The organism is Megasphaera sueciensis (assembly GCF_050219315.1).
Lineage (GTDB): Bacteria > Bacillota > Negativicutes > Veillonellales > Megasphaeraceae > Megasphaera_A > Megasphaera_A sueciensis.
Genome location: NZ_CP116939.1, coordinates 2,076,172 through 2,133,842, shown reverse-complemented (window position 1 = coordinate 2,133,842; position 57,671 = coordinate 2,076,172). Strand labels below are relative to the sequence as shown.

At 38.7% G+C, this 57,671-nt stretch carries 47 protein-coding genes, 2 tRNA genes and 1 pseudogene (2 of these 50 only partly in view); 11 read left to right on the top strand and 39 right to left on the bottom strand.

Annotation, left to right across the window (positions count from 1 at the left end):
• The 3 genes from NXG62_RS10195 to lpdA all read left to right on the top strand — a co-directional run.
• Positions 1 to 602, top strand: the 3' portion of a protein-coding gene (locus NXG62_RS10195; RefSeq protein ID WP_427112301.1) for an alpha-ketoacid dehydrogenase subunit beta. The gene continues 367 nt to the left of window position 1, outside the view; 602 of the gene's 969 nt are visible here — the last part of the coding sequence; its start codon lies off the left edge, out of view; the stop codon is at positions 600 to 602.
• A 51-nt stretch (positions 603 to 653) separates the two neighbouring features.
• A complete protein-coding gene (locus NXG62_RS10190) occupies positions 654 to 1,988 on the top strand; it encodes a dihydrolipoamide acetyltransferase family protein (protein ID WP_427112300.1) in 1,335 nt (444 codons plus the stop codon).
• 72 nt (positions 1,989 to 2,060) lie between these two features.
• Positions 2,061 to 3,476, top strand: coding sequence for a dihydrolipoyl dehydrogenase (gene lpdA, locus NXG62_RS10185; protein ID WP_427112299.1), 1,416 nt, complete (start codon positions 2,061 to 2,063; stop codon positions 3,474 to 3,476).
• 73 nt (positions 3,477 to 3,549) lie between these two features.
• Here the strand turns inward: lpdA and NXG62_RS10180 are convergent, their stop codons facing one another.
• From NXG62_RS10180 to NXG62_RS10085, 20 genes and pseudogenes are all read right to left on the bottom strand, one after another.
• Complete coding sequence (locus NXG62_RS10180) at positions 3,550 to 4,824, bottom strand: sensor histidine kinase (RefSeq protein ID WP_427112298.1); 1,275 nt, start codon at positions 4,822 to 4,824, stop codon at positions 3,550 to 3,552.
• Positions 4,825 to 4,845: 21 nt separating this feature from the next.
• Complete coding sequence (locus tag NXG62_RS10175; RefSeq protein ID WP_427112297.1) at positions 4,846 to 5,586, bottom strand: LytR/AlgR family response regulator transcription factor; 741 nt, start codon at positions 5,584 to 5,586, stop codon at positions 4,846 to 4,848.
• Positions 5,587 to 5,766: 180 nt separating this feature from the next.
• Positions 5,767 to 6,630 carry a hypothetical protein gene (locus NXG62_RS10170; protein ID WP_427112296.1) on the bottom strand — a complete coding sequence of 288 codons (864 nt, stop codon included), beginning with the start codon at positions 6,628 to 6,630 and terminating at the stop codon, positions 5,767 to 5,769.
• A 25-nt stretch (positions 6,631 to 6,655) separates the two neighbouring features.
• Positions 6,656 to 8,008, bottom strand: a complete 1,353-nt coding sequence (locus NXG62_RS10165) for a metallophosphoesterase (protein ID WP_427112295.1) — start codon at positions 8,006 to 8,008, stop codon at positions 6,656 to 6,658.
• A 593-nt stretch (positions 8,009 to 8,601) separates the two neighbouring features.
• Positions 8,602 to 9,510: a cation diffusion facilitator family transporter gene (locus tag NXG62_RS10160; RefSeq protein ID WP_427112293.1), complete on the bottom strand. Its 909-nt coding sequence runs from the start codon at positions 9,508 to 9,510 to the stop codon at positions 8,602 to 8,604.
• Positions 9,507 to 9,995, bottom strand: coding sequence for a Fur family transcriptional regulator (locus NXG62_RS10155; protein ID WP_427112292.1), 489 nt, complete (start codon positions 9,993 to 9,995; stop codon positions 9,507 to 9,509). The genes NXG62_RS10160 and NXG62_RS10155 overlap by 4 nt, the downstream gene beginning before the upstream one ends.
• Positions 9,996 to 10,042: 47 nt before the next feature.
• Complete coding sequence (locus NXG62_RS10150) at positions 10,043 to 10,552, bottom strand: MarR family winged helix-turn-helix transcriptional regulator (RefSeq protein WP_427112291.1); 510 nt, start codon at positions 10,550 to 10,552, stop codon at positions 10,043 to 10,045.
• Between the two features lie 253 nt (positions 10,553 to 10,805).
• Positions 10,806 to 11,256, bottom strand: a pseudogene (gene tnpA, locus NXG62_RS10145) (IS200/IS605 family transposase).
• Positions 11,257 to 11,563: 307 nt separating this feature from the next.
• Positions 11,564 to 12,373 (bottom strand): Cof-type HAD-IIB family hydrolase, encoded by an 810-nt coding sequence (locus NXG62_RS10140; RefSeq protein ID WP_427112290.1) that lies wholly within the window; start codon positions 12,371 to 12,373, stop codon positions 11,564 to 11,566.
• 70 nt (positions 12,374 to 12,443) lie between these two features.
• The gene (locus NXG62_RS10135) at positions 12,444 to 13,094 is read right to left on the bottom strand and encodes a bifunctional 4-hydroxy-2-oxoglutarate aldolase/2-dehydro-3-deoxy-phosphogluconate aldolase (protein WP_427112289.1); all 651 of its coding nucleotides are present in this window, start codon (positions 13,092 to 13,094) and stop codon (positions 12,444 to 12,446) included.
• A 52-nt stretch (positions 13,095 to 13,146) separates the two neighbouring features.
• The gene (dgoD, locus tag NXG62_RS10130; protein ID WP_427112288.1) at positions 13,147 to 14,292 is read right to left on the bottom strand and encodes a galactonate dehydratase; all 1,146 of its coding nucleotides are present in this window, start codon (positions 14,290 to 14,292) and stop codon (positions 13,147 to 13,149) included.
• A 45-nt stretch (positions 14,293 to 14,337) separates the two neighbouring features.
• On the bottom strand, positions 14,338 to 15,510 hold the full coding sequence (locus NXG62_RS10125; RefSeq protein ID WP_427112287.1) for a UxaA family hydrolase: 1,173 nt from the start codon (positions 15,508 to 15,510) through the stop codon (positions 14,338 to 14,340).
• On the bottom strand, positions 15,500 to 15,793 hold the full coding sequence (locus NXG62_RS10120) for a UxaA family hydrolase (protein ID WP_427112286.1): 294 nt from the start codon (positions 15,791 to 15,793) through the stop codon (positions 15,500 to 15,502). Before NXG62_RS10120 ends, NXG62_RS10125 begins: the two co-directional genes overlap by 11 nt.
• Before the next feature lie 21 nt (positions 15,794 to 15,814).
• Positions 15,815 to 16,774: a phosphoglycerate dehydrogenase gene (locus NXG62_RS10115; RefSeq protein ID WP_427112285.1), complete on the bottom strand. Its 960-nt coding sequence runs from the start codon at positions 16,772 to 16,774 to the stop codon at positions 15,815 to 15,817.
• Between the two features lie 81 nt (positions 16,775 to 16,855).
• The gene (locus NXG62_RS10110) at positions 16,856 to 17,344 is read right to left on the bottom strand and encodes a PTS sugar transporter subunit IIA (RefSeq protein WP_427112284.1); all 489 of its coding nucleotides are present in this window, start codon (positions 17,342 to 17,344) and stop codon (positions 16,856 to 16,858) included.
• Between the two features lie 59 nt (positions 17,345 to 17,403).
• Complete coding sequence (locus NXG62_RS10105; protein ID WP_427112282.1) at positions 17,404 to 17,670, bottom strand: HPr family phosphocarrier protein; 267 nt, start codon at positions 17,668 to 17,670, stop codon at positions 17,404 to 17,406.
• A gap of 162 nt (positions 17,671 to 17,832) precedes the next feature.
• Positions 17,833 to 19,467 carry a dihydroxy-acid dehydratase gene (locus tag NXG62_RS10100; RefSeq protein WP_427112281.1) on the bottom strand — a complete coding sequence of 545 codons (1,635 nt, stop codon included), beginning with the start codon at positions 19,465 to 19,467 and terminating at the stop codon, positions 17,833 to 17,835.
• Positions 19,468 to 19,679: 212 nt separating this feature from the next.
• Complete coding sequence (locus NXG62_RS10095; RefSeq protein WP_427112280.1) at positions 19,680 to 21,071, bottom strand: PTS transporter subunit IIC; 1,392 nt, start codon at positions 21,069 to 21,071, stop codon at positions 19,680 to 19,682.
• Positions 21,072 to 21,141: 70 nt separating this feature from the next.
• A complete protein-coding gene (locus NXG62_RS10090; RefSeq protein ID WP_427112279.1) occupies positions 21,142 to 21,444 on the bottom strand; it encodes a hypothetical protein in 303 nt (100 codons plus the stop codon).
• Positions 21,445 to 21,576: 132 nt separating this feature from the next.
• On the bottom strand, positions 21,577 to 21,843 hold the full coding sequence (locus NXG62_RS10085) for an HPr family phosphocarrier protein (protein WP_427112278.1): 267 nt from the start codon (positions 21,841 to 21,843) through the stop codon (positions 21,577 to 21,579).
• A 452-nt stretch (positions 21,844 to 22,295) separates the two neighbouring features.
• On the opposite strand from NXG62_RS10085, the gene NXG62_RS10080 reads away from it, so the two are divergent.
• Positions 22,296 to 24,362: a BglG family transcription antiterminator gene (locus tag NXG62_RS10080; protein ID WP_427112277.1), complete on the top strand. Its 2,067-nt coding sequence runs from the start codon at positions 22,296 to 22,298 to the stop codon at positions 24,360 to 24,362.
• Between the two features lie 111 nt (positions 24,363 to 24,473).
• Entirely contained in the window at positions 24,474 to 26,096 is a 1,623-nt protein-coding gene (gene ptsP / locus NXG62_RS10075) for a phosphoenolpyruvate--protein phosphotransferase (protein WP_427112275.1), read from the top strand.
• Positions 26,097 to 26,537: 441 nt separating this feature from the next.
• Here ptsP and NXG62_RS10070 read toward each other — a convergent pair.
• Positions 26,538 to 26,613 (bottom strand) — tRNA-Ala (locus NXG62_RS10070).
• 575 nt (positions 26,614 to 27,188) lie between these two features.
• On the opposite strand from NXG62_RS10070, the gene NXG62_RS10065 reads away from it, so the two are divergent.
• Entirely contained in the window at positions 27,189 to 28,658 is a 1,470-nt protein-coding gene (locus NXG62_RS10065; RefSeq protein ID WP_427112274.1) for a hypothetical protein, read from the top strand.
• A 77-nt stretch (positions 28,659 to 28,735) separates the two neighbouring features.
• Here the strand turns inward: NXG62_RS10065 and NXG62_RS10060 are convergent, their stop codons facing one another.
• From NXG62_RS10060 to NXG62_RS10040, 5 genes are all read right to left on the bottom strand, one after another.
• Positions 28,736 to 29,743, bottom strand: a complete 1,008-nt coding sequence (locus NXG62_RS10060; RefSeq protein ID WP_427112273.1) for an electron transfer flavoprotein subunit alpha/FixB family protein — start codon at positions 29,741 to 29,743, stop codon at positions 28,736 to 28,738.
• Positions 29,744 to 29,764: 21 nt separating this feature from the next.
• A complete protein-coding gene (locus NXG62_RS10055; protein ID WP_427112272.1) occupies positions 29,765 to 30,568 on the bottom strand; it encodes an electron transfer flavoprotein subunit beta/FixA family protein in 804 nt (267 codons plus the stop codon).
• A 79-nt stretch (positions 30,569 to 30,647) separates the two neighbouring features.
• Positions 30,648 to 31,787, bottom strand: a complete 1,140-nt coding sequence (locus NXG62_RS10050; RefSeq protein WP_427112271.1) for an acyl-CoA dehydrogenase — start codon at positions 31,785 to 31,787, stop codon at positions 30,648 to 30,650.
• 57 nt (positions 31,788 to 31,844) lie between these two features.
• Entirely contained in the window at positions 31,845 to 33,245 is a 1,401-nt protein-coding gene (locus tag NXG62_RS10045) for a GntP family permease (RefSeq protein WP_427112270.1), read from the bottom strand.
• Positions 33,246 to 33,271: 26 nt separating this feature from the next.
• Positions 33,272 to 34,843: an acyl CoA:acetate/3-ketoacid CoA transferase gene (locus tag NXG62_RS10040; RefSeq protein WP_427112269.1), complete on the bottom strand. Its 1,572-nt coding sequence runs from the start codon at positions 34,841 to 34,843 to the stop codon at positions 33,272 to 33,274.
• A gap of 547 nt (positions 34,844 to 35,390) precedes the next feature.
• On the opposite strand from NXG62_RS10040, the gene NXG62_RS10035 reads away from it, so the two are divergent.
• The 3 genes from NXG62_RS10035 (at position 35,391) to NXG62_RS10025 (ending at position 37,977) form a co-directional block, all read left to right on the top strand.
• Entirely contained in the window at positions 35,391 to 35,777 is a 387-nt protein-coding gene (locus NXG62_RS10035) for a NusG domain II-containing protein (protein WP_427112268.1), read from the top strand.
• Between the two features lie 9 nt (positions 35,778 to 35,786).
• Positions 35,787 to 36,308: a Gx transporter family protein gene (locus tag NXG62_RS10030; RefSeq protein WP_322351519.1), complete on the top strand. Its 522-nt coding sequence runs from the start codon at positions 35,787 to 35,789 to the stop codon at positions 36,306 to 36,308.
• 199 nt (positions 36,309 to 36,507) lie between these two features.
• Positions 36,508 to 37,977, top strand: coding sequence for a hypothetical protein (locus NXG62_RS10025; protein WP_427112267.1), 1,470 nt, complete (start codon positions 36,508 to 36,510; stop codon positions 37,975 to 37,977).
• 91 nt (positions 37,978 to 38,068) lie between these two features.
• Here the strand turns inward: NXG62_RS10025 and NXG62_RS10020 are convergent, their stop codons facing one another.
• The 9 genes from NXG62_RS10020 to nifJ all read right to left on the bottom strand — a co-directional run bounded on the left by NXG62_RS10020 (position 38,069) and on the right by nifJ (position 53,224).
• Positions 38,069 to 39,181, bottom strand: a complete 1,113-nt coding sequence (locus NXG62_RS10020) for a 4-hydroxybutyrate dehydrogenase (protein ID WP_427112265.1) — start codon at positions 39,179 to 39,181, stop codon at positions 38,069 to 38,071.
• Positions 39,182 to 39,247: 66 nt separating this feature from the next.
• Positions 39,248 to 40,642, bottom strand: coding sequence for an FAD-dependent oxidoreductase (locus NXG62_RS10015; protein WP_427112264.1), 1,395 nt, complete (start codon positions 40,640 to 40,642; stop codon positions 39,248 to 39,250).
• A gap of 6 nt (positions 40,643 to 40,648) precedes the next feature.
• Positions 40,649 to 42,229, bottom strand: coding sequence for an acyl CoA:acetate/3-ketoacid CoA transferase (locus NXG62_RS10010; RefSeq protein WP_427112263.1), 1,581 nt, complete (start codon positions 42,227 to 42,229; stop codon positions 40,649 to 40,651).
• A 204-nt stretch (positions 42,230 to 42,433) separates the two neighbouring features.
• Positions 42,434 to 43,393, bottom strand: a complete 960-nt coding sequence (locus NXG62_RS10005; protein ID WP_322351520.1) for a 3-hydroxyacyl-CoA dehydrogenase NAD-binding domain-containing protein — start codon at positions 43,391 to 43,393, stop codon at positions 42,434 to 42,436.
• Positions 43,394 to 43,465: 72 nt separating this feature from the next.
• A complete protein-coding gene (locus NXG62_RS10000) occupies positions 43,466 to 44,836 on the bottom strand; it encodes a short-chain fatty acid transporter (protein WP_427112262.1) in 1,371 nt (456 codons plus the stop codon).
• 300 nt (positions 44,837 to 45,136) lie between these two features.
• The gene (locus tag NXG62_RS09995) at positions 45,137 to 46,117 is read right to left on the bottom strand and encodes a hypothetical protein (RefSeq protein ID WP_322351521.1); all 981 of its coding nucleotides are present in this window, start codon (positions 46,115 to 46,117) and stop codon (positions 45,137 to 45,139) included.
• 28 nt (positions 46,118 to 46,145) lie between these two features.
• Positions 46,146 to 47,879 carry an ABC transporter ATP-binding protein/permease gene (locus NXG62_RS09990; RefSeq protein WP_427112261.1) on the bottom strand — a complete coding sequence of 578 codons (1,734 nt, stop codon included), beginning with the start codon at positions 47,877 to 47,879 and terminating at the stop codon, positions 46,146 to 46,148.
• Between the two features lie 937 nt (positions 47,880 to 48,816).
• The gene (locus tag NXG62_RS09985) at positions 48,817 to 49,485 is read right to left on the bottom strand and encodes an exonuclease domain-containing protein (RefSeq protein ID WP_322351522.1); all 669 of its coding nucleotides are present in this window, start codon (positions 49,483 to 49,485) and stop codon (positions 48,817 to 48,819) included.
• Positions 49,486 to 49,690: 205 nt separating this feature from the next.
• The gene (gene nifJ / locus NXG62_RS09980; protein ID WP_427112260.1) at positions 49,691 to 53,224 is read right to left on the bottom strand and encodes a pyruvate:ferredoxin (flavodoxin) oxidoreductase; all 3,534 of its coding nucleotides are present in this window, start codon (positions 53,222 to 53,224) and stop codon (positions 49,691 to 49,693) included.
• 358 nt (positions 53,225 to 53,582) lie between these two features.
• On the opposite strand from nifJ, the gene NXG62_RS09975 reads away from it, so the two are divergent.
• Together NXG62_RS09975 and NXG62_RS09970 are read left to right on the top strand one after the other, a co-directional pair.
• Positions 53,583 to 54,236 (top strand): tetratricopeptide repeat protein, encoded by a 654-nt coding sequence (locus NXG62_RS09975; RefSeq protein ID WP_427112259.1) that lies wholly within the window; start codon positions 53,583 to 53,585, stop codon positions 54,234 to 54,236.
• Between the two features lie 80 nt (positions 54,237 to 54,316).
• Positions 54,317 to 54,964 (top strand): LUD domain-containing protein, encoded by a 648-nt coding sequence (locus tag NXG62_RS09970; RefSeq protein WP_322351523.1) that lies wholly within the window; start codon positions 54,317 to 54,319, stop codon positions 54,962 to 54,964.
• A gap of 107 nt (positions 54,965 to 55,071) precedes the next feature.
• Here NXG62_RS09970 and gmhA read toward each other — a convergent pair whose 3' ends face one another.
• The 4 genes from gmhA to NXG62_RS09950 all read right to left on the bottom strand — a co-directional run.
• Positions 55,072 to 55,608 carry a D-sedoheptulose 7-phosphate isomerase gene (gene gmhA / locus NXG62_RS09965; protein ID WP_427114275.1) on the bottom strand — a complete coding sequence of 179 codons (537 nt, stop codon included), beginning with the start codon at positions 55,606 to 55,608 and terminating at the stop codon, positions 55,072 to 55,074.
• 35 nt (positions 55,609 to 55,643) lie between these two features.
• The gene (locus tag NXG62_RS09960) at positions 55,644 to 56,207 is read right to left on the bottom strand and encodes a beta-class carbonic anhydrase (protein WP_427112257.1); all 564 of its coding nucleotides are present in this window, start codon (positions 56,205 to 56,207) and stop codon (positions 55,644 to 55,646) included.
• A gap of 34 nt (positions 56,208 to 56,241) precedes the next feature.
• Positions 56,242 to 57,588 (bottom strand): FAD-dependent oxidoreductase, encoded by a 1,347-nt coding sequence (locus tag NXG62_RS09955; protein WP_427114274.1) that lies wholly within the window; start codon positions 57,586 to 57,588, stop codon positions 56,242 to 56,244.
• A gap of 65 nt (positions 57,589 to 57,653) precedes the next feature.
• A tRNA-Arg gene (locus tag NXG62_RS09950) sits at positions 57,654 to 57,671 on the bottom strand; it runs 59 nt beyond the window's last position.

The window sequence follows — 57,671 nt, the reverse complement described above, 5'->3', positions numbered from 1 at the left end:
TCAGCGCAGCTGCACAACATTCCCAATCATTGGAAGCCTGGCTTGTACATGTTCCTGGTTTAAAAGTAGTATACCCATCCACCCCTCAAGATGCCGTTGGACTTATGCTTTCGGCTATTGACGATGATAATCCTGTCATAATGATAGAACACAAAGCACTCTATGCTGTAAAAGGAGATGTTTATAATTTATCTCCGATTCCTTTGGGGAAAGGTGATATAAAACGTCATGGCAATGATATTACCATTATTGCTACAGGAAAAATGGTTTATGAAGCTATTACGGCTTCTGAAAAACTGGAAAATGCCGGAATTAGTGCCGAAGTAATTGATCCGCGTTCACTGTATCCATTAGACAAAGAACTTATTGCCAATTCTATTAGTAAAACACATCATGTTATCATTACGACAGAAGAAACCAAAAGAGGAAGTTATGCAGGTGAACTTTCTGCCTATATTCATGAAGAATTATTTGATATGTTGGATAGTCCGGTAATCCGAGTATGCGCGTTGAATACGCCTATACCATTTGCACCTAATTTGGAAAAAGCATTTTTACCTAATGCTGCAGATATTTTTAGAGCAGCAAAAACATTACTTTAATCTCATAATAGATTCTTTCCCCTAACAACTTATAACAGGAGGTAATGATTAATGGCGACAGCACTTACGATGCCACAATTGGGCCTGACGATGACAGAAGGAACGGTCTCGCAATGGCTTAAAAAAGTAGGCGACCCGGTAAAAAGGGGTGATGAAGTCGTAGAAGTTGAAACAGATAAAATCAGTAATATAGTGGAAGCCCATGAAGACGGCATTCTTCTTTCCATTGTCATGCAGGAAGGCGAAGCCGGACCGGTAAAAGCCGTAATGGGGTATATCGGCCAAGCCGATGAAACCGTACCGGGGGGTTCGGCAGCAGCAGAGGCAGCTCCTCCAGAAGCAGCGGCGGCACCGGTTCCAGCAGCAGTTGCCGGCCCGGTGCAACATACGATTGTCGGCGGCTGGGTATTGGCGACTCCGTATGCTCGTACATTAGCGAAAGAAGCCGGCATCGATCTGGCCCTCGTTTCCGGAACCGGTCCGAACGGGCGGGTCGTAGGCCGGGATGTGGAAGCGTTTGAAGCAGAAGAAAAAGTACGTATCTCTCCCACTGCGGCTAAAGTAGCGGCTGATCTGGGAGTAGATACCCAAACGGTAACTGCCGACGGACGGATCATGAAGAACGATATCCTTACGGCCGCCGGAATTGTTCCGGCACCGGTTCCGGCAGCGGCAGCTACTCCGGCGGCGGGGACAGCGGAAGGTAAAGGGGCCCCGAAAAACGGGGTCCTGCTCAAAGGGATGCGCAAGGTCATCGCCCAGCGCCTGGGAGACTGCTGGAGAAATACGCCGCATGTCCATCATACGGTAGAAGTCAATATGACCAAGGCCACGGAACTGCGCAGCACCTTCATTGCCATGGACAAGAAATTCTCCTTTACCGACCTGATCATCAAAGCTATGTGCAAAGTTCTAGAAGAATATACGGCAGCCAACGACAGTCTGGTAGACGGGTATCTGGTCCATAACGAAGGGATTCATATGGGAGTTGCCGTTGCGGTGGATAAAGGCCTCATCGTGCCTGTCATCAAGAATGCCAATCATAAAGGGCTGATGGATATTCATCGGACTGTTGGCGAACTGGCACGGGCGGCTCGTGATAATACGCTGTCGCCGGATGATCTGACAGGCGGCACCTGTACCATCAGCAATCTGGGCATGTACGGCTGCGATCATTTTACACCGATCGTCAATCCGCCGGAAGCCACGATTCTCGGGGTATGCCGCACGGTAGATAAAGCCGTAGTACTAGATGGCAAGATTGTGATCGCTCCGATGATGAATATCATTCTGGGATATGATCACCGGGTAGTAGACGGAGCGTTAGCCGGATTAATCACATCGCGGCTCCGCGAATATTTGGAAAATCCGTTATTGTTACTCTAATAGAAATACTGGGGAGGTGTCCTTCTCCCGGGAGGGACACTTTTCTATTTAACCATTAGGAGGTAATTTTTCATGGCAACTAATCTTACGATGCCGCAAATAAAAAAGAGCATCCTTATTGTCGGAGCAGGCCCCGGCGGATATGTCACGGCTATCAAGGCTGCCCAAATGGGAGCTAAGGTTTCCCTTATCGAAGCCGATAAAGTCGGCGGTACCTGCCTCAATGTCGGCTGTATCCCCACGAAGGCGCTGATCCATGTAAGTTCTACGTTCAGTGCCATCAAAGAACAATCGGCTAAATTAGGCATCACTGTTTCCGGTATGGATGTCGATTGGGCTAAAGCGCAGCAATATAAAGGTTCTATTGTAAAAACATTGGTTGGTGGTGTGGAAGGCCTTTTGAAAGCCAACGGCGTTGCCGTGTACCGCGGCCGGGGAATTGTCAAAGATGCCCATACAATACAGGTCGGCAGTAAAACGCTTACGGCTGACTGTATTATTTTGGCTGTCGGTTCTGAACCGGTACGCATCCCGATTCCCGGAGCCGATCTTCCGGGAGTGATCGATAGCACGGGGACGTTGGCATTAACCGAAATACCCAAGAGCTTCGTCATTATCGGCGGTGGGGTGATCGGAATTGAATTTGCCTCTCTCTTTGCTTCGCTGGGAACGAAATGTACCATTGTGGAAGCACTGCCGAGGATCCTGCCTCCTATTGATGCAGAAATTACCCGCATGGTCCGGGCCGATCTCGAAGCCAGGGGAATCGCCATCCTGACCGACGCCCGGGTAGAATCCATCGAACAAGCCGGCGCCTCTTATACGGTCCATATGAATTACCAGGGACAGGCCCAGACGGTAGAAGGGGAAAAGGTATTGATGTGTGTAGGACGCCGAGCCATGACCCAAGGTATCGGACTGGAAGAAGCCGGAATCGTCCTCAATTGCGGAAAGGTTGTGACCGACGACCATTTCCAGACGAATGTCCCCGGCATATATGCCATTGGAGACTGCAACGGCAAGCTGATGCTGGCACATGCCGCTTCGGCCCAGGGGATCGCTGCCGTCAATCACATTATGACCGGGCGGGACAGCTACCATGCAGAAACGGTTCCTTCCTGCATCTATCTGGAACCGGAAGTTGCCAGCGTCGGGAGGAAGGAAGAAGAACTGCAGGAGCAAGGGATTGCCTACCGCTGCGGTACATTCTCCTTGTCTGGCAACGGCAAGGCGTTAATAGAAGCCGGCGGCAAAGGCATGATCAAGATTCTGGCCGATGCCAAATACGGACAGATACTCGGCGTTCATATTTACGGGCCGCGGGCGACGGATTTGATTGCAGCGGCTGCGATTGCTATCCGGCTGGAAGCGACGGTGGATGAATTTACGAGTACCGTATGGGCTCATCCGACCGTGGGGGAAGCATTAGGGGAAGCCGCAGAGGCCGTTTTTGGAAATTCGATTCACTGGCCGCCTAAAAAGAAATAAACCGCGGCAGAAAGAGCGCCTTACATCTGTAAGACGTTCTTTTTTACTTTTATAATGTTACCATAATATCTTATTATAAAGGTATGATTATTTGCGTCAAAAATATGCCGTTTTCAACTTTAAACCGTATACTGCCACTATACTTTTCAACAATATATCGTATACTTCTAGTTCCCATACCTCCCTCATTTTTCAAAGATTGAGGCATATCGTTCTCAAAAATAACAGGTACGGTAGATGTATTGGAAATCTGGATAAATAATTTTTCATCTTTCACTTCAGCTATAACTTTAATAAAACAATTTTGTATAAGAGAACGCTGACAACTCTCCATTGCATTTTCCAAAACATTAGCAAGTAATGCCCCTGTTTCGGGTGATGTTAATGGGATATTGTCCGGTATATCCGTATCAACTTTATAAGAAACACCTAATTCCTGTATCCGAGAAGCATATAAAAAAAGCACAGCATTAGCTGCCTGATTACGGCAATACCGTTTAATATTGCTGTAAATAATTATCTTTTCACAGTCCTGCAAATACTGTTTCGCTTCTTCAATATATTTTCCTGCCAAATATTGTCCCAGTACCGCATTATGATGATGCAAATCATGCTGGGTTTGCCGTGCTTGTTCCACAAAACGATTATAGTTTGCCAGTTGTAATTCAAAAGCTTTGGCTTGCTGTTCTATAAGAAACTTTTCTTCCTGCAAAAAATAAAGACCAATAATATCCTTCATTGCCCAAAAGATAGAACAATACACAATGATTGTCAAAATAACCAATAATAAAAGTGGAATACAATCAACAGCCATATCTTGAACCATATCTTTTGTGTGCAAAAAATAATAAATATAATTACAACAGATAATTACTACCACAAAAGAAAATCGTGCCCAATAATTTACCAGTTTGAGACATTGCGGTTTAAGATAATATTGGACTAGCCAAATAGTAATCCCCAACAAAAAAATACGTCCAAAAATAGTAGTAATATAAGGGTAAGGTAAAAAATGCGACCACAAAAAACTAATAATTAAAATACAACTATGCAGGTTAATCACGGTAACGTAGCAAAAAATCCATTGCAGCCAGCTATCTTTAAAAAAAGGTTTTAACACAGCAAATTGAAGTAGATAAAAAACAATTAGTGTTTTTGTTAAATTCGTAAAATCAGCGGTTTGATAAAACCAAAAATCGATAACGCCCCCAATAGTAACTAGCAGGATTACAATGAATGTATTAACCTTACGGCCATATTTGGGCTGGGCCAATATAAAAAGCAACACATATAATAAAAAAGCAGTAGAAAGTCCTCGTGCAAAATTCAAAAGGATAAAGGTATTCATGTTTGGTTTCTCCGTAATATTCTATGTATGACTGGCAAAACCAAAATCAAAATAAGCATCCCGTATAATCCGGAAATTATTTCTGGCAATAGGGATTTTTATACCAGAAATAAGCTCTATTCCATCTTGCTGTACCATCCGAATCGCTTTCATATTAACCAAATACCCTTTACAGGGCTGAATAAATTGGTCTGGTGCCAGCAATTCCAAAGCTTCCAGAAAAAAAGACAATGATTGTCTTGCTACTATTTTTTTACCTCGTTTTAGATACAAATTTTGCTCATGTGCGTAGTTTTCGATATAGTCTATCTCTTCAATATCTATCTTCGTAACAACACCACCACTTAATTTAACAGAAATTTGTTTTGTATCCTTCCGTTTTATCTCCCAAAATGCTCTGTCCACGGCTTCATTAAAAGTTTTTTTTTGAAAGGGTTTTATCAAATAATGCACCGCTTGAACAGAAAATGCCTCAATAGCATAGTCTCGGCTGCTTGTCAAAAAAACAATTTTTGTCTGCGGATACAATTTCCCAATGATACCAGCTACTTCTATTCCCGAAATTCCCGGCATCAAAATATCTAATAAAACAATATCAAAATAACGTTTATTCAAGTTTTCCAGTAAATCAAAGCCATTATTATATGTAAGAATCTCTACCATCTGCCGTCCTTTTTCTTGTAAATACTGCTGCAAATAGAGTTTCACCATATCCCTATCTTTTGGTTCATTATCACAAACGGCAATCTGAATACTATTCATCTATATTCTCCTTCATATAAAGTGGCGTATAATTTGAATATAGTTTAAGTTTACATCGTATAACAAAATCAGACAACTAGTATATATATATATTTCATACCCTCAACATTTTCATTTAATGCATAATTTGATACGTATTATTTGATCCAAATATCTGTCTCTAAGTACTATATGCATGCTTTAAAAATGATATGCTATACTGAAATACGGACCACGCAGCCGATACATAGGTCTATCATCATCATTTACACTCAAATCAGCATTCATATTAATAACCCGATATCCACCTGCTATACTGAAATTTCGGTATGCGTTATAACTTATGCCTGCTTCGTAATCATATAAATACCCATAGTGTCCCATCGTTATTCCCGCAAAATCACTGAAAAACATAAGCCTCTTCTGTGCATCAAGGTATGCATGTACACTCAAATTTAAAGTAGGTGCAACCCGGAAAAGTACATCTGAACTTTTTATATTTATTCCTGGATTTGCCGTGGCTGCTACGGATGTATACATATAATACATGCGCAGACCGGCTCCACCGTAAAGTTCAACACGATTTTTTTCCCAAATTTTCTGTTTCCAATTTACGGCAATATAATCTAATTCTAAAACACTATGAAGATTCGCATCGGTAAACTCAACCCCCTGATAAACAAAAGAATCAGCCAAATGAGTATCTCCTGTTTGGCGAACATGGATATAATCAAAATCGAATTTCCCCCATGTAAGTTTAAATTCAGGGACGTTAGAGTTTTCTATCCCTAATGTGTCTCTGAAATTAATTGTTTCTCTCTGTCCGCCAGTCGTTTTTCCCGTATTTACCGTTAAATTTAATTTTGGCATAACATATCGGGCTTCGCAGATAATTTCATTTTTGTTTTTCTTTTCCCCCCTTATATTTTCTTTTTTTGTGATACCAGTCCCGATTTCCTTCGTATCACTCTGTATTGTACTTGTTTCAGCAGCCAGGGCTGCCCCTGACAACATTGCAATCAGCAACACTAAACTGTATATCCTGCCTATATGCCGTACCATCATTATCTTCCCCGCTTAATTATTGAATTTAATTATTTTTAACTTTTACAGACAAATCATCCAGCGTACCCGCTTCTGTATATTCATATAAAGCAACATTATTCGTAATTCCAGTTTCTATTACCGCAAAGGTTCTCGTTGCCGGTGGATAATCGGAATTATGGTCAACCCAGGTGCCTGAATTAACATAGAATTTTTTCCCGTCCTGTTGAAAATCCGGAATATGCGTATGTCCAAAAACAACGACATCAAAAGAACCTTCATTCCGTTCTAGATATTGCTTTTTAGCACATTTGTAAAAATATTTTTTTGTTTCAGTTCCCGCCTCGGTTCCGGCTTCTAAAAAGGGAGTTTTAACCCATACATCATTCATTTTCTGCCGTTCATCCCAATAGCGCTGAAAATTCCGGAACAATACAGGCGCAGAAATCGTCCCATCCGGCTGTTCAACAGGATACATGTCTTTTAATGAATAACTGCCATTAAAACCACACGTTTTCAGCTTAAATATCTTATCCTCAAAATTACTTTTTTCTGTAATTCTGTTAAATAATGTTTCCAATGTTTTTGCATAAGCGTAGGCACCCATTTGATCGACGTTAGACGAATTCGGCATTTTAGTCATCACAGGATAGTTCTTTTTAATTTGGGGCTTATTTTCTATAACCCAGCTAGTTCCCACCCGGGCATAAAAATATCCAGGCGGATACATAGTATCATCACTTCTGCATAATTCTTTATTAGATACCCTGTCCGGTGCGGAATACGGATCATAGCGGTGACAGTGTTCAATAACAATTTCTTTGCGGTCACCTGTAACATATCGTCCCAATCCCTTTGCATCCCGTGTTTGAATAATTCCAGGAAGCAAATATTTCAAAATTCCTATTTCCATATTCATGTCATGATTGCCTATTACATAAACCAGCTTAATACCTTTTTTCATAACATTATTCAGTTCATCAATGACACCTTGATTATTTTTTGCTACTTGGAGAAAAAATGTTTGAAAATCTGTTATCGGCCCATACGTCAACGGTAAAAACCATTCATCAAGAAAATCCCCGGCAATAACGAGCTCTCTTATATCTGCAGTCTGCTGCAGCCGTCCTAAAAACTCAATAAAAAGAGCTCTGTTGTGAACATTTTCAGCAAAGCTATCATCAATACCAAAATGTAAATCACTAACAACAATAATCTTATTCTTACGACTTCCTGCCTTCCATAAAGGCTGTATATTTTGTCCGTTTTCTAATCCCGCTGCAATCACGCGATTAGAAAATGAAAAAGATCCATCTATTGCCGCTGCCGCTAATGTCAATCCACCTATAGCCGCCCCTTTAAGAAAGGCTCGTCTAGATAATTTCTTCGATTTTTTCATAATGTCAATTCTCCTATTCACTTGTAACTGCCTCAATATTAATATCGCCTTCTTATTTCTCCTCTATGTTCTTTCTATGTTTTTTTACATTATTTCACTATGCTTCTTCCCCCCTGCCATATAAAAACTTTATTTTATCACCTTTCTATACGTATTTCCGTTAATTATATTATGGTATTTTATTTATTTTACATGCAAATATAAATCATTTTTTTGTGCGTTGCACGAAATGTAGTTTATATTGCACAAAATGTAATTATTTTATTGCATTTTTTACGTTCTTTTATGATTATGTAAAATGCAATAAACTGCTGTCATAGTTTATATATTTACAAAAACAAAATAAACAAAAAAATATCCATAAAACTATAATATTTTAAGTTTTATGGATAACTATGAAAGTGCATCAATATGCAACAATATTTATACTGCAACTTCACTATATGCTCTGCCTCCGTTTTTACCCCCATTGGGTTTCCATAATTAAAACATCCTCTACAATGACAACAAGCGACTAAGTGGAAAAATTAAAATGAGCTGACCAAACAATAGATAAAAGGCTAAAAAACCATCTTTACTAACGGTTTTCCCAGCTATAATGATTGAATTTCTATGGGATCCACATGGATCGTTAGATATATATTTCGCTGCTGAGCATCCTGCTCAATACGTTTGGACATTTGATGTGCCTGTATCAAAGAAAAAGATGCCGGGACTTCTATATGAACAGACGCCAGCGTATTTCCTACCCCGTAATCATGTACCAGTAGACTATGACAGCCTTGTATTCTATCATCTTTTTGTATGATTGTCCGTATCGTGTTAACAACCACCGAATCAGGTTTTTGCCCTATCAATGTCAGTGCGGCTGGTTTTAACACAATATACCCTGACCACACGATTCCGAGTGAAACAATAATCCCTGCCGCTCCTTCCGTCTGCAGACCTGCTATCTGCGGAATCAGACAAGAAATGGCAATCAAACTCAATGCCACCGCATCCGTCAATGAATCAAAACAACTAGCATGGAATATGGCAAACTTACGTTGTTTTGCATACATATATGTTAAAAAACCATATAGCAGTTTCAATAATACAGAAACGCCGATATAAAGAAAAACGAATGGATTAAAATAATGATCTGTTGGATACACACTTTTTTCGATTGATTCCAACATGAAATGCAGTCCCATTCCTATCATAATAATCCCCAGAAAAAATGCTCCTAAGTATTCAATACGCCCGAATCCAAACGGGTATTCTATAGTACTTGGTTTATGTATCATGTAGAATGATAATAAAGTAATAATGGCAAAAACGGAATCCATTGCATTGTGAAACGAATCTGCCAATAATGCCATATTATTGGTGACCAGGCCGGAGATAAGCTCCACCATGCATATCAAGCCATTGATCAAAAGTCCTGAGATTCCGAGCATATATTCTTTATGCTTGTATATGCTTTTCACGAATCTGATACTATTTGATATAATAAAAGTCACATAGACTCTCCTCCTTTACTATTAATTTTATGTTTTTCTTGCTGTTCACACGTTTTACACAATCCATAATAAATCAAGTTAGTGGATTCAATTCGGAAATTATAAGAATCATCAATTTTCTGTTTGCAGACAGAAAATATTTCTAATACACGAGGATCAAAAATACCCAAAATTCTTCCGCAGCGGCGACAAATACAATACGGATGATTTTCATTTTCTTCTGAACCGATCAATTCGTAGTAACTATGCTGCATATTAAATTGCAGTCTACGCAAAATATGAAGTGCACAAAACAGAGAGACTCCCCGATATACTGTCGGAACAGATATACTTGGCAGCAAATCCGCAGAATACACATAAATTTCATGTATCGTTAGACATTCATAAAGATGTGCTGTCATGGCTCGAATTACAGCTTGTCTCTCTTTTGTTACACTATAATGATTCTTTTTAAGTTTTTGTACCGCGTCTTCAAATAGTGTCATCTTCCCTATTCCTTCATTATATGATTATGTGGGCCATACCTTCCTTCTTAAAATTTGGAATAATGATGTTCATGATGGTGCATCCCGCGATGCATCATATGCAGATTTCCCGATTCCATTTTGTCATTGATATGCGTATTTATCTTCTGTATCAGTGACAATAACTTTTCTCGTTCTTCCTCAGTCAAACAATCAAATAAATTGATTGTCAAATCCGAAAGATGCCCTTTCATTTGTTCCACATGTTGTTTGCCTTTTTCTGTAATACGAACACGCATCACGCGTTGATCGTTATCATCTTTTTCCCGTATGATAAGATCAGCTTGTTCCAATTTACTTAATAATTCCGACATAGACGATGGACGGATATCCATCTCTTCCACTAAATCCTGTTGAATAGCTCCATCATGCTGTTCAATGAGCGACAACAAATAATGCTGGCTATGATGCATGGAATGCCCTTTGCATTGATGTGCCATCCAGTGTTCCATCCGATGCATTTGCCGACTTAGTTGCAATAATTCTCGATACAATTGTACTACTGTTGTATTTTTCATCTATATTCCTCCTTGAAAATAAATAATATAAAGGCACCTAAATACATTGTACTCAATTTTGCTGTTTTGTCAATATGTAAGGCACCTAAATATTTATGAACTAATGAATTGGGTTCTATAATAAATCGAGTAGGAAGTCACTCATTACGATTGAGCCACCCCAACATTTGATCATAGAACCTTTTCTTATGCGTGCCTATAAAGCCTAATCTACCTGCGGCACTTTACAGCGCATGTTCGGTCCGTTACTTGATTACTTCCGGTTACCCGTAAACGAGTCTTCTGAATCTAATGTAAGCTGTTCGGACATTTCATCTTCTTTAAGTTGTTCTCGAATATAGGTAGGTATCTTCTTCTCGTTTTTTTCTACGATATCTACCTAGTATCCGCGACACCAAAATTGTTGATTCCGGTACTTATATTTCATATTTCCCCATTTTTCATAAATCATCAGACTACTTTTTCCTTTGAGAAACCCCACGAAACTCAATATACTCATCTTGAGGGGAATTTCCAATAGCAGATGTACATAACGGGCATGCCTCTGCTTCTAGTAAAGCCACTCCTTTCCACTGACATAATTCTCGTAATATTTGTCCTATTTCATATCGCTTTTTCCCATAAAATACTTGCCACTGATCCTTCGGCGCAAATACTGCATGATATTTACAATTCCATTTACTGTGTGATGGACTGTGTGTCATTCATCGAATGACCTCCTTTGATATGGATAGGTTTGCAGTTGACAGACCGCATTCTTATCTTACATTAAAGGTGTTTTATTTTGAAACTTCAAAAACTCATCGCTTAAGCTTTTGGAACCCCTGGTCTAACCAGAGATTTTCTAACTACAACAAAAAGAGGAACAATCTTTTGAATGTTCCTCTAACTTGTGTTTTGCTATTGAGCCAGCTCAACATTTGACATAGACCCTTTTTTATACTTCTGACAACTGAAAAAGAATGCCCCGAATCGCTGTTCAACACTTCAGTACACACTTTTTCTTGTTTCTTAAATCAAATTCTGTTGTACAAGAACTTTTTCTATTGCTGCAGCAACACCGTCCTCTGTATTCGTTGCAGTAACAACCTTAGCAATTTTTAAAATACATTCATTACTATTTCCCATAGCAACCCCGATGCCCGCATTTTTAATCATTGAATAATCGTTATTGTTATCGCCTATACACATAATATCCATAGGTTTAATTCCATACATGTCACCTACAGATCTAACCGCACTCCATTTATTGACACCGGGTTCCACCATTTCCAAATAATCCGGCATGGAAGACGAAAAATCAACTTGTTGAGAAAACTTACACTCTAAATCATTTCGAACAGCTTGAAAATCCTTGCTCTTGGCAATCACAAGCATTTTGCACGGCGGCGTAGTAATATTACACATACTATCACCTAGAATTTCTTCTTCTACACCAAAAACTTTTTGATAGTTTTCCGAAAAATCATTATGTGAAAATACTTGAAATCTATCATCGGCATAGGTTTGTATATGATAACCTTTTTGTCCACAATAGCGAATAATAGATTGTGCTGTTTTTATCTCAATAGGTTTTTCATAAAGTACTTTTTTTGATCTGCTGCCTATAACTGCAGCTCCGTTATAAATAACCAAAGGAACATCTAAATCAAGATAATCAGCATATCTTTTAACTCCCGCAAACACTCTCCCGCTGGCAAACATTACCACAATACCTGCTTTGACTGCTTTTTGGACAGCTTGTTTATTACGAACCGAGATGTTCTTATCGTCATCAAGCAATGTTCCATCCATATCTACAGCAATTAATTTAATGCTCATACCCAGCTCCTTTTTCTGTTAAGCATTTACAAACTAATTTCTTGTTGTATTGTCTGTCCTAAAAAACATTTTACTTCTTAGATCTGAAATCTGTTATGATTCGTGAAAATGTTTTGGCGCGTTCTGTAATTTCAGCAAATTTACCTTCGGCAACTAATTGGGCATTCACCAATTCTCCACCAATACCGGCCGATGAAGCTCCCGCTTTTAAGAAATCAGGTAAATTAGAAGCTCCCACCCCACCTACAACCATCATATCTACTTGATTAAGTGGCCCTTTCAATTGTTTAATATATTTTGCTCCCAAAACACCGGCCGGGAAAATTTTAACGATTCTGGCACCGGCCTCCCATGCTGTAAGTGCCTCCGTTGGTGTCATAACACCTGGAACAGGAACAACATTATAACGCAGACAAGTCTGAATCATTTTCGTATTTAGAGTAGGCGCCAAGACAAATTTAGCCCCTGACAAAATAGCAATCCGAGCTGTTTCTTCATCTAAAACGGTACCGGCACCCACCAATAAATTATCAGCGTATTCTTTACAAAGCGCCTCTATCATCTGCGCTGCACCCGGAGTATTAAACGTCACTTCAATAGTGCTGACTCCACCTTTTAACAAGGCCTCGGCAATACGTTTCAATGCATCAGCAGAAGTACCTCTAACAATAGCACATACTCCCTTATCATTAATGTTTTTTAAAGTTTCAAAATCTTTCATTTCAAACAGCTCCTTTATCAATTACATATACACACAAAAATATATGACATACTTACCATTCGGCATATGTGCCGTCATAATTGCGCCATTTTGGATTAGACCATTTTAGTCCTTCTTGGCTGATTTTTTTAACAAGATCTTCATCAATTTCAATACCCAAGCCGGGTGCTGTCGGAATATTCACAAACCCATCTTTATATTGGAAAATTTCTTTATTTTTTACAAAATCAAGCAGATCAAAACCTTGATTATAGTGAATACCTAAACTTTGCTCTTGAATGAAAACGTTAGGTGTACAAACGTCCAACTGTAGAGTGGCCGCAAGTGCAATAGGTCCGTAGGGAGCATGTGGAGCTACTGCCATATCAAAACATTCCGCCATAGCAGCAATCTTTTTGGCTTCTAAAATGCCTCCTGTTAAAGATAAATCCGGCTGAATGATATCAACAAAACCATCCTTGAAAATCGGTTTAAATCCCCAACGGGTATACGCGCGTTCACCGGTGGAAATAGGAATGGAAACATGATTTGCAATATCTCGCAGCATTTCTATGTTTTCAGGTAAAACAGGTTCCTCGATAAACATCAAGTGAAATTGCTCCAATTCCTTTGCTAAAACCTTAGCCATAGGTTTATGTACACGACCGTGAAAATCAACGGCAACTTCCAAATCATACCCGACTGTATCACGAATAGATTGTACCCGTGCCGATACTTGTTGTACTTTTTTGTAAGTATCGACATAATGCATTTCTTCCGTTGCATTCATCTTAACTGCTGTAAATCCCATATTTTTACGCTTTAAAGCTTCATTCCCAACATCAGCCGGCCGATCACCGCCAATCCAAGAATAAACCTTGATTTTAGTTCTGGCCCTCCCACCCAAAAATTCATATACCGGCATATTGTAATATTTTCCCTTAATATCCCATAAAGCCATTTCAATCCCAGATATAATTGTCATTTCGACAGGTCCGCCCCTGAAAAAGAAACGATACAAAAGCTGCCAGATATCCTCTATCTGCCCCGGATCCTTACCTATAAGATATTCCATCATTTCCCGAGCCCCGGTAATTACCGTTTCCGTACGCGTACCGCTAACAAGTTCCCCCCAACCGCTAATACCTTCATCTGTGTTTATTTTTAAAAAAATCCAGCGTGGTTTTATTTTATAAATATCGTAAGAAGTTATTTTCACTATTCCATCCATTCCTTTCAGGCATATATTTATTCTTAAATCTAATTACAATTTGTTGCACCAAACCTCAACATTTCTATACACGCTAATTTCTCCAAACCCAAAGGCTTCCGCCTTTGTCTTTTGTCCATTACATACATGAATCAAAGCATTAAATATGTTATCTCCACATTCAAACAAACTCTTTGTTCCTCTTAAAACTACAGATGCATCAATATCTATGTTATCTTCCATATTGACATACGTTTCATGGTTTCCCGTGATTTTCAACACTGGCATAATAGGATTTCCAATAGGATTTCCCCGTCCGGTTGTAAAAACACATACCTGAGCTCCTCCAGCTGCCATGCCAGTCAAGGATTCAATATCATAACCGGGCGTATCCATAATAACTAATCCCTTTTCTCTTGGTCTATCACCATAGCGAACTACTTCGTTAATAGTAGTTCCTCCTCCTTTAGAAATACCCCCCAAAGCTTTTTCTTCCAATGTACTTAATCCGCCTTTAATATTACCAGGAGTGGGATTTGCTCCTCGAGTATCAATACCCATTTTGGAAAAATCTATTTCCAGACCTTTAATAATTTTATATATGTTCTCTTTTACCTCATTATTTTTAGCTCTTCCTGCTAAAATGTGTTCAGTACCGATAAGTTCCGTTGTTTCTCCCAATATTACCGTTCCACCGGCAGTTACCAGTTTATCACTACAGTATCCCAAAGACGGATTAGCTGCCAATCCACTGGTGGCATCCGAGCCTCCGCAATTCGTTGCCAGAATAATAGATGATAAATCAGCATCAACACGTTCCTGCAAAAACATTTTCCGCACCATTGTTGCTGCAACGGTAACACCTTTTTGTATAGCACGCACCGTGCCGCCTTCGTCTTGAATAGTAAGCACCTTTACTGGCTTATTCGTTCGAGCACTGATCATCTCATACAAAATATATGGCTGAATAGTCTCACAGCCTAATCCGACAATAAGAGCGCCATATACATTGGAATTCAGCACCAATCCGGTAAGCGTACGTTTCATAATGTTGACACTATCACCGATTTGTCCGCATCCTTTTGTATTGGGAATAAAAACAGCATCAGGAATCTGTTCCGAAATACGTTGAGCTGTTTCGTTCGCACATCCTACTGTAGATAAGATTAGGACCTTGTTACGGATTCCAAAGGTACCGTCCGTTCTTTTATATGCCTTAATGCGCATCGTTTATCGCCACCCCCTGAATATTGTGGACATGTACATGTTCACCGGTTTCAATAGATTGAACGGCTTTTCCGATAACCTCTCCATACTTGTAAATGATATCTCCACTTTTAAAAACAGTTAATGCTATCTTATGATATTGAGCAATATCATCCTTAGCCACAATACGGCCCACTGCTTTATTTTCACGTATGACACAAACAACATCACCTGCCGTTACAGGCTCCAGTACCATAGCAACATTGTCTTTTTCTTTCATATGAATAGCTTTCTTCTCACTCATATTCCACCATCTACTTTCCCTTTATGCCTTTAAAACGTTAGGCGGGATTTTTCCGGTCAAAGCCGCAATAACATTATCAACAGCCATATTTCCCATTCTAAGATTTGATTCTTTTGTAGTACCGCCGATATGAGCCGTAACAATGACATTGTCTAAATCATACAAAGGAAGATGTTCCGGCGGTTCATGTTCAAATACATCCGCAGCATATCCACGAACAAGCCCACTCTTTAAAGCTGTTTCCAACGCTGTATAATCTACCAACTGACATCTGGCTGTATTAACAATGACAACCCCATGTTTTAAATGCGCAATTCTTTCCTCATTCAGAAGATGTTGAGTCTCTTCCAGCAGTGGCAAATGTAATGTAATATAATCAGCGGTCAGCAAGAGTTCATCCAGTGGTACATATTTCACTCCAAAACTTTTAGCTTCAGCATTTTCAAAAATGTCGTATCCTAAAAGATTCATATTAAAACCACGTAAACGACTGGCAACTTGACATCCTATATGTCCGGTTCCAACAATACCAACAGTTTTTCCGTTCATACACATTGGTGCTTTCGGTTTATTCCATTTACCAGCCTTAGTATCTCTATTAGAAATAACTATACCTCGAGCTAAATTAATCATATATGCTACTGCCAAGTCAGCTACTTCAGTTGCATTAGATCCGGGTGCGTTTGTTACATAAATTCCTTTTGAATTTGCATATTTAATGTCAATAGCATCTACGCCGATCCCATGTTTAGCAATAATTTTAACATTAGGACATCTATTAATAATATCTGCTGTAATCTTATCATTTCCGACTATAAGCGCATCCGCATCAACACCAAGTTCACTAAATTCCTCTGGAATCAAAGGACGCCCATAAGGATTAGTAACAACATCCCATCCCAAAGTTTCCATTCGCTCTTTTGGTTCTTTATTAATTTTCCCAAATGTTACCGTACTCGCTAAAACTTTGATTTTTGTCATAACTCAGCCTCCAATAATTTTTCGAACAAATATGCCATGACACCGGAATTATCCATTGGAATAATAACAACACCTATAAACTTATTTACCAACATGGTTAATGATACTAAGTATCTCATTGCTGCTTGTTGCTCTACGCATTTTATCAATCACATCTGTGTTTTGAATAAGAGCCGCTAATTCTTTAAGCATCACAACTTGATCTTCTTTCTTATTAAGAGCAAGCATAAAGACCATACTAACTTTTACTTGATTATCCGAATCACCCATAATGTTAAATTCTATCGGATTCGTCAAAGTTGCCACAGCTACAACAGGATTAATAACATGTTCCACATCAGTATGCGGCAATGCACAACCATAATTTTCCATTTCAAGTCCTGTAGGATAATTTTTTTCTCTATCACTTATACCTTTTAAAAAGCTTTCTTTTACAAATCCTTTTTCATGAAGCACAGTACACATTTTGCAGAATAAATCATTCTGATCAGCCACTTCCAGATTTGGAAATACCAGGTCGGCATGTAAAAGTTTTAAAATTTGCATAATGGATAACTCGCCATCCTTCATTTAATTTTATTCTCAATTAGTTGCTAAAATAACGAGAATATGTCAATCATTTTTATTGCTTATTCACCAAATCCACTATCGACCAATGTTTTGAGGGCAGTAAATGCTTGGACTTCATCTTCCCCTTCAGCTGTGACAGTAAGTATTGCCCCTTTCCTGGCAAACAAACTCATAATCCCCAGAATCCTTTTTGCATCTACTTGATTTCCTTTGTAAGTTACTGTTATTCTCGACTTGAATGATTGGGCAAGTGCAACAAAACCTAAGGCAGGACGTGCATGCAGGCCCGTTTCGTTAGCTATTACTAAGTTTTCTTTCACTGCCATACCCTGATCCTCCTTACAAATGTCACAAATCATATATGTCTGTAATTTATGTACATGAGTGATATTTGGTATCTCAACTGTTAATTATATTCACGCCTGATTTTTTGCCAAGTTCAAATAATTGCTCAACAATGGCATTAAATTCTACTATTTACTGTCAAACTATTCATGTAATATCGCTCCATTAGAAGCCGCTGTGACTTGTTCGCGATATAATCTCAATTGCTTACTCGGTTCCTTAGAAACAATTATTCTATCTGTTATATGTCTTTTATTTTCTTCTTCCTGAGTAATTTCCCAATGAAACCTTCTTTTCTCAATATCGATAGAAATCATATCCCCATTATGAATATAAGCAATGGGTCCCTTATCGGCTGCTTCTGGCGAAAGATACCCGACAGCAAGTCCTGCAGAATGACCTGAAAAACGACCATCTGTAAGCAGAGCTGTGTTTTTTACTTTGGTTATAACCTCTGTAACTCTGTGCATTTCGCGCATACCAGGTCCTCCTTTTGGTCCTTCGTTGCGAACTATTACAACATCACCTTCTTGAATAATATTATGATCTAATGCCTCCATACAGTCTTCTTCACTTTCAAACACTTTAGCGGGTCCTCTAAAAGCCCATTTTTCTTTCGGAACAGCTGAAATTTTAATTACTCCACCATCTTTAGCAAGATTTCCTTGTAAAACAGCAAGGCCACCTTCATCTTGGAACGGTGTTTTCATAGTTTTGACAATAGTGCCATCAGGATTAGGTGCATTTTTCACATTATCATATAATGTATTTCCATTAACAGTAGGAGTGTTTTCATGCAATTTAGGCAACAATTCTTTTAGTATTACCGGAACACCGCCAACTCCATCAAGATCAGCTACCGTATATGTTTTTCCATTTGGATACACTCTTGTTATAAGTGGCGTGTTATGTGAAATGCGATCGTAATCCATCCGTTTTATCGTTAATCCACATTCAGCTGCAATGGCTGGAATATGTAAAAATGTATTAGGTGAACCACCGATAGCCGAAGCTACAGTCATAGCGTTTTCAAAAGCTGCTTGCGTAAAAAATTTTCTTGCAGTTATATGTTTATGAACTAAATCTAAAATAACATGTCCACTTTGACGAACCAATTTTTTCTGTTTATCAGATTGCGCAATCATTGTAGCCATAAGTGGTAATGTGATTCCCAACGTCTCTGCTATAATACACATTGTATTAGCAGTACCCATTACCGGACAAATCCCCGCTGAAGGCAGATATTCCTTAGTAACCTCTACTAACTGCTTTTCATCAACTTCGCCTCTTATAAATGCATATCTTGTTTCTTTAGATTCAGCCGGAGTAATATAATTGCGAATTACACCACCGGTTACCATTATGCTAGGTATATCCAAACGTGCAGCAGCCATTAACATAGCCGGCACAATTTTATCACAAGAACCAATTAAAACCATTCCATCAAAAATATTATGTCCTAAAATCATTGTTTCAATGGAGTTTGCAATAATTTCACGACTCGGCAAAACAAATTTCATGCCTCGATGCCCCATAGCAATGCCATCACACATTGCTATAGTATTAAATTCAAGCGGAGTACCTCCTGCTTCTCTAATGCCTCTTTTTACTTCTTCTGCAACTTCTCTTAAGTGGCAATGCCCAGAAACAATATCATTCCAAGAGTTTACGACTGCTATAATGGGTTTCTTTAAATCATTATAACTTATTCCACACGCTCCTAAATGTCCTTTAGCAATGGCTCTTTGATAAGGAGGTAACGCCTCAATAGTTAACACTAAGAATCACTTCTTTCCAGTAAATTTACAACAAAAGTACTCTCGTTCATTTTTATTATGAATCTAATATCTTTCTACACTTCAAAATGCCAACAAGTTAGAAAACACAGACTATGCTGGCATTTTAAGGTGGAAGTTTTAATGTAAATTTCGTTAATTTAGTTATTCAACAGTATTGGCATTCTGTACTTTTTATGAAACTCTACTATAAATTATTTATTGGTGTCGATATCTTTACTTTCTGCTTTGTAACCTACCAATTTCCAAAAAACAGCAGGATTCTTACTGCGAGCATACATCAAAGCAAGAATAACAACAACACTGGCAACAAGAACAACAGGTTGCAGACCTATATAGTAAAAAATGCCATGCAACGGTCTAATATCCGCACCAATCATAGCTGCACCAGTATCCGGTAATTTAGTACCAATATTAGTAACCAGATTTGCAAAAGCAGGTGACATCGCACTGGAGAAGAGCAAAGTAATAGCTACATTTATAACATTAACAATATATGCACAAAGAATATTTCCATTAAAAACAGCAACTGCAGTAATGGCTAAAAAGAATGGAGTAACACCTAAATCAGCCATCATTAAAAAACGATTGCCCGGTAGAAAAAAAATAAGAGGTACGGTTGTAATCATAGTCAGTAAAGCAACTGTAATATTATCTGGATTTCCTACACACAATGCTCCATCCATACCAAAATTGATTTTTCTTTTAGACCCATGTTTGGCCAATAGACTACGTACTTTTTCACTGAGAGCAGCAAAACCTTCTAACAAAGCAGTAGTTGCTTTTGGATATAAATAGATGAAAGAACCGGTTCCCATACCTAAAGCCAAAATACGAGACCAAGTAGTCAATTGCTCAATTTCCGGGAACCAAGCAATAACACCGATAAGCACAGCAACAAAAAATCCAATAACCACAGAATCACCAAAAATACCAAATTTACGACGAATTGTTTCAGAATTAACATTAATTTTTGTCAGACCAATTTTTTCAAAAATCCAACGAAAAATAATTGCTACAATGATACCGCCTTGAGCACTGGCATGGGGAATAGTAATACCTGGCAACTTGAAAAATTTCTGAAATTGTGGTGCAGTAACATCTCCAATCCAAAGCAGAAAAAGTTCGATAGCAATAGCTGCAATAATACCATAAATGTAGCTACCGGTAGTATAGTAAACCATACTTCCAATAAAAGCCCAATGCCAAAAATTCCATAAATCAAGGATTAGCGTATCTGTAAATTTAATTCCAATCATAATCACATTAATAATAATACCCATAGGAATAATAATGGCCCCAATTGTAGTAGAATAAGCAACTGCTGCAAGTAAAGCCCAACCTGTATCAAGATAAGGAAGTTGAATACCCCGCTGAACAACCATGTCAGTAATGGGTTTACTCATGAGCCCCAAAAAGAAAGGGTTTAAAACTGTAACCAAGCCAGCTAACCCAACCCCAATATAAATAGCAGACCTTAATGCTTTAGCCGGCTTGGTTCCTAAAATGATCTCAAAGATAAAAATGATAATAGGAAGAAGGACCGCCGCACCAAAAATTTTCATGAAATTTTGTATTATGTCCATGTAATATTACCTCCAAATTCATACTCGAAGTGTTAAACGTATTAGAAAGTCAATATCTTTCCAGCTTAAATCATTTTTTATCAGCAATAGCTTTGATTTGTTCCATAACTTCTTCTTTACCGATCCCGGTTAAAAAAGGTACTCCATTAAATATAGGTACTTTTTTGGGTAAATCTAAATCAGTACCCGCATTGGAAACAATAACATCATAATTACCATTTTCAATAGTTGCCTGTACATCGGCTATACGTCCCTGCTGAAAATTGGCTTGAATTCCTGCTTCTTCACAAGCTTCACGAATAGATACCAAAACAATAGTCGACGTTGCTACCCCATCAGCACATAAAACTAAACCTTTTAAACTTTTTGTCATAATGTTCCCTCCTAATGTATGTTTCATCTTTTTTCATTCTAATCTATTGCTTGAAAATTCATGCGATAGATAATCAACCTTCTGTACTTCATCCTAGACTTAATATTGTTCTTATCAATCCAGCAATATTACTTACTCACCAAAACCACTATCAACTAATGTTTTTAAAGCCGCAGAAGCTTGTGCTTCATCTACTCCTTCAACTGTAACAGTAATTGTTGCACCCTTCCCCGCACCTAAAGTCATAATACCCAAAATTTTCTTTGCATCTACTTCATTTCCATTGCAAGCTACCATTATCTTTGACTTAAATGATTTGGCAAGTTTAACAAAATTGGAAGCCGGACGCGCATGCAATCCCGTTTCATTAGTTATTACCAGATTTTCTTTCACTGCCATACTTTGATCCTCCTTATAAATGCCATACTCCCTATATATCGGGGTTGTATGCAAAATATCGTAAAGATACCAAACTCTAATGGTTTTCATTCATTATGTGCATATGTGATATTAGGTATCTCATATCGTTAATTATATTCACACTTGATTTTTTGCCAAGTTCAAATGATTGCTCAATAGTGGTATCAAATTCTACTGTGTCTCAGGCTCCCCAAAGAAAATCTGGTGTATTACTATATTTCAACTAACAAAATAGTTCGATAACGGAAATATCGGAGTTGAAATTGTTGCACTATTTGTGTAAAAATTCCGACCATAAAATCAAACATTTGTTCTCTTTATTTCATTGATATTACAAATTTGAATTGTTATAATTAAAAAAGCAAATAGTGAATAATAAGAATGTCAAAAGTTGTATTTATTTTATGTTTTGGTATGGGGCTGATAAACAAATGAATAAACGTTCAACAAAAATGATTAAAACAGTATATGAAAATCCGCATGTCTTTGATATACAAGAACTTGCCGACAAACATTCCATCTCTATCAGAACCATTCGTAATGATGTCAACTATATCAAAGAATATTTGGAACCTTTAAAAATCGGGCTCTCAATCGATAAGAACAATAAATTTTATCTTAAATACGATGGTGTGTCTTTGTCTGCGATTTTAAGTCATTTGGATTTTTATAATTACAGTCTGAATCAAGAGGAACGGTATGTTTTAGAATTTGTCATTTTATTTTTTTCCAGAGATTATATTACTTTTGCTGAAATTGCCGAGTTTCTCTGTGTATCCAGATCTACAATCATTGCTGATCTGGATCAACTTAATGCCCTACTGAAAACCTATAAATTAAATGTACACGGTTTCTCCAGTCAAGGTATCAAGCTTTTTGGAAGAGAAATTGATATTCGCAGTTATTACATGCAAGTTCTTTTTACTAACACCGACCTTTTGCAACTGTTTTTCAATCAAAAAAATCCGGTCATCTTCAAAAACTTTAACGAATGTTTCACATCCGGTCACCATCGCACACTGCACAGTTTAATAAATGAAAATGAAATTAGGACCGGTGAATTTCTCACGGAAGGCTCGTTTGTGATTTTACAACTGTATTTGATTGCTTCTATTTTCAGGGTAAAAATAGGAAAACCATTACATAACGGCGAATGTCACACCAGTTCTTCCCATAACTTTGATAAACTGTACACCTATTTAGTTCAATATTTCGAACTAAATTCTTCGTTGGATGAAAAAAGTTTTCTGAATAATCTTTATAAAAAACTTCGCTTCATTAAGAGAAATGTTAATAAAAATATCATGGTTAAGATTCAAACTATAACCAGAAAGTTTATTGAAAGAATTTCCGATGAGCTGCATTTACCTCTTTATATCGATTATGACTTCTTTCTTGGCCTATCCAACCATCTGGAGCATATTTTTTCCGGTGGAGACACACAAACTGTCGTGGAATATGCTGATGTAAACATGATCGTGGAAAACAATATGAATATTAAAACTGTTGTAGAAAATAATATGGATATACTTGAAATTCTTTTAGGACGACAAATTCAAGAACAGGAAATCGCCTATATCGTTATTTACATTTGCGCCGCCATTGAAAAATATCAAAAATACAGCAATAATTCCAATGTCATTTTAGTTTGCAACAGCGGCATCGGTACCAGTAAGTTATTACAACAAAAAATCAACGAGAAATTTAATTTCAATATTTTAAATGTCGTCAGTGTCCATATGTTAAACAACACAGATACTTCTGATATTGATTTTTTGATTTCCACTATTGAGTTATCTAATTGTAAAGTGCCTTATGTACGTATTTCTCCTTTGCTAAACGAAGAGGATTATTTGAAATTACAGCAAATATCAAAAAAAACAATCGGGCATAACAATGAATCACGCAATGAAGGCTATTTTATGGCTAAACAGTTAAAAAAAACATTAAAGGATTACCCTGATTTATTAACACAAGTACAGCAAACGGTAAAAAATTATTTTGAGAATACTACGCGAGCAAAAGAACCCGGCTTAGCTGAACTTCTGCAACCGCCATTCATAGAGCTGGATGTGCAAGCAAAAGATTGGCAGGATGCTATACAAAAAGCGGCTCAACCGCTGCTCCGCCATCATATCATTACAAATTCCTACATTGATGCTATGATAAAAAACGTTCTCGACTATGGTCCTTACATTGTTATTGCACATGGGTTCGCCCTTCCTCATGCCTCCATTGATGCAGGTAGTCTGGGCGTCGGCATGAGTCTTATACGCCTGAAAACGCCTGTGGAATTTCATTCGCCTCTTCTGGATCCCGTTCGTTATGTCTGTGTTCTTTCGACTATTGACCAGGAAAAACACCTCAAAGCATTCTTAAATATGGCTAATCTATTAAAAATGAACGGTTTTCTTATTCAGTTAGATCAAGCCAAAACACCGGACGATCTATCTGATATTCTTGCGACAAATGAGATGAATTTATTGCAGCAAATATAAAGTATTTATTAAAATGCAATTCTGTTATAAAATATCTATAAAACTTTAATAATATAGATGTCTTGTATTCGTTACACAAACAAAAATATAGTTTCGACAGGAGGAAAAATAATGTTAACATTAGAAGGAAAAAGCGTCTTTAACGGTATCACCATCGGACCAGTGGTACTTTACAAGCGCACAATCCATAAGGTAGCTGATCAGCTGGTCGACGATACAGAAACTGAGGTAGCAAGATTCCATACCGCTCGTCTTGCTGCGCAGAATGAGATCAAATCCTTATATGAAAAAGCCTTGACGGAAGTAGATGAAAAGACGGCCGAAATTTTTGATGTGCACCAGATGATGCTGGACGACCCGGACTATATTGAAACCGTTGAAAATACAATCCGCACACAGAAAATAAATGCAGAATATGCAGTCAACGCTGCTGCCGACAGCTTTGCCGAAATGTTCGCAGCCATGGAAGACACCTATATGCAAGAGCGCGCCGCCGATATCCGGGATATCTCCGGCAAAGTGCTGAACGCGCTTACAGGCAGTAACAACATGGTAACGCTGACTGCACCTTCCATCGTAGCTGCCGATGATTTGGCTCCCAGTGAAACACTGTCCTTGGATAAAAATAATATTCTGGCTTTTATCACCGAATCCGGTTCTACCAATTCACACACGGCTATTTTGGCACGTACCATGGGTATCCCTGCTATCGTGGGAGCAGGAGATACATTACTTGCTCATCTGCATGAAAAACAAACCGTCATTGTAGACGGTTTTGATGGAAAAATCTATATTGATCCCGACGTGGCAACGTTGGAAGCAATGACAGCAAAGATGAACCAGGACCAAAAGCAGAAATCCCTGTTGGCAAAACTGAAAGGTAAACCCAATGCAACCAAATCCGGCCGTAAGATCAAACTCTACGCGAATATCGGACAGCCGGCTGATTTGTCGGCCGTATTGGACAACGACGCGGGCGGCATCGGCCTGTTCCGCAGTGAATTTCTCTACTTGGGACGGGATACGTTCCCCAGTGAAGAAGAACAGTTCACAGCCTACAAGACCGTCCTGGAAAATATGGGCGGAAAAGAAGTGGTAATCCGCACGCTGGATATCGGTGCCGATAAGAAAGTAGGATATTTCAATCTTCCTGCCGAGGAAAATCCGGCATTGGGTTACAGGGCGATCCGCATTTGTTTGACACGTCCGGAAATCTTCAAAACACAACTACGCGCCATTCTGCGTGCCAGTGCCTTTGGCACGGCGTTAGTCATGTTCCCCATGATCACGTCCGTTCAAGAAGTACGTGATGCAAAAATGATCGTTGAAGAAGTGAAAGCAGAACTCACGACTCAAAAAATCGATTTTGACAAGAATATCAAGATCGGCATCATGATCGAAACCCCGGCAGCTGCCATTATCAGCGATGATCTTGCTAAATTCGTTGATTTCTTCAGCATCGGCTCCAATGATCTTACACAGTATACGCTTGCCATCGACCGACAGAACACGTCGCTGGACCATTTTTTTGACGCACATCATCCCGCTATTTTAAAGCTCATTGCCTATACTGCGGAAAACGCACACAACAATGGTATTTGGTGCGGTATCTGCGGCGAATTGGGTGCAGACAAAACCCTGGCGGAAGAGTTCATCAATATGGGCATAGACGAACTTAGTGTATCACCAGCATCCATTTTGCCGTTGCGGGAAAAAATCTTGTCTATCGACTAGCAGGACAGCAAATCGAGTAGGAAGTCACTTATTCGTTGAGCAACCGACCTCTCCGTCAAGTAGCCCCCAGGAATTTCACCTGTAAGCTATCACAGAACCGTACGTGAATCTCTCAACTCATACGGCTCCTATCATTCAATCACTAGTTAGACGAATTCGAGGGTCCAATGTGGAAATATATTGGGCTCTCTTTTTGCAATTTCTGCCAGCCATTTTTCAGCTCGTTTCCGATGACCTCGGAACCTCTTGTATTTTCATATTGCCCATTTAACTAATCACCGGTTGAGACAGTCTATGGTGTATTATAATGGGTCTTTTTTAATACAGAATACGACAATCCTTTAGCAGACAAAAAAATAAGGACTTAGCAAAAAGCTAAGTCCCGTCTAAATTCCCAGTATTTTTTAATGTATCTCTATCAAAAAAATTTGTGGGTAGCAATGGTGGAGACGAAGGGGATTGAACCCTCGACCCCCAGATTGCGAACCTGGTGCTCTCCCAGCTGAGCTACGTCCCCATGCAATATATCTATTATACCGTAATTCTCAAAATGTGCAAGCTTTTTTAGTTCTCGAAATTGATAAAATCTGTTATAATTAGAATATATAAATGGCATTTTATTTTGATTGTTTTTCATAAAATATTAATCAATATAGATTGATATATGCCTAAGAAGATTGTATGACGTTTACCCAAAATCGTAAGGAATAAAAAGATAGCGGCAACAAGCCCTTATGTATTGACAGAAAACGGCATGTTTACTGCCTTTTCTGTCAATTTATTTGCATGTAGTTAAGAAAATCAGTTTTTATTATTTTTTATCTGTTTATTAAATAATCAAACAAAACAATACTTTTGTTTGACTATTTATAATTACAAATTTTAATGCACCTGAAATATTTTTCACATTATATTATATGTTTACATTTTTTATTGCTTAAAAATATATTTCGACTGTTGACTTATATATCTATAAATGCAATTATTACCCCACTATAAAAATTTTATATCACAACCATTATATAATTTTTTAATAATAATTATTAACCAATATGTATTTACTGACATTTTTTTGCTTAGGACGAGGTGCGTATGATAACAGAAGATTATGCTACTGCATTAAAAAATCTAATTGCTTTAACACAAACAAAAAATCTTGTTTTAGCAAACATCACGGGATATGATATTTCTTATATCAGCAAATGGTGCAATGGAATAAAATTACCCGCAACGAAACACATTGAACAAATCAACGAAAAAATGGCACATTATTTTGCCGATACTCTTATCAAAGACCATAAACAAAAAGCAGCATCTGCTATTTTGTCCATTTCTTCCGATGCAACTGATTTTTCTTTTGAAATTAATCAATATCTCTGTTCTGCGTATCGTTTTTCCCTAAAAAAGAACTCAGGTAAATCAAAAGAATATGCATCACCTATTCAAGTTATTACAGGATATCACGATATTACTAAATTCATGACTGAATTATTTCAAAATAAGATACCGGAAATAGAAACCGAAGGTAATTTATTGATTTTTGGAGAATTCTGTGCGCTATCAGATATTGGATTTTGGAATTATTTTGAATCATGTCAGCTTAATGCTTCACGCCTGACTATTCGAGTAGGTTTAAATCTGAATAAATTAGCCAGTGATTTAAAATATATGCGCCGTCTGTATCACATGTTGAATGACCTGTTGGATTATGACTTTATGTTTTACGACAGCACTACTGTAGAATGTGCAAATTTAATTATTCTAGAAAATTCTTTTGTAATACAATATTCTTTACATACTACCGGTCTTATTGATATGTGTACGTATATACCTGATAAAGTATTGGTTCAAGATATTTATGATCGTTTTTTCCTTTGTTTTACACATAAAAACCCCCTCATGGCGTCTGCCAAGGTACTGGGAATTGATGAAATGGGTTTTCGTACCGCTTTTTATTCGGCCAAGCATTTCTTTTTCTTCTTAACTAACGGCTTTGATTTTCTTCTTCCCTCAGATACAATTGATAATATTCTTAAAACTTGTTGTGCTCCTGAAAATGTTGTACATCAAATACGGCATTTACGCATTATGTGGGAAGAATTCATGAGTACAGTCGATGTTGAATTCATGTTGCCTACCACGTCTATTATCCGTTACATTGAAACGGGATATATGTTTTTTACAGATCTTGAATATAGGACTTCTCCGCAAGAACGCAAAGCTCATTTGCAAAATATTATTAGTATGATGAAAAAAAATCCCCGCATTATTATGGGTATCCTACAAGCTTCGATAGATACAATTGATTACCATGAATCCAATTTATCGTTTTATTCTAATTTATCTTCCGCATTTTTTAAAAAAAATCGACAATATATTACTAACGAAGCCAGTCCATTCTATATTGTTGCCGACCAACAACTTGTAACTATATTCCAATCTTTTTTCCAAAGATTAAAACAATTCCCTGTATATCATCAGTATACATATGACGAAATAAAAACAAATTATGAATTATATAAAAATTTTGTAGAGCGTACATTAGGTCTACTTGAAGAATAGCTCCACATATTAAAAGCAGGTATAGATATGGCCTATACCTGCTTTTAATATAAACAAGAAAAAATTTAAAATAGCAATTATTTTCTTAATGTTTTGATCGCTTCTGTGATCTTAGGAACTACTTCAAACGCATCTCCTACGATACCATAGTCGCAAACCTGGAAGATAGGAGCATCCGGATCTTTGTTGATCGCGATGATGCAGTCCGATCCTGTCATACCCGCTAAATGCTGGATCGCCCCGGATATCCCGCAAGCCACATAAATCTTCGGGCCTACAGTCTTTCCGGTCTGTCCTACCTGATGCAGTGCATCTATCCAGCCGGCATCTACCGCAGCACGGGAAGCTCCTACGGCTCCTCCCAGCAAGGTCGCCAGTTCCTTCAGCATTCCTTCGAACGGTTCCGAGCCGTTCATTCCTCGGCCGCCGGATATGATAACGTCGGCTTCTTCTATCTTGACGCCGCCGCCGCCCATTTTAATCAGTTCTACGAACTTCGTCATGAAGTCGCCATCACTCAGTTCCGCCTTCATGTTGATGATTTCGCCCGTCGCGGATGCGTCGGCTGCCGGTTTCTTAAATACATTCGGTCGAACCGTACCCATCTGCGGCCGATTTTCACGGCATACGATTTCTGCCATGATATTCCCGCCCAGTGCCGGACGCGTCCATACGATCGTCTTTCCGTCGTCATCCACATCCAGTCCCGTGCAGTCTGCTGTCAGACCAGTCTTTAATACATTGGCTACGCGCGGTCCTAAATCCCGTCCGATATTCGTCGCCCCTACCAGAAATACGTTCGGTTTTACTTCTTCAAAGAAGTGCTGCAATACCTTCGCATACGCCGTCGTATTGTATTGTTCCAGTCTCGGGTCGTCATACACATATACCTTATGCGCTCCGTGGGCAATCAATTCCTGAGCCAGCGGGGTTACCCCGCTGCCGATCAAGACGGCCCCTACTTTGTCTCCGATTTTGTCGGCCAATATCCTGCCCTGGCCTAACAATTCCAACGATACATTGCGCAGTTTGCCTTCAAATTGTTCAGCGGTGACATACACGCCTTTGTAATTAGCCAAATCCATCTTCCCGTTTCCTCCTTAGAATTAAATTATCTTCTGTTCTGCTAATTTTTCCATCAACGTAGCAACAGATACAGCAACATCTTCATTGTTCAAAATAAGACCCTGCGTTCTCTGAGGCGGAGTGAAGATTTTGCGGACATTCGTCGGCGAGCCGCTCAAGCCGATCCGGCTTTCGTCTACTTTGATATCCTCTGCCGACAAGGTTGGTATTTCCCGGCGTTTCGCCTTCATGGTTCCGCGAATGGTCGGGAACCGCGGTTCATTTAATTCTTTTACAGCCGTAATGAGAACGGGGAACGATGCTTCCGTAACGATATACCCTTCTTCATTCTGCTGTTTTACCGTTACTTTTTCTCCTTCTACTGCGATATGAGCTGCGTAAGTGATCTGTGGAATACCGAGTTCCGCTGCTATCTGCGGACCGACCTGAGCTGTATCTCCATCAATAGCCTGCTTGCCGCAGAGAATTATGTCGAAATGGTCCAGCCCCTGTAGTTCCGCTACTTTTCTAACTGCCTGTGCCAGGCAGTAGCCGGTTGCCAGGGTATCCGAACCGCCGACTTTTCTGTCTGTCAGCAAATACGCTTCATCGGCTCCCATGGCCAGTCCTTCACGAAGTACTTCCACAGCCTGCGGCGGCCCCATAGAGAGCAGCGTTACCTTAGCTCCCTGTTCATCCTTTAACTGCAGCGCTGCTTCCAACGCATTCTGGTCAAACGGATTAAAGATGTTAGGCACACCCGCACGAATGACGGTATGTTTCACTGGATCGATTTTTACTTCTGCCGTGTCTGGTACTTGTTTTACACATACCAATATTTCCATATTACGCTAACCTCCTAAAAATGTTTTCTTGTCTCCACAGCTTGATTACGCAACAATCAAACCTGCTTTGTCATGCCAATTACCGCAATAACGCACCCGAAGTAACCATGCGCTGTACTTCGTTCGTGCCTTCATATATCTGTGTAATCTTTGCATCACGCAGATGACGGGCAACGGGATATTCTTCGCTGTAGCCGTAGCCGCCGAAAATCTGCACGGCGTCAACCGCAACTTCCATAGCTACATCCGAAGCATAGCATTTTGCCATCGCAGCATCCACGGAATACGGTTTCTTTTCCTGTTTCTTCATCGCTGCTTTGTATACCAGGTTTCTCGCGGCTTCGATCTTCATTGCCATATCTGCCAGTTTGAAGGAAATAGCTTGGAATTTGCAGATCGGTTTGCCGAACTGTACACGTTGTTTGGAATATTCAACAGCGTCTTTCAAAGCGGCTTCCGCGATTCCCAATGCCTGTGCGGCTACCCCGATACGGCCGCCGTCCAAGGTCTGCATAGCAATCTTAAAGCCTTTCCCTTCCTGACCGAGCATATTTTCAGCAGGAACTTTTACATTTTGGAATACGAGTTCCATCGTCTGAGACGTGTGGATCCCGAGTTTGTCTTCTTTCTTGCCAAAGGTAAAGCCTTCCATCCCTTTTTCCAGAATGAATGCCGTAATACCATGGTTGCCCTGGCTCTTATCCGTCATAGCGAATACAATATAGATATCAGCTGCGCCTGCGTTGGTGATAAAGATTTTGGAACCATTCAAAATATAATGGTCGCCTTCTTTTACTGCAACGGTCTGCTGGCCGGAAGCATCGGTGCCGGCATTCGGTTCTGTTAAGCCGAACGCACCCAGTTTCGTGCCTTCACAAAGCGGAGTTAAGAATTTTTTCTTCTGTTCTTCTGTCCCGTATTCAAAAATCGGATTTGCACACAAGGATACGGTTCCGGACAACGTAATGCTGACGCCTGCATCATATTTGGCCAGTTCTTCTACCGTCATGATGTAGCTCAATACATCGGCACCAGCTCCGCCGTATTCTTCTGGGAAATATGTGCCGCCCAAACCCATTTCGAGCATTTCTTTGATGATTGCTTCATCAAAAATACCTTGATGGTCACGTTCGGTAATAGTCGGGGCTAATCTTTTTTCACCAAAGTCTTTAGCCAATTTTACAAACATTTGTTGATCTTCCGTCATGTTAAAATCCATGATTCTTCCACTCTCCTTTAGAATGTTTTTACTATTTAGTTTTTATATTAATAAAAATCAAACAATTCCGGTTGTCATAAACACGATAACCCCAAAAAATGCTGTTAAAATCTTAAAACAAGTAATAGCAAAAACATCTTTATATGCTTCTTTATGTGTTAATCCACAAACTGCCAATAAAGTAATAACAGCACCATTATGAGGTAATGTATCCAAGCCGCCTGCTGCCATAGAAGCTATTCGGTGCAGCACTTCCGGTGGAATTCCCATAGCTGCTGTGGTTTCTAACCAATGTTGTCCAAATATTTCTAAAGCAATACTTACACCTCCAGAAGCGGAGCCTGTAACTCCCGCAAGTACATTGATCATTAACGCAGCATTAAACAACGGATAATCACCGCCAATATTAAGCAAAGTATGAGCAATTTCAGTAAAACCGGGTAAAGAAGCAATAATATTGCCATACCCCACTTCTGACGCGGTATTCATAATTGCCAGCAACGACCCAATGGCGCCGGCATTTATAACCGATTTCAAACTAACATGTTTAGGAAGAAAACGATATCCTAAAACAGAGGCTAATATAGTTGCTGTTAATAACCCTAAAATCAATGACCAAAGAGATGCAACATTTTTAATTGATTTTGCAACTAAAGGTAACCCGTTTAAATTCTGAAAAGGAGCAAGTAATTCTGGATTCCACGTATAAATGGACGAGAAAAAGAAATTTACAACTAATACAGTGAGAAGTGGTAATATAGAAACATACCATGGAGGCAATTTTTGATCAGTATCAACAACAACTTCATTTATTGTATGGTTGCCATAACCTTCTCCACATTTAATCGCTTGACGGCATCGCCAATGTAAGTAAGAGTAGCTGATCCCAAGTAAAAATATCGCACAAATAATACCTAATGCAGGCGCTGCATAGGTTGTTGTTCCCAAATACACAGTAGGAATTATATTTTGTATTTGTGGAGTTCCAGGAAGACAATCCATAGTCACCGTAAATGCTCCGATTGCCATACAACAGGGAATTAGCCGTTTAGGAAGTTGCGCTTCCTTAAACAATGCAGAGGCAAATGGGTAAATAGCAAATACACAAACGAATAAACTAACACCCCCATATGTCAAAACAAGGCAGGCTACAACAATTGCCAATGTAACTCTTTCTTTACCTATTTTTTTAATAACTTCTTTCGCAATACTGCGTGCCATGCCGGTTTCTTCCATCACTTTTCCAAATACAGCTCCTAATAAAAATATAGGGAAAAATGATTTTATATATATAACGGCCTTGCCCATAAATAACTCTGTATATCCTGGTAAAAGCGGAAAATTTGATAAACTGGCCGCTACTAGTGCACAAACAGGTGCAAATAAAATAACAGAAAATCCACGATATGCAATCGTAACTAAGAGAACAAAACTTAAAATAATCGCAAATACTTCCATTTAAAAACCTTCTTTCTTCTTCATTTCTATTTTTTTATATCTTTAAGATTCATGCATTGGTTTTTAAATAGCTCAGGCAACATATGTTTAACGTTATTTGCAATAGGTTTAAATTCCATTTGGTCAAAAATGTCTTTTTGCATATCAATACCTGGTGCAATTTCTATGAGATGAATTCCATCTTCCTCCATTTTAAATACAGCCCGTTCCGTGATATATAATATCTGTTGTCCGTGTTCGCGCGCATACTTTCCACTAAATGTAATTTGATCGATACAATGAAGAAATTTTTTTACTTTACCTTCTTGTATAATATGAATTTCGCCATCTTTAATTTCTTCTTTTAAACCACTTGTTGTAAAAGTTCCACAAAAAACTACGTTCTTTGTATTTTGTGTAATGTTGATAAATCCTCCACATCCCGCTATACGAGGGCCAAATTTACTGACATTGACATTACCTTGTCCATCACATTGGGCCAAGCCTAAACAAGCTAAATCCAGGCCGCCTCCATCATAAAAATCAAACTGAGCTGCCTGTTCAAGATAACACTCTGCATTAACGCTGGCACCAAATCGTACGCCCCCCAACGGAACACCCCCAATAGCACCCGCTTCAACTGTCATTGTCAAAGAATCACCAATTCCTTCTTCAGCTGCAACAGATGCTACAAATTCAGGAATACCGATTCCTAAATTAATGACAGCTTCATGTTTCATATCAAGAAGCAACATCGCAGCTCTCCGTGCAATAACCTTCTTAGCATTTAATGGCACTGGCTTTATGGATTCTACAGGAACAACACTCTCACCGCATACAGAAGAATCAAATTCACATCCAAATGCCTGTTGCTGATGCAATATGGATTCTTCCTGCACAATATAATCTACATAAATACCTGGAATTTTAACCAATTTAGGGTCTAACGAACCTCCCTTGACAACTTTTTCCACTTGGACAATCACTATACCGCCGCTATTATGAACAGCTTGTGCTTGTGGTAGTGCATCAATAGGAGACACTTCTTTAGTCATGACCACATTACCCCATTCATCAGCATATGTACCACGAATAAGGGCTACATCCATCTTCATACGCGGATAAAAAAGTTGCTCTTCTCCATTAATAACTTTTAGTTGTACAAGATCTTCTTTTGTAATGTCATTCATTTTACCGCCGTTGATTCGTGGATCTACAAAAGTTTCCAGACCCACATTAGTAAAGGTTCCAATACGATGAGCTGCCACATCACGATAATGTTGTGCTAATGTACCTTGGGGAAAGTTATAGCCTTCAATTTTACCTGCATTTACTAAAGAAACAATTGCTGGCACAGTACCCCAATGTCCCAAAATAACTCGTTTTAACATTCCTTCATGGGCAAAGTGTTCTCCGCCGCGGCCATCAGAATTTCCTTGACCCGCACAATAATACAATGTTAAATTTTTTGGTGTTCCTGTTTGTAAAAAACGAGTTTCCAATGCCGAAGTAAGTGCTTCCGGTTGTACCGAAGCTAAAAAACCATTTGTTGTCACAAAACTTCCATTTTTAATAAGATTTGCGGCTTCAGTAGCCGTGATTACTGCTACGTGTTTCATAATGTATCACCCTCCATTTTTTGTCTTTCCTCCATAATTGTAAGAAATCTGATTGTGAATAATAGAACGAAAAACAAGACTATGTTGAATGATATATACCGAGATGAATTCTAAAAAATCAATTCATTTATATATAATATGCATTTTTATTCTTTGAAATTTCAAAAGAATATATCTCAGTTTTTTTTTGCAGTTGAATTACCAGAAGAATTAAATCAGCCGCAAATTGTTTATCTTTTATTACTGCTTTAAACGATAAACAATGTTGCTATTTTCATTTTTGTTATACAAATCCATGAAATCCACAAATTAATCGACTTTTGTTTGCTGCCCTAATTAAATCTGTTATAATAAGTTTATATGCCATTAGTTTTCTTATCAGTATATCTTTTATAAAGGGCACATATAAGTTTAAAAAACAACTGAAATACCCTAGGGAAATAATGATTAAAAACCATCTTTTCCATATATTTTTAATTTTAAAAAATAAAAACAATATACTGTAATTACGTTAATAATAAATCTGTTTGAGTAAGGAGATATTTCCATGATAAAGAAATGGGACATTGCTCTCATTATCATTCTCTTATGTATGTCTCTTTTACCGGAGGCAATCTTTGTGATAAGCGGTACGACAAATTCCGCCAAAACTATTGCAGTAATTCAAGTCGACGGAAAAGAATATAAAACAATTCCACTATCAGAACATACCGGAACAGATATGTTTACTATTTATACAAAACACGGTTATAATACAGTAACAGTACGTAATCAAACCATTGCGATTACCGATGCAGATTGTCCGGATCAAATATGCGTCAATGAAGGATTTATTTCCAAACCTGGGGCAACTACTGTATGTTTACCCCATAAAGTCATGATTGAAGTCCGTGCTGTCGATTCGTCGGAGCCAGATATTATTCCCGCTCATTAAGAGGTATGTATGCATAAAACTTTTCATCTTATTATTTTAGGCCTTTTTGTTGCTCAATCTCTCGTTCTTTACATAATTGAGGGCATGATTCCCGTTCCTTTTATTGCGCCAGGGGCCAAGTTAGGCTTAGCAAATTTAATTACAGTTATTGCTTTATATTCGCTGCCTCGAAAGCGTGACGTATGTTTGATATTACTTTTACGCATTATCCTTTCCACGGCATTTGCCGGGGGCATTAATGCTTTCTTGTACAGTATTGCCGGAGCCAGTTTTAGTTTAGCCTGTATGATAGTTCTAAAAAAAACGGGGAAATTCAGTGTTATCGGAGTCAGTGCCGCGGGGGGTATCTTTCACAATTTGGGACAGGTTATTATTGCCTCAATTATTGTAGAAAACATTAAAATTATGCTGTATCTTCCCATTTTATCAATAGCCGGAGTAGGTACGGGTATTTTAATCGGTATTACGGCATTATTTACATTACGTCATTTGACAAATCTTCCAATTTATCAGCGATTAAAAAAAATATAGTTTTATATTTAACTGTTTGCAGCTATAAAAGTCACTTTTTCCATAAAAACAAACCGTCAGTTGGCTTTGTAATCACTTTTATGAACATTTTTTACATGACCTGCCCCTATTTAATAAAACACTTAAAACATTATAAATTATATAATTAAATGTATTGTGTTTATTGTCTATTTTAATGATTACTACAGGTGAAATGCATATGATAACTGAAGATTACGCAACCGCATTAAAAAATTTGATTTCCTTGACACAAACAAAAAATCTGGTTTTGGCAAATATTACAGGTTACGATATTTCGTATATCAGTAAATGGTGTAATGGAATAAAACTGCCAACTACTAAACATGTTCAGCAAATCAATGAAAAAATGGCTCATCACTTTGCCGATACAATTATTAAAGAAAATAAACAAAAAACGTTATATGCGGCTCTGTCTATTTCTCCCCATACGGTAGATCTTGCTTTTGAAGTAACTCAATATCTTTGTGCTGCATACCGTGTTTCTGTAAAGAAAAATCCTGGAAAACAAAAAGAGTATACATCTCCGATTCGTGTTATTACGGGATATCACGATATCAGTAAATTTCTAAACGATTTGTTTCAAAAAAAAATTGACAGTACTAACCATGAAGCTAATCTTCTGATATTTGGTGAATTTTGTGCCTTATCTGATCTCGGATTTTGGAAATACTTTGAATCTTGTACTCTTAATGCAAAACGTATCACCGTTCGTGCTGGAATAAATTTGGATAAGCTATCCAGTGATCCTAAATATATGCGTCGATTATATCGCATGCTTAATCATTTACTGGATTACGATTTTGTATTTTATGACAATACTAATTTAGAGCATACCAACCTGATTGTGTTGGAGGACTCATTTGTTGTTCAATATTCTTTACAATCCGATGGATTTATGGATATGTGCACCTATATTTCTGATAAAATTTTAGTCGAAGATATTTATGACCGTTTTCTCCTTTGTTTCACCAATCAAACCCCGCTCATTTCTCCTGCAAAAGTTTTGGGGATTGATGAAATGGGATTTCGTACTGCCTTTTACTCTGCCAGTCACTTTTTCTTTTTTCTCACCAATGGATTTGATTTTCTTCTTCCTTCAAATACAATTGACAATATTTTAAGAGATTCCTGCGCTTCAGAAAATGTTGTCCGTCAAATACGGCATTTACGTATTTTATGGGAAGAATTGCTAAGCACAGTCGATGTAGAATTTATGCTGCCTACAACTTCTATCATTCGTTATATCGAAACAGGCTATATGTTCTTTACAGATCTTGAATATAAAACAACAACAGAAGAACGCAAAGATCACCTTCAAAACATTCTCAGCATGATGAAAAATAATCCTCGTATGATAATGGGAGTTCTTCAATCATCTATTGAAACAATTGATTATCATGAATCTAATCTTTCTTTCTATTCTAATTTTTCTTCGGCTTTTCTTAAAAAAAACCGCCAGTATATTACTAATAACGCCAGTCCTTTTTATATTGTATCAAGTAAACAGTTAGTCAATCTTTTTCAATCTTTTTTTCAACGGCTCAAAGAACTGCCGGCTTATCATCAATATACATATAACGATATAAATAAAAAATACGAACTATATAAAAAGTTTATAGAACGTACTTTAGCACTACATGACATATAAAAACCTACAACTGTACAAAAAATTCGGACCCGGATATTTGTGTTGCATCCCAGGTCCGAATTTTCATCTATACGAATTATTTTGGTATCATTTAAAGTAATTCTTTATATATTTTATATACTATTTCCCTATTCAACGGAACAAAATTATTGGACATAAGCCGTTGCTGCGTTTTCATGACAGAATCGGTAAACTCCACTAAATTCGATTTTTTAACACCATACCGCCAAAGCGCTTTCTTAGGAAGTAACTGGTTAAGCAATATTTCTAGTTGATCATACACTAAATCTACGGGACATTTCAATAAACTTGCAAGAAATTTATTTATTTTCTCAATTTCTCCATCTTTTTTTAACTCCATATAATTTTTCATTACTCCCGTAAAAAGCGCATAATTTGCTTCCCCATGAGGAACATGAAATTTTACTGCCAACGGATAACTCAATGCATGAACAGCTCCACACCCTGCATTATCCGATGCAATACCGGCATATGTACTAGCAAGTAAAAAATCTTGATATAATTGTTTTCTTTTTGCCGGTCCCTCTTCTCGAAGTTGAAAATATCCGTTCATAATCATTTCAATCGCTTTATAACAAAATAAACGGACAGTCTCACTCGCATGAGGTGATAATGCTGCTTCTATCGCGTGTATCAGCGCATCCACTGAAGTTGTAGCAAATACATTGAATGGCAGGGTTCTTAATAACTGCGGAATAAGGACCGCCTGCTCCGCATATAGTTCCTCTCGTACAAATCCTTCCTTTTTCTTCTCTAATGCAAACGTTACTACGGCTACGTTAGTTACTTCACTTCCTGTACCACAGGTCGTTGGAATAAGTATTAGCTTTTTATCCTTTTCTACAGGAACTTTTCCATCATACAAGTCTCGAACGGGCAGCCAGTGTTTCAGAGACAGCAGTTTAGAAATATCAAGAACAGTGCCGCCTCCAACAGCAATAATACGTTGTATGTCTTTGGGAAAATCTTTTTGTATTGACTCCAACATACTATCCGTAGGCTCTCCAAACCCATATTCCTCCTGAAATAAAATAGGGCAGGGTAAATGCAACATTTCCATATCTGCTTCATATACATAATGATTAGTGACGATCAAATCATTTTCACAAATATTCTCACTTTTTGCAAACTGCTGAAAGTTGTCATATGAAGCAATAACAGGTTTTACTTTTAGTTCCATCATATACTGTTTTTCACTCCTTACATATCAAAAAAATGGGTTTATTGGTAACGTATCTTTCTCATAGAATTAATCGGTCAGATGTGATATATTACTAAATTGTTTAATTCCTTCTAACAAATGCTTTGCCTGTATATATCGATCAATGCCTATTGCTGTTTTTTTACCTTCCCGCATAGCCAAGACAACGGTTGCTGGTTTATGTACTATATCCCCTGCCGCAAATACCCCCACACGACTTGTCATTCCGTAGGGTTTTTCCGTAATTGAAATATATCCCTCATTACTGGCATTTACCTGCAATGCATTAATACAATCCATCTCCGGACGATTACCAATTGCAGCAATAATTTTATTTGCCGGAACAACACCAAATTCACCCGTTGGGACCATTGTAGCATCTTCCAATATTTTTTGTTTTTCATATTGCAGTCCTTCCACACAAGTTGCACCTACAACGGCACGCGGTGCCGAATAAAATTTGAATTTTACTCCATCATTTTTAGCTGCTTGATATTCTGAAGGTAAACACTTCATATGGTGTTCAGCGCGACGATATACAATAGTTACATCTGCTCCCAACCGTACCGCTGTTCGTGCCGCATCAATGGCAACATTTCCGGCTCCCACTACAATGACTGAATCGCCTGCTTGAATAGGTAATTGGGTAATATCCCCTTTTCCTATCTGTACCTGTTGTACTTGATGCAAAAAAATTTGAGCATCTACTACACCGGGAAGTGTATCGTTGTCTACTCCTAGACTCCAAGCTGCAGAAGCTCCAATACCAACAAATATCGCCTCAAAGTGTTCTGCGAATAAATCCTCAATAGATTTCTGTTGTCCTATCTTTACATTATATTGAAAACAGACCCCCAGTTTTTGCAAACAATCAATCTCACGATAAATATAGTTCTTGTGCAGTCGAAAAGCGGGTATTCCAAACATCAGCATTCCCCCCGGTTCCGAATCGCTTTCAAAAACGGTTACTTCATAATTACGCCGTGCCAGCTCATATGCGGCAGTAATCCCTGCCGGACCACTGCCGATAACAGCGACTTTACCGTTTGCTTTCATACCGGATGTACATGGAAAAACACCGGCATCCATAACGGTATCCGCAACAAATCGTTCTAGTTTCCCAATTTCTATATGTTTTCCTTTTTTTTCTAAAATACACGAACCTTCACACTGCTTTTCCCAAGGACATACACGACCACATATGGCCGGTAAATCACTATTATTGGCAATATAATTTGCCGCCGCACCAAAATTACCGAGAGCTAACTCATGAATAAATTGCGGAATTTCATTTTTTACAGGACAGCCTCTTCGACATTGAGGAACTGCACATTGCAAGCAACGCCGTGCCTCTTTTATTGCTTCTTGCATGGTATAATCATTGCTCTCTAACGGTTCCTGCTCAAAAGCGAGTATGCCTGTTTTATTTGTACGTTGAGTCATTCTCTTTCATCCCTTCTGCTTTCTCATTTCTTTCAATCCTATCCGCTTATTTCTAAACAAACTGTCCGGCATATATTTGATTTCCTTCACAATAGGTATAAATTCCATTTGCTCAAGAACATCCTTTTGTAAATCTATCCCCGGGGCAATCTCAGTTAAATGAATGCCATCTTCTTTTATTTCAAAAACGGCTCGTTCCGTAATGTACATAATTTTCTGTCCGTGTTTACGGGCGTAATTCCCACTAAAGGTAATCTGATCAATACTGCCAAGAAATTTTTTTACGTTTCCCTCTTGCACGATATGGAGTTCTCCATTTGTTATTTCTTCTTTCAATCCACTGGCAGTAAATGTCCCGCAAAAAACAACGGTCTTAGTGTTCTGTGTAATATTAATGAATCCGCCGCAACCGGCAATACGCGAACCGAATTTTCCTACATTAACATTTCCTTGTCCATCACATTGCGCTAACCCTAAACAGGCTAAATTTAATCCACCGCCATCATAAAAATCAAATTGTGCCGCTTGTCCCAAATAACATTCCGCATTGATACTAGCACCAAACCGAACTCCCCCCAAAGGAACTCCGCCAATTGCTCCCGCTTCGACGGTCATCGTCAAAGAATCTCCAATCCCTTCTTCGGCAGCAACGGAAGATATTAATTCAGGAATACCGATTCCTAAATTAATAACCGCCTCGCTGCTCATATCAAATAAGAGCATTGCCGCTCTGCGGGCAATAACCTTTTTAGCATTCAAAGGCGCCGGTTTGATAGCTTCTACGGGAATACTGATTTCTCCGCAAACAGAAGGATCAAATTCACACCCAAAAGTTTGCTGCTGATATAAAACAGATTCAGCTTCTACAACATAATCTACATAAATCCCCGGTATAATAACCAATTTAGGATCTAAAGATCCTCCTTTTACGACTTTTTCCACCTGAACAATTACGGTTCCTCCGCTGTTATGTACAGCCTGGGCTTGTGGCAGGGCATCGATAGGTGAAATTTCTTTAGTCATAACTATATTTCCCCACTCATCAGCAAAAGTACCACGAATAAAAGCAATATCCATCTTCATCCGCGGATAAAAAAGCTGCTCTTCTCCATTGATAACTTGCAGTTGTACAAGATCTTCTTTTGTAATATCATTCATTTTACCGCCACTGATTCGTGGATCTACAAAAGTTTCTAATCCCACATTGGTAAATGTACCCATTCGATGCGCCGCTACATCTCGATAATGCTGCGCCAATGTACCCTGCGGAAAATTGTACGCTTCCATTTTGCACGCATTAGCCATTGCCGCAATTGCCGGAACAGTCCCCCAATGCCCCAAAATAACCCGTTTTAAAAGACCTTCATGAGCAAAATGTTCTCCGCCGCGTCCATCAGAATTTCCCTGTCCCGCACAATAATAAAGTGTTAAATCCTTAGGTGATCCCGTTTGTAAAAATCGTGTTTCTAATGCTGAAGTTAATGCTTCCGGTTGTACAGAAGCTAAAAAGCCATTAACCGTTACAAAATCATTGTCTTTAATAAGGTCTGCCGCTTGTTCTGATGTAATAATCGAAACTTGTTTCATATGTATCATCCTCCGTTCCATTTATCTTCTTAATCATATTGTAAAAAAATAAACCGTGAATGACAGAGCGAACAATAAGACCTTTTAGGACAATATACTTATATTTAAATTCACAAAAGTCAACTTTAATATTCTTATTTATCATAATAAATAAAATCCCATCATCCATTAGATAAAATGATGGGACTCGATTATTCAAATATTTTAAAATTTCTGCCCAGAAGCATCTTTTTTCAACCATTCAATAAGAATTTCTTCTCTGGTCCGTTTAATTTTTGCCAAATCTTCTGGTGTCCAGTGATAAAGTCCGCTTCCCGTTTTAGCACCTAAATTTCCTTTATCGACACATTCTTTCATAACAGATGAACCAGTTTTATCATCGGCAAGATCCGCATTTAAATACGCTGAAATATTATAGAAAATATCCAAGCCTCCAAGATCTGCGGTTTCAATCGGCCCTGTAACAGAAAGTCGCCGTCCAATACTATATTTACATACAGCATCAACTGCCTCAGCAGTACCAATACCTTCTTGAACACAGTATAACGCTTCACGAAGCAATGCAAATTGAAGACGATTACCAATAAATCCGGGAGCTTCTTTTAATAATGCTACCGGTTTTTTACCAATTTTTTCCATTAACTTCCAAGTAATATCAACTGTTTCCTTACTCGTTTTTTCTCCTGGAACAACTTCTACAAGTGGAATAAGATGAGGCGGATTCCAAAAATGGGCAACAACAAAGCGTTCAGGATACTTCAATACAGCTGCAACTTCGGTCGGACTCAATCCTGAAGAATCTGTCGCAAAAATGACATCTGAATCTAAATAATCTTCCATTTCTTTATAAACAGCTTGTTTAATAGGTACCTCTTCAGCAACAGATTCAATAACAAAATCGGCTCCTGCCGCAGCATCCTTAAGAGTTGTAACTCCATGAATCCGACTAAGCAAATTCTTAATTTCTTCCTCCGTTACAAGACCATTGTCTTTCATGACCCCCAACGTCAAATGTATATTTTTCATAGCCCGTTCAATACTGGCATCTTTTCGTCCAAACATGTTTACTTCATACCCACTTTTAGCAAACAATATCGCCGTACCAAACCCCATCGTACCACAGCCAAGATTGCAAATTGTTTTAATTTCTTCTAACTTTTTCATAGTAGTTCCCTCTTTCTTATAAACGAACGCATTCTATATTTTCAGGAGTATTTCTTAAAAAGTCATGCCGGACTAAATCGTAAAGGGTATAAATGTCAATCCAAGAACCATGAGAATTCCTAATACAATAAACGCAACAAAACTATATCCTACGAAGTCTTTAAATTCCAAGCCGCAAACTGCCATAAACGGAACAGCAAAAAACGGTTGAATTAAAGCGACTAAATCACCGCCAAACATATATGCAATAACCGTCTGTGCATCGGGAATACCTAAAGCCTGACCGGCCGGAATAAGAAAAGGTGCCTCAATAACCCATTTACTTCCACCGGAAGGAATAAAATAGCTGATAAATCCGGTCAAAATAGCGGCAATAGCCGGAAATGAAGCTTCTGTACTGAAAGCAATTACCCATGCTGAGATGGTATCAACAAGACCTGTATACTTCATAATCCCAAAAATACCTGCATAAAAAGGAAATTGAAGAATAACCCCCCAAGCCGCCGGAGTAGAGGCCTTAACTGCTTTTAATAATTCTGCCGGTGATCCATATAACCAAATAATCAACGTCAGGAACAAAAAGTTTAATACATTTATATCTAAAGACATTCCAATAACAAAGAAATGATAATATAAATACGTCAAAAACATTAACCCTACTATATAAGAACACCATGGTGTATATGTTACCCATTCACTCGGTGTTTTAATAACTTTCTTTTCCGCTGCAGTTGCTGTTTCTTCTTTTGCAAGTTCTGGATTGAACTCAGTAATAGAAATCATTTTTGTTTCATCACGAGGCGGAAGAATAAATCCAAAAAGAATGATAATAGCCACCACGGAAATTGCTGTTAAAATTAAATTGTATGGATGAAATATAGTTTGAGAAATAGGAATTATTCCTATTTCCTTGACCATAAAATGGTCAGCCGTCGCAACTAGTAATGGTGCAGATCCAGAAAGTCCCATATGCCAAATATAGAACGGAGTCCATGCCGCTCCACAGAGATACCGATAATCAATTTTAATTCCTTTTTTTCCTGCTTGAATCGCAAGATTTTTAGAAATCAAAGCTGCAAATACCAGTCCAAAACCCCAGTTCAAATAAAAACCAATGGAGGCAAGGATAACTGCGTAAACATACACGGAAGTTGCCGAGTTCGGTTTACTGCAAGCCGACGATATCAACTTTTTGCAAATCGGCGTTGTTGCCAGCGCATAACCAGTGATAACAATTAAAGACATCTGCATAGAAAATGCTAATAACGTCCAAAACCCTTTCCCCCAAGAAATAACAATATCAAATGGACCTGCAGGGGTAAATATTTTAGCAAGGATAAATGCCACAATAGTCAATACTAATGCAATAACATATGAGTCTGGCACCCATTTTTGAGCAAAATCTGTAAAATAATCTGTAAAATGTTTGTTGTTCGTAGCCATAAAGCCATCTCCCTTCGAAAAAAACTTTGTGATAGTTTTCACCTGTAATTTCAGCATCCTCTCCTTCATCCGTTTTTGTATATTCTATGTTTATATTGTAAAATAGTCAGGTATGAATAATAGAACGAACAAGTAGACTATTTTGAAATGGAATCGTCTTTGTGAATTCAATAAATTCACATTTTATTTATTTCAATTTTCTAAATATTTTAAAAACAAAAAAGAAGAGTCAAAACACAACTCTTCTTTTGAATCTTACCGCAAATAATGAACATACTATAAACTATATTTATGCCTAATTTATTTAAATGGCAATATACCGTTTACAACAAAAAGATAGAAGGCTGGAAACAAAACTAAAATATACAAACCTACAGTAGTAATAAAAGGAGCCATAGATAAATTTATATTAAGCCCGTATAATCGTACTGTAATCAAGGCGTTGATCGCACAAGGCGCCGCCATTAAAATAATAACGGAACCTAAAAGCACAGCATCTCTCGTAAATAAAGAGGCTATCAGATAACAAATGGCCGGAGTAACAATCATTTTAATAGGTACTAAGTCAAAGGTACTCCAGTAATATTTTTTAAGACCTGAAAAATCAATCATATACCCGATAGGTATCAAAGCAAACCAAGCGCCAAAATGGACCAAGGCCTGAAACATCATGTTTAGAACTTCCGGACGAGGTACATGCATAATATAAAGTACAATACCAAGCAACATCCCCATTACAGATATTTGATTCCAGTTGATAAATACACTGCGCCAATTCAAATTTCCCATAGCAAATGGTTCATCTGTATGTATACTGCGAAATTTAAAATAATATCCCATAGGAAAACAAACAAAAAGCATCACTAAATTTTGAAATACGCCAACCATTTGTGCATAAGCAAATCCGACTTCACCATATAAAATAAAGGCACACAAGCCCCCCATCGTGCCAATATTAGCCGGAATGGCTGTAATAATATAACTTCCCTGTTCTAATATATCAGGAAATTTTTTTTGTAAATGAAAAAAATAAACAATTCCAAGCGGCACTGCCGAACAAAAAAATCCGAAGAAAGGCAGCATAATCAATTCCGCACGAAGAGGCATAACCCAAAAACTAAGAATTGACAAAATCGTAAATATAACGATAATGTTAAAGCGAATCAACCAATTGCACTGTCCTGCTGTAAGCCTATTAATTTTTTTTAATCCATATCCAACAACAAGCGGCAATATCAAATCAACAAAAATAAATACTATGCGTAATTCTGCTGCACCCATACGAAATCCCTATTCCTTTCAATACGACTTATACGTCTGCTATCTCCATGGTAATATGCCGCGTGTCTTTATGCAGCGTCAAAATCAACGAATGAAATAGCGTTAACGTACTTCGATGTCCTACACTGACAAAAGTTGTTTTTGGCAATTGTTTTTGCAGGAGCTGGTACAGATATGCTTCTGTATCTTCGTCAAGAGCAGATGTCGCTTCATCAAAAAAAATCCAGGTCGGTTTTTGCAAAAAGACCCGAACAAAAGCCAGCCGCTGTTGTTCTCCTACAGATAAAACATGATTCCAATCAGCTTCTACATCAAGTTGATCCGATAGATACGCAATACGGCAGATATGCATCCACTGTTTTACTATCTGATCAGAAAATTCCATGTCCCCCGGATATAATAATACTTGCCGCAATGTGCCAAGCGGCAGATAAGGTATTTGAGGAACAAACATAGTTTGCTCTTTTGGCAGCATATTTATTTTTCCTGATACATACGGCCATATTCCGGCAATGGCTCTCAAAAAGGTACTTTTTCCACTGCCGCTGACGCCGCGAATAAGAATGTTTTTTCCTGCGGTAAATCGCAGTGTAACATCCTCCAGCAAGGGAACTCCATTCGGCAGGTATATACCAAAATGAAACAGTTCCAACCCACCGTCCGAAAAAGATTGTTCTACATCTTCGTTTTCTTTTTCTTCCCACAAAATCTCTTTCATATGTTTATTAAAGCTTGTAAGACGATCAACAACAGCTTTCCATTCTGCCAGTATCGCATACATGTCCACAAAATAAGAAAGTGATTCCTGCACCTTGCCAAAAGCATTTGCTACTTGCATCAGACCACCCAAAGAAATTGCTTTAGATAAATATCGTGGCATAACGACAATAAAAGGAAAAATAATTGCAATTTGAGAATATCCGCTATTAAGCCAAATCAATTGCTTTTTCTTTTGAATAATCTTCCAAAAATTATCTAACAACATCCTAAAACGATGACGAAATATATGACACTCTTGTTTTTCTCCTCCATAAAAAGCGACACTTTCGGCATTTTCCCGCATACGCATCATACTAAATCGAAAATTAGCTTCATAGCGTTGTTGAATAAAATTAAGCTTCATCAGCCGATATCCTACTCGGTGTGTCAGCCATGTACCAATGACGGCATATAAAATGGCAATCCATACTAAATATCCAGGGATATGCCAGCTCACCCCCATAAGAGTAAATTCCAATGTACCTGATATTTGATACAGAATAATAATAAACGCCGTTAATACACAAATTGCCTTAATAAAACCTACTGTCAATTCAATGGTTTTCGTTACAAAAAGATTAATATCTTCACTAATACGTTGATCTGGATTATCCGTTGTCGTTCCAAACATCTGTAATCGATAATACGTTTTTCCTTTAAGCCAACACTCAAGATATTGCGCCGTCAGCCATTTTCTCCATCGCAATCCTAATACCTGCTGTAGATAAAAGGAGTACACAGAAAAAATTATGTATAAAGCTGCCAACCATGAAAAATGTATTAATTCATTAAAGATAACAGTCGTATTATACTCTTGCAATGCCGTATAAAAAGTATTATTCCATTGATTCAACAATACCAGCATAACAACAATAGCTATGGTAAGCAATACAACTCCTGTCAAAAGTACATAAGCACTCTTTTTCTCTTCTGATTTCCAATAACTTTTTGTTAATATCCAAACATGAGAAAAAAATTGATGATATGAAGAAAACAGTTTCATAATGCTCCCCCTCGTATAATATATTTTGTAAGCAAGATTTCCGCCTTGCTTACAAGGTAAAACTTCTAATATGGAATTCCTGATGCTACAATTACTTTTAGAGATTTATGGTCAAGGTTACGTCTTTTCTCCCTTGCGGCACCTATCGGTGACTGCTCAAGAAGCTTGACGCCTGCTTTAGTGTCAAATACCGCTTACACAGATGTTACGTCCCTGGGCGAGAGTGGTTTCCAGCAACGTTGCCTCTCACGAGTGAATGCTTATTAACGAGGGTACGGTCAGCAATTAAGATCAGGATTATTCCTTATTCACTTTTCCAACTCTTGCCGAAAAGGAGGTGATTTACTTTGAAGAAGGCGGATCTTCTTTCTACTCTTAACCAACCCGGTGCGGTAGAACTTGCCAAACGACTCGCAGAGATCTGCGTTCCCGTAAGAATCTTGCACAACGTGTGGCAGCTCTTGAATCTACGTTATTTTACGGCATACAGGCCGCGAACCATCTCTCTTCCTGTGAAGTTCTTACTCCGTTCCACACTGTGGTATACGGCTTGAATCCGAAGACCATTAAAAACTACAAGCAATCGTTTATTGACCTCGGCAAGAACGACTATGTCGATGCGCGTTTGTCATCGCCTCATCCTTCATACGGCTCTCGACCTATGAAACTGGGATCAAGGCTGACGATACACCACGTTCAAAAGCTGGCAATGCCTATCTCAGGTATTACCTGATTGAAGCACCCCGCCATGTAAAAAATCAATGCGGCGAAGTTGCTGCATTCTACAAAAAAAATATGATGAAGTAAAAATTCATCAACATAAACGAGCACTCATTTTCTGGGAATCCTTTTGAAACCTTTTCTTTTATAGAGTTGACATATTACCAGATTGCTTAAATAATAATACCTGCAGCAATACACCGCAGGTATAACATAGTTAACGCTCTCTGGCCGTTTGAAAGGCATCTGCTAAAGAATACGTTAACGGTTCAGACGGCTTTGTCGCTTCCAGTATAGGTTTTATTATTTTATTTAATTCTTTTTTTTCTTTTGAAATCACATACAATTTTGATGTGTTGCGAGCATCCCAAAGTGCGTCATGCATTTGACCATCAAATTTTTCTCCCAACGTGCTGACCGCTTTATCTAATGAAATAACTTGATCCAACCCAAGTATATTACAATAAATTTGTTGAAAATTTTGCCAATGCGCTAACATCCAACGAACATTTGCATCAGTAATATCCATTTGTTTGAGTAGAAGCTCCCCATTAAGCTGGCGCCAATCGCTTTCGCTCCAAGCATAAATTTCATAGTTATTTACTTCTTCAGCATTACACCATTTCAAAAACCTTTTATATACAGTCCTAAAATGATCTGCTCTAGATAGGACGGACATGGTAATTCCGGTCAATTGCTGACAAGTATTATCCATTTCGGTGGTATATTCTGGGCGAACATATTCTTTATAAGAACTTATTTCTTTTCCCTGTTCATTCAGTTTAACCGCACCTATTTCTATAATCTCTCCCGCACAAATCCGGCGGGCTTGTCTTTGTTCCCGTTTAATCGGATTCATCTCGAAGTCGATAAATACCGCCTTCACTGGCATTCCTCCTGTTCTGAATCTTTATGATAGTTGATTATATCACATTTTTTAACATAATTCACATATAAATAAAAAAACGATCTTGCAATTTTTTTGTACTATATATCAAGTCTAACAAAAAAAATCTGCCTCTCAAACAGTATTATGTGAGAGGCAGACTAAAATAAATATTATTTTTTGACAAAATATAGTTTTAATTTTATTATTCATCAGCCATTCTTTTATAGATAGCATACTTTTGTTTAGCATTTGCTTCCGCTTTAGCAAAAAGTTCCTCTGCTACTTCTGGGAATGTCCGAGTTAAGGCAGCATATCGTGTTTCTCCCATAAGAAATTCCCGGAAAGAACCCGTTGGTTCCTTAGAATCAAGAATAAACGGATTTTTTCCTTCTTTTATACGTTCTGGATTATACCGATACAAATGCCAATACCCACAGTCAACCGCCTTCTTCATTTCCAGTTGAGAGAAACCCATTCCTTTCGAAAGACCATGGCTGATACAAGGCGCATACGCAATAACAATTGCCGGACCATTATAGGCCTCTGCTTCTTTAATTGCCTTAATAAGCTGTGCCGGGTTAGCACCCAGCGCCACTTGTGCCACGTAAATGTGCCCGTATGTCATGAGAAGACGTCCTAAATCCTTTTTGTTATATCGACGGCCCGCAGACGAAAATTGAGCTACGGCTCCTATAGGGGTGGCTTTCGAAGACTGTCCCCCCGTATTGGAATATACTTCTGTATCCACAAGGAGTATATTGACATTGGCATCAGTTGCCATGACATGATCCAATCCGCCATAACCAATATCGTATGCCCAGCCGTCGCCGCCATACATCCAAATCGTCTTCTTGGCAATATGTTCTTCATGCGCCAATAAATATTCTTTAAGTTCTGCTGCTGTTCCTTCCAGTGGTGTATGGTTCAGTGCATTAATAAACGCCCTGCTGATATCGCTGGTTACTTCTCCTTCATTCTCAATTCCCAAAGAATCAATCCAATGCTGCACCGCATCTTTTAATTCCCCGTCTGCCAGTGGCAGCAGTGCCTTCGCCCGTTCGGCAATCGCTTCCCGCTGCTGTGATAAAGATAAGTACATTCCCATAGCAAATTCGGCGTTATCTTCAAACAGAGAATTTGACCACGCCGGTCCATGTCCGTTCTTATCCGTCGTATAGGGAATACAGGGAAGTGCCGATCCCCAGGCTTGTGTACACCCCGTTGCATTCGCTACAAACATCCGTGACCCAAAAAGCTGTGTCAGCAGTTTCATGTAAGGTGTTTCCCCACATCCTGCACAAGCTCCGGAAAATTCCAACAAAGGCTTGTTGAATTGACTGCCTTTAACGCTGAATTTATCCAGACCGGTATTTTTATCGGATATGGTTTGAGCATAAGTCCAGTTATCTGCTTCTTTTTTCTGTGTTTCAAACGGTTTCAATACCAATGCCTTATTTTTAGCCGGACACACATTGACACAACTGCCACAGCTATAACAATCAAGCGGGGATACCTGTATACGGAACCCCAGCGTTTCAAGACCTTTCCCCGCAGCTGGTTTTGTAACAAACCCTTCCGGGGCTGCTTTTTGCTCTTGTTCATCCAATACATACGGCCGAATCGCCGCATGGGGACAAACGAGTGCACACTGATTGCACTGCAGGCAGTTTTCTGGAATCCATTGCGGTACATCGACAGCAATGCCGCGTTTTTCATATTGTGAACTTCCCAACGGATAGGATCCATCAACATACGGCATAAATTCACTAACCGGTATATCATCACCTTTTTGTGCATTGGACGGCATCACTATTTTCTTAACAAAATCAGGAATACTGTCATCTGCTTCTGCCGCATGCGGAATTGCAATCGTCTGCCACGCTTGGGGGATAGGTACTTCCACCACATCGGAAACACCACGGTCTACCGCTTCCTGATTCATAAAGACAATTTTTTCTCCCTTCGCCGCATACGTTTTTTGAATGGCTTCCTTCATATATGCCGCTGCTTCATTAATAGGAATAACATTTGCCAGTTTAAAAAAGGCTGCTTGGAGAACTGTATTCGTTCGGTTGCGCAATCCAATTTCCTTCGCAATTTTTGTGGCATCTATCGTATAGAAGTGAATATGTTTTTGAGCTATTTGACGCTTAACCTCCGGACTAAGCTGTTGTTCCAATTCAGACATATCCCAGCTGCAGTTTAATAAGAAGGTCCCTCCGTCTTTAAGTTCCCCGACAATATCATAACTATGCATATATGCTTCTTTATGACAGGCAATAAAATCAGCAGCTGTCACATAATATGTCGAACGGATAGGTCTTTTGCCAAACCGGAGATGTGACTTCGTAACACCGCCTGATTTTTTTGCATCGTACTCAAAATACGCTTGCACATACATATCGGTATTATCCCCGATAATTTTAATGGAATTTTTATTGGCCCCCACAGTCCCATCGGATCCAAACCCCCAAAACTTACAGCTCACAGTTCCCGTCGTATCAACGGTCATCGGCTTAATCGGCAGTGATAAATAGGTTACATCATCCTGAATCCCGACTGTAAAATGCTGCTTTGACTGTGGTGTATCCATATTATCAAATACAGCTTTAATATGTGCCGGCGGTACATCTTTAGAAGATAACCCATACCGGCCCGCTAAGATAGCTATATTCCGGTCACTATTTTTAATAGCCGCACAAACATCTTCATAAAGCGGTTCTCCTACAGCTCCCGGTTCCTTGGTCCTATCAAGGACAGTAAGCGTGGTCACACTATCCGGCAAAGAGGCAAAGAAATGCTTCAATGAAAACGGCCGGTATAAATGAACCTGCAGATAACCTACTTTTTGTCCTTGCCCCATTAATTCATCAATCGTTTCTTGAATAGCTCCCGTGACAGACCCCATTGCAACAATAACGTGTTCCGCATCTTGGGCACCATAATAATTAAACAACTTGTAATCACGCCCGGTTAGTTTATTGATCTCATCCATATAAGACTGTACAATGTCAGGGAGATTAATATAATGTTCATTGACTGCTTCCCGTGCTTGGAAAAAAATATCCGGATTATTAACACAACTCCGGATACACGGATGATCCGGATTAAGGGCGGTATGTTTAAAATCATACAGTGCTTTCTTATCAATCAGCTTTCCCAGTTCCTCATATGGCATGACTTCAACTTTTTGAATTTCATGAGATGTCCGGAATCCATCAAAAAAATGCAGAAAAGGCACCCGCCCCTTAATCGTGGAAAGATGTGCGACTCCGGCAAGGTCCATAATTTCTTGAACACTGGAGCTGCATAACATGGCCCAGCCTGTATTGCGGCACCCCATAACATCAGAATGATCCCCGAAAATAGACATGGCATGAGACCCCACTGTACGAGCCGCCACATGAAGAACAGCCGGTTTAAACTGTCCGGCAATACGATGCATGACCGGGATCATCAGCATCAGTCCTTGTGAAGCGGTATAAGATGTCCCCAGAGATCCGGTTTCAAGTGCTCCGTGCAAGGCCCCTATCGCTCCTGATTCAGCCTGCATTTCCATGAGTTTAACCGGCTGCCCGAAAAGATTTTTCTTCCCTTGCGCCGACCATACATCAACGTGTTCCGCCATCGGCGAGGAGGGAGTAATCGGATAAATCGTGGCAACTTCCGTAAATGCATAGGATACGTATGCTGCCGCTTCATTGCCATCCATGGTTTTCATTATGTGTTTTGCCAATTTCAACATCTCCTTATAGAATGAACATTTCCTGCATAAGTTAAACGTTTATCTTATCCTCTTAATTATAACGAAGAACTAACGTTTTTTCAATAATCTTGCAAAAACAGCAAAGTTAAACCTTTAACTATGTATTTTAATTATATATAAAATACATAGTTAATATGCTAATATTACAACATTAAGATATTATATGTGTTCGATTTTTATCTTAAAAAATACACGACCTTGCTTTACGGCTATATGATAAACTATACAAAATATATATTTTTTTCGACAGACAATTGTATGGAAAAACGTTTATATTTTATTTAGACTGTACCTTATATGGTATAATATATAAAGAAAGGAGTTTCTTATGTATTCATGTAAATCGTTTTTCTTTATAGCTACAGCTCTCCTATTAGGGATAAGCGGTTGCGGCAGTTTTCCTAACTCAACGCAACCCTTGGCATCTTCTATTTCATCTGCGGCATCGGCAATTCCTTCGATTGATCCGCAATCGGAGCAGCTTTTTCAAAAAGGGCTAACCGCATATGAATCATTTAATTATAATGAAGCAATATTTTTTTATGATAAATCCCTTTCTATCGACAAAAATAATTATAAAGCCCTTTCTGGAAAAGGAATTGCTTTAGCCATGCAAGGTAATGAAAACAACAGTACGCAGGATATTACCTCGGGAATTGCTTTAATCAAAAGTGCTTTGCAAAAAAATCCCAATTATGTAGCTGCTTTTTACGACTTAGCCTTAGCATTAAAAATTAACAAAAACTATGACGAATCTATCTACTGGTTTCAAAAGGTTATTCAAAAAGAACCTGATAATACATGGAGTTATTATGGAATTGCTACAATATATGGAGATAAAGGCCAAGCAAAAGAAGCCGTCACATATTTAAAAAAAGCAATGTCATTGGACAACATCAATGTAAAACAGGCTGCTCGTACACAGTCTCACTTTGACTCTATCCGCAGCGATCCGGCTTTTAAATCTCTTATCAATGAATAATTCCGCTACTAACCAGTATGTTATTTTCTGCCAATAGCATTTATATTCTTAGTTATTTAATTTTTCAGGGAGGAATAAAAATGGATAGATCTGATATGATGCACATAATGTATGATAAGAAAGGTCCCGTAGTAGCCAAAGCTTTCGAAAAGCGAAATTTTGAAGCGTATTATTGCCCTACTAAGGAAAATGCATTAGAAAAAGCATTGTCTCTTATTTCCAAAAAAGATGTGATTTCCTGGGGCGGTTCCGTCTCTATTGATGAAATAGGGCTGCGACCTTATATTTTGGAACACGGTTACACCGTTATCAACCGCGATAATGCTAAATCCCCGGAAGAACGTATTGAATTAATGCGCAACGCATTGCTCTGTGATACATTTCTTATGAGCGCTAATGCTGTTTGTGAAGATGGACAGTTATTTAATATTGATGGGAATGGCAACCGTGTCGCAGCCCTTTGTTATGGTCCCAAACAAGTCATTGCAATCATTGGCATGAATAAAATTAAACCTACTGTAGATACCGCTATTGCTCGCGCCCGTTCCGTAGCAGCACCTATCAATGTTCAGCGTTTTGCCGGTACAAAAACACCTTGCTTTATAACCGGAATGTGTACCGACTGTCTAAGTCCACAGACGATATGCTGCCAAATAGTACGCACTCGGTTCTGCAAACCTGCAAATAGAATTAAAATAATTCTTGTCGGAGAAAATCTCGGATATTAAATTCGTCCATATAATCATGTGTATTGCAAACAAAAGAAAGAAGCAGAGAAATAGATGTACATTCTCTGCTTCTTTCTTTTGTTTAACAAATTTACTTTACTATTATTTCATATATCCGCTTCCGCTAATTCACACAGAATGTGACCAATCATAATATGCATTTCCTGGGTTCTTGCTGTGACTTCCGACGGAACAGCCAGACATACATTACAGATTGCTGCCATTTTACCGCCTCCCATACCTGTCATACCAATAACCATAAGACCGTATTTTCTGGCAGCATACATTGCCGACAAAACATTTGCACTGTTACCTGACGTGGAAATCCCAACTAATACATCTCCTGCCTGTCCCAACGCTTCAACCTGCCGTTTAAATATCGTTTCATACCCATAATCATTGGCAACCGCTGTAAGAACGGACGTATCTACGGTCAAGGCTGCGGCAGGAAGTGCTTTTCGTTCTTTCTGAAAGCGTCCTACAAATTCTGCCGCTAAATGTTGTGCATCAGCTGCACTTCCGCCATTGCCACAAAAAAGGATTTTATGGCCTTCCGCAACAGCTTTACTGATGATCGCTCCCGCTCGTTTGATCTCGGGCTGCAATATCTTTGTCGCAGATAAAACAACTTCATGATCATGCATCCGTTCTTCTATAATACCCAAAGAAATCGCCTCCTTTATTCCAAGTTTGAGCCATCTGAAATAATCGTAATCCGGCCTGTATCTGGATGAATTACGGCCCCATGAATCAAAACATCCGCAGGCAAATACGGATTTTTTCGTAAACATGCTACCGTTGTCATAACCGATGTCGTGATATTTTCAATGGGATCTGCCCATTTCTGCAGTTGTGGACGAATTCTTTCAATATCCGGCTCAGCAATACCTCGTACTTTCATTTTAGCACACAAGCTGGCTGCCGTAGTACGCAGCATTCCACAATCATCATGCCCCATAACCATAATTTCCTGCACCTGAAGTTCATATACCGCAACCATCAAACTACCGATGACACTATCAAAATCCGTATACACCACATTGCCAGCCACCTTGATAATCTTAGCTTCTCCGCGGGAAATTCCCATTGCCGGCTCTAGAAAAGATACAAGACGGGTATCCATGCAGGCAAGAATTGCCAATTTACGCGTTGGATACTTGCAAAGAGGTGCTTTAACTGATTTTAGTTGACACGCTACAAATTTATTATTTGCTTCCTTAATCTGCTGTAATAAAAGCGACATGAGTCACCCTCCTGAAGACAGAAAATATATGTGATCACTCTACACCATTCAACAAATGTTTCGCTTGTATATACCGGTCAATACCTGCCGCTGTTTTTTTTGCTTCACGCATAGCCAGCACAACCGTTGCCGGTTTATGGACAACATCACCGGCGGCAAATACACCTGCACGAGTTGTCATACCATACGGTTTTTGCATCGTCGAAATATAGCCGTCATCCGTCACTTCTACTTTTAATGATTGAATACTGTCTATTTCGGGACGATTGCCAATAGCTGCAATAATTTTGTTTGCCGGAACAATTCCATATTCACCGGTGGGAACCATCGTAGCATCTGCAAGTATTTTTTGCTTTTCATATTGCAGACCTTCCACATGCTGAATTCCAACAACAGCTCGAGGTGCTGAATAAAATTGAAACTTTACGCCATCTGCTTTCGCTTCCTCATATTCCGACGGAAGGCACTTCATATTTTTCTCCGCACGACGATAGACAATAGATACGTCAGCCTGTAACCGCAATGCCGTCCGAGCAGCATCAATAGCAACATTTCCCGCCCCTACTACGATTACGGCATCACCTTTTTGAATGGGAAGATTGGTAACCTCTTCTTCACCCATTTGCACTTGCTGTACCTGATGAAGAAATGCTTGTGCATCAACAACCCCTTCTATTTGGTCATTGTCAATACCGAGCCCCCATGCAACAGATGTACCAATACCAGCAAATACCGCTTCATAGCCTTCACCAAATAAATCTTCCAGTGACTTATCCCTACCGATTTTTATATTATATTGAAAATGTACACCCAATTGCTGCAATGCTTCTACTTCACGATAAATATATTTTTTATGCAACCGAAAAGCAGGGATTCCAAATAATAGCATTCCGCCTGGCTGTCCATCTTCTTCAAACACCGTAATGTCATAATCTCTGCGTGCCAGTTCATATGCAACCGTAAGACCAGCCGGTCCACTGCCTATCACGGCAACTCTGCCATTATTTTTTTTATTTGTTTTTTGAGGAAGAAACCCACCCGTCATCGAAACGTCTGCAACAAATCGTTCTAATTTTCCAATGGCAATAGGTTTTCCTTTTTTTCCCAAAATACAATGACCCTCGCACTGTATTTCCCGCGAGCAAACACGTCCACAAACAGCCGGCAAATCATTATGATGTGAAATATATTCTGCAGCTGTACCAAAATTTCCTGCAGACAGTTCCTGTATAAATTGTGGAATTTCATTATTAATAGGACATCCCTTCCGGCATTGTGGTACGGCACAATGTAAACAGCGTCGCGCTTCAATGACGGCTTCCTGCAACGTAAGATCATAATCTGCCAAAGGTTCCTGCTCAAATGCAAGAACATCCTGCATACCCTTATTTTCCGCCACAACTATCAACTCCTATCATCCTTGTAATTACACATTACACATAAAAATGGTGCGCCCAAGATGAC

Coding starts and splice junctions, on each gene's coding strand:
- NXG62_RS10190 (WP_427112300.1), top strand. CDS start 654: ATGGCGACAGCACTTACGATGCCACAATTGGGCCTGACGATGACAGAA.
- lpdA (WP_427112299.1), top strand. CDS start 2,061: ATGGCAACTAATCTTACGATGCCGCAAATAAAAAAGAGCATCCTTATT.
- NXG62_RS10180 (WP_427112298.1), bottom strand. CDS start 4,824: ATGAATACCTTTATCCTTTTGAATTTTGCACGAGGACTTTCTACTGCT.
- NXG62_RS10175 (WP_427112297.1), bottom strand. CDS start 5,586: ATGAATAGTATTCAGATTGCCGTTTGTGATAATGAACCAAAAGATAGG.
- NXG62_RS10170 (WP_427112296.1), bottom strand. CDS start 6,630: ATGATGGTACGGCATATAGGCAGGATATACAGTTTAGTGTTGCTGATT.
- NXG62_RS10165 (WP_427112295.1), bottom strand. CDS start 8,008: ATGAAAAAATCGAAGAAATTATCTAGACGAGCCTTTCTTAAAGGGGCG.
- NXG62_RS10155 (WP_427112292.1), bottom strand. CDS start 9,995: ATGACACTATTTGAAGACGCGGTACAAAAACTTAAAAAGAATCATTAT.
- NXG62_RS10150 (WP_427112291.1), bottom strand. CDS start 10,552: ATGAAAAATACAACAGTAGTACAATTGTATCGAGAATTATTGCAACTA.
- NXG62_RS10140 (WP_427112290.1), bottom strand. CDS start 12,373: ATGAGCATTAAATTAATTGCTGTAGATATGGATGGAACATTGCTTGAT.
- NXG62_RS10135 (WP_427112289.1), bottom strand. CDS start 13,094: ATGAAAGATTTTGAAACTTTAAAAAACATTAATGATAAGGGAGTATGT.
- NXG62_RS10125 (WP_427112287.1), bottom strand. CDS start 15,510: ATGCGCATTAAGGCATATAAAAGAACGGACGGTACCTTTGGAATCCGT.
- NXG62_RS10120 (WP_427112286.1), bottom strand. CDS start 15,793: ATGAGTGAGAAGAAAGCTATTCATATGAAAGAAAAAGACAATGTTGCT.
- NXG62_RS10115 (WP_427112285.1), bottom strand. CDS start 16,774: ATGACAAAAATCAAAGTTTTAGCGAGTACGGTAACATTTGGGAAAATT.
- NXG62_RS10110 (WP_427112284.1), bottom strand. CDS start 17,344: ATGAAGGATGGCGAGTTATCCATTATGCAAATTTTAAAACTTTTACAT.
- NXG62_RS10105 (WP_427112282.1), bottom strand. CDS start 17,670: ATGGCAGTGAAAGAAAACTTAGTAATAGCTAACGAAACGGGCCTGCAT.
- NXG62_RS10095 (WP_427112280.1), bottom strand. CDS start 21,071: ATGGACATAATACAAAATTTCATGAAAATTTTTGGTGCGGCGGTCCTT.
- NXG62_RS10090 (WP_427112279.1), bottom strand. CDS start 21,444: ATGACAAAAAGTTTAAAAGGTTTAGTTTTATGTGCTGATGGGGTAGCA.
- NXG62_RS10085 (WP_427112278.1), bottom strand. CDS start 21,843: ATGGCAGTGAAAGAAAATCTGGTAATAACTAATGAAACGGGATTGCAT.
- NXG62_RS10080 (WP_427112277.1), top strand. CDS start 22,296: ATGAATAAACGTTCAACAAAAATGATTAAAACAGTATATGAAAATCCG.
- ptsP (WP_427112275.1), top strand. CDS start 24,474: ATGTTAACATTAGAAGGAAAAAGCGTCTTTAACGGTATCACCATCGGA.
- NXG62_RS10065 (WP_427112274.1), top strand. CDS start 27,189: ATGATAACAGAAGATTATGCTACTGCATTAAAAAATCTAATTGCTTTA.
- NXG62_RS10060 (WP_427112273.1), bottom strand. CDS start 29,743: ATGGATTTGGCTAATTACAAAGGCGTGTATGTCACCGCTGAACAATTT.
- NXG62_RS10055 (WP_427112272.1), bottom strand. CDS start 30,568: ATGGAAATATTGGTATGTGTAAAACAAGTACCAGACACGGCAGAAGTA.
- NXG62_RS10050 (WP_427112271.1), bottom strand. CDS start 31,787: ATGGATTTTAACATGACGGAAGATCAACAAATGTTTGTAAAATTGGCT.
- NXG62_RS10045 (WP_427112270.1), bottom strand. CDS start 33,245: ATGGAAGTATTTGCGATTATTTTAAGTTTTGTTCTCTTAGTTACGATT.
- NXG62_RS10040 (WP_427112269.1), bottom strand. CDS start 34,843: ATGAAACACGTAGCAGTAATCACGGCTACTGAAGCCGCAAATCTTATT.
- NXG62_RS10035 (WP_427112268.1), top strand. CDS start 35,391: ATGATAAAGAAATGGGACATTGCTCTCATTATCATTCTCTTATGTATG.
- NXG62_RS10030 (WP_322351519.1), top strand. CDS start 35,787: ATGCATAAAACTTTTCATCTTATTATTTTAGGCCTTTTTGTTGCTCAA.
- NXG62_RS10025 (WP_427112267.1), top strand. CDS start 36,508: ATGATAACTGAAGATTACGCAACCGCATTAAAAAATTTGATTTCCTTG.
- NXG62_RS10020 (WP_427112265.1), bottom strand. CDS start 39,181: ATGATGGAACTAAAAGTAAAACCTGTTATTGCTTCATATGACAACTTT.
- NXG62_RS10015 (WP_427112264.1), bottom strand. CDS start 40,642: ATGACTCAACGTACAAATAAAACAGGCATACTCGCTTTTGAGCAGGAA.
- NXG62_RS10010 (WP_427112263.1), bottom strand. CDS start 42,229: ATGAAACAAGTTTCGATTATTACATCAGAACAAGCGGCAGACCTTATT.
- NXG62_RS10005 (WP_322351520.1), bottom strand. CDS start 43,393: ATGAAAAAGTTAGAAGAAATTAAAACAATTTGCAATCTTGGCTGTGGT.
- NXG62_RS10000 (WP_427112262.1), bottom strand. CDS start 44,836: ATGGCTACGAACAACAAACATTTTACAGATTATTTTACAGATTTTGCT.
- NXG62_RS09995 (WP_322351521.1), bottom strand. CDS start 46,117: ATGGGTGCAGCAGAATTACGCATAGTATTTATTTTTGTTGATTTGATA.
- NXG62_RS09990 (WP_427112261.1), bottom strand. CDS start 47,879: ATGAAACTGTTTTCTTCATATCATCAATTTTTTTCTCATGTTTGGATA.
- NXG62_RS09975 (WP_427112259.1), top strand. CDS start 53,583: ATGTATTCATGTAAATCGTTTTTCTTTATAGCTACAGCTCTCCTATTA.
- NXG62_RS09970 (WP_322351523.1), top strand. CDS start 54,317: ATGGATAGATCTGATATGATGCACATAATGTATGATAAGAAAGGTCCC.
- gmhA (WP_427114275.1), bottom strand. CDS start 55,608: ATGCATGATCATGAAGTTGTTTTATCTGCGACAAAGATATTGCAGCCC.
- NXG62_RS09960 (WP_427112257.1), bottom strand. CDS start 56,207: ATGTCGCTTTTATTACAGCAGATTAAGGAAGCAAATAATAAATTTGTA.
- NXG62_RS09955 (WP_427114274.1), bottom strand. CDS start 57,588: ATGCAGGATGTTCTTGCATTTGAGCAGGAACCTTTGGCAGATTATGAT.